This window comes from Micromonospora sp. NPDC049089, assembly GCF_040648775.1.
Classification (GTDB): Bacteria; Actinomycetota; Actinomycetes; order Mycobacteriales; family Micromonosporaceae; genus Micromonospora.
Window position 1 is genome coordinate 1 of record NZ_JBEZEH010000008.1, and the last position, 57,671, is coordinate 57,671.

The window sequence follows — 57,671 nt, forward strand, 5'->3', positions numbered from 1 at the left end:
GCGGTGATGTCGGCGACCAGCTCGGTGAGCCGTTCGGCGCGGCGGGCGGCGGCGAGCACGTGGAAGCCCTCGGCGGCGCACTGGCCGGCTACACCGCGTACACCACCAAGCAGCCCGGCCCCGACCTGGACCTGGTCGCCCGGCTCTCCAGGTCGATCGACGTGCCGGTGGTCGCGGAGGGTCGGATCCACACACCGGCCCACGCGGCGCAGGCGCTGCGGGCCGGGGCGTGGACGGTGGTGGTGGGCACGGCGATCACCCACCCCAGCACCATCACCGGGTGGTTCACATCGGCGATGGCGAACGCCGGCCGGTAAGCGGTCGGAGCGCGAGCCGTCGGGCCGCGGTTCCGCGTCGCGGGCGACGGTCCACCCCACTGACAACTGACAATCCTGCTGTCCTGGAGGCCAAGCTGTGGCTCTGAGCGATCTCACCGTCGCCGACTGCTGGGCGTACCGACCCGACCTGACTGTTCCGGAGGACCTGGACGCCTTCTGGGGTCGGACGCTGGGTGCCGCCAGTGCCGCAGCGGCGACGTACGAGCCCGTCGACACCAACCTCACCCAGATCCACACCTTCTCGGTCACCGTCCCCGGCTACGGCGGCGAGCCGGTGCACGGCTGGCTGCACCTGCCGGCGCACGCCACCGAGCCGTTGGCGTGCGTGGTCGAGTACCTCGGGTACGGCCGAGGCCGTGGGCTGCCGCACGAGAAACTCTTCTGGGCCTCGGCGGGCTTCGCGCATCTCATCATGGACACCCGGGGCCAGGGCTGGAGTGCCGCACCCGGCGGCACCGCCGATGCGCACCCTTACCCAGCAGGCACCGTTCCGGGTTTCCTCACTCGCGGGGTGACCAGCCCGGAGGAGTTCTACTACCGCAGGCTGATCACCGACGCGGTCCGGTTCGCCCAGGCCGCCCAGGAGCATCCCGCCGTCGACCCCGACCGGGTCGTCGTCACCGGCATCAGCCAGGGAGGTGGCTTGTCACTGGCGGTGGCCGCGCTGTTTCCGGGCGTGGCGGCGGCCATGCCCGACGTGCCCTTCCTGTGTGACTTCCCGCGCGCCGTCCGGGTCGCCGCCGAAGGCCCCTACGGCGAGGTCGCCGAGTATCTCGCGCTCCACCGTGACCAGAGCAGTCAGGTGTTCCGTACGTTGTCGTACGTCGACGGCGCCGTGCTCGCATCCGGCGCGACCGCGCCCGCGCTGTTCTCCATCGCGATGATGGACCGGACCTGCCCGCCCTCGACCTGCTTCGCCGCCTACCACCGCTACGGGGGCGACAAGGAGGTGCGCGTGTACGAGTTCAACGACCACGAAGGTGGCGAGGCGCACCAGCAGCTCGAACAACTCGCCTGGCTGCGCAAGCTCTTCGGCCGCTGAGGACAGCACCCGCTGCTGGCGTCAGCGCGGCTCCCACGCGTCGGGCAGCGCGGTGAGCTTGCGGACGTGAGCGGGCAGTCGACCGCTGACGATCTCGGCGAGGCTCACCTCGTCGACGACCCGCCGCACGGCGGCGCGGACCGCCACCCACAAGCCGGGCAGGTTTTCCGCCGAGCCCTCGTACCGGGTCTCCTCGGGGCGCAGCCCGCGTACCCCGGCCAGGGGGCCCTCGACGGCGCGCAGCACCGCGCCGACGGTCACCTCGCGGGGTGGGCGGGCGAGGGTGTAGCCGCCCTCGGCGCCGCGTTGGGCGCGGACGATGCCGGCACGGCGCAGATCCGCCAGGACCGCCTCCAGGAACTTGCGGGGCATGTCCTGCTCCGCGGCGATGGCCTGGGTGGAGAGCAGCGAGGGGTACGCGGTGGCAAGGCTCAACGCCGCCCGTACCGCGTAGTCGCCGCGCGCGGAGATCTGCACCCTGCCATCATGCCCGGCCGGTGCCGCCCAGCCCTCCGGCGGGCGGCCCGGGTCTCGTGGCGTACCCGCCGTTGGCGGGTTCGCCGAGGGTGCCGGGGCGGAACCAGCCGCTGTTGACGCCCGTCGACTCGGCCGGCGGTCGAGGCCGGACCACCCGGCCGGCCACCGGTTGATCCCGGGCGGCCCGGAACGCGCCGGGGCTGACCCCGACCTCGCGGGTGAAGAAGCGGCCGAAGTTCGTGGGCTCGGAGAAGCCGAGCCGCCGGCCGATCTGGGCGATCGGCTGATCCGTCGCGGCCAGTAACCGGCCGGCCTGCAACGCGACCCGCTCGTCGATGACCTGCTTGGCGCTGCGACCAGTGACGGCCAGGCAGGCCCGGGTCAGGGTCCGCACCGAGCAGCCGAGCTCGGCCGCATAATCCTCCACCCGCCGGGTCCGCGGGTAGCCGTGCTCCACCTCGCGGCGGAACCTGCGGAACGTCTCGTCCTCGGGTCGGGAGGGCGACCGGTCGTCGCGGGCCACGGCCAGCCGCAGCAGCAGCACGGCCAGTTGATGCCGGAGCAGCGCGCGGGCGGTGGGGCTGTCGGGGTGCCGCCGACAGTCCACCGCCAACTGGCTCACCTCGCTGATCACCGCGTCCTCGTCCTCACCTGCCAACTGCCGCCACGTCGCGGTCGTGGTCAGGTCGACGTCGAAGCCGCGCAGCGCCTCGGCGTCCCAGGCGACCACTGTGGCGTCGAACTGGGGGCCGGCGCAGCGCAGCACCTGGCCGGGGCGGACCCGCAGCAGTGTGCCGGGCCGGCACGGCAGCAGGTGAAAGTCGAGTTCCGCGTCGCCGTGCCCACGCGTGGTGAGAAGCAGAAGCTCCCGCTCGACGATCACCGGCCGACGCCAGCCCGGGGCACCGGCAAGATCGGCCAGCGCGAACGTGGCTATCTCGTCGGTGACGGGAGACGCCGTTCCGATCGATGGCGCGGGGGAGGGATCGGTGGAGACCATCGCTTGCGACGGTAGCCCGAACCGCAGGTCACCGCATCCCGATCGACGTTCGCAGCGGAATCCGCGGCAAGCCGCGGGCTTGTCCCGGTCCCGGCGGCCGGGCTACGTTACCCGGCGGTAGCGCCGTCGGTCCGCGGTCCACCCGGTATCCGCCGGTCACCTGACCGGCCGCCGGCACCCGCCGACTCGCGATGGGATGGGCATGACGCAGCTGTTCTCGGTCGAAGGTAAGACGGTCCTGGTCACCGGCGGATCGCGGGGGATCGGGCTGATGATCGCCCAGGGCTTCGTCCGGGCCGGCGCACACGTGATCATCTCGTCCCGCAAGGCTGACGTCTGCGAGGCGGTCGCCACCACCCTGTCCGCCGAGGGTCGCTGCGAGGCCATCCCCGCCGACCTCAGCGACGACGCCGGCGCCGAGTCGTTGGCCGCCGCCGTGCGCGAGCGCTTCGGCCGCCTCGACGTGCTGGTCAACAACGCCGGAGCGACCTGGGGCGCGCCACTGGAGGACTACCCCGAGGCCGCGTTCGACAAGCTCTGGGCGGTCAACGTCAAGGCCGTCTTCCGGCTCACCACCGCGCTGCTGCCAGCGCTGCGCGCCGCCGCCAGCGCCGACGACCCGGCCCGAGTGATCAACATCGGGTCGATCGACGGCATCCGGGTGCCGATGATGGAGGTGTACGCGTACTCGGCCACCAAGGCCGCCGTGCACATGCTCACCCGCAGCCTCGCCCACCAACTCGCCGGGGAGCAGATCACCGTCAACGCCATAGCGCCCGGCCCGTTCGAGAGCAAGATGATGGCGTTCGCGCTCGACGACCCGGTAAGCCGGGCCGCCATCGAGCAGCAGGTGCCGCTCGGCCGCATCGGGCGCCCCGAGGACATGGCCGGCACGGCCATCTACCTCTCGTCGCGCGCCGGCGCGTACCTGACCGGAGCGGTCATCCCCGTCGACGGCGGCATCACCACGCACGGCTGAGCACCGGCCGACCCGGGGCGGGCACGCCCTGGGTGTGTGCCGGGGCCGCGCGGACTCGGCAGATCCGCGCGGCCCCGGTGTGGCCGATGTTGCCCGTTCGGGCGGTCAGCGACCGGCGAGCAGCCGGTTCACCGCCGTGTCGACGTCCAGGTGCTCGGCCTCGCGGCCGCGCGGGACGACGACGTAGGTCCGTCGAAGGAAACGCACCAGGACGCTGCGCGGCACCTCGAAGAGGGCGTTGCCGTCCGGTGACGAGAGGGCCAGCGCGACGAAGTCGCCGCGCGGTGTGGCCCAGGGCCAGACCCGAACGTCCCCGATGCCGGCCGGCTCGTCCAGGCCGGTGACCAGAAGTTCGCGAGCGAACGACCAACTCACCGCCTCGCCCCCTGCCGATTCGGCATGGAACAGGACATGGACCGCATACGGGTCAGCAGGGTCGTAACGCAGACTGGCACGCACCGGCAAGGCGGTGGCGTCAGGTGCGACGAGCCTTAGCGACGTCTCGACCTCTACGGTCGTCGGTCGGATGACACTCATGGACGTTCTCCCCCCGGCACCGCTGCGGAACGCGCGTGTCCCGCTTTTCCCATACTCAGGTGCTACCTCTGGCTACGCTCCGCCATACGCTGACTTCACCCAGTGGTGGGAAGGGGGACGGAAACGCCGCGTGAATGTGAGCATTCATGTAGGATTTCCGGTTCTGCCCAGTGCGTGATCCCGCCCGGTATCGGGTGGCTCAGTCGTCGACTTACTCCGGTAACGTCCAGTCGGCCGTTGCAGTGACGGGCCCGAGCGACACTGGGGGGTGAAATGGTGACGAAGCAATCCTCAGTGGATCCCGCGGCGGCACCCGGCCCGCCGAAAGTCGCGGTCCGAGCAGCCGAAAAGCGGGGGTACGGAGTGCCGATGGAGCAGCCCGAACGGGCCGGTCGGCCGGCGTCCGACGCCGGACGGTCCGGTGGCGGCGGCGCCGGTGCTGGTCGTGGTGACGACGCCGCCGCCGGTGACGACGCCGCCATTGGTGGTGGCGGAATCGCCGTGCAGGATCCTCCGCGTCGGCCTCGCTGGCGTGAACGGATCTCGCTGACCCTCGACCTCATCCGCGCCAACCCCACCGGGCGGATCGCACTCAAGATCTTCATCGCCATCGCCGGGGCGCTCGTGGTGACCATCGGCATCGCCCTCATCCCGCTCCCCGGGCCGGGCTGGCTGCTGGTGATCGCCGGCCTGGGCATCTGGGCCGTCGAATACCACTGGGCTCGACGGCTGCTCGGCTTCACCCGTCGCCACGTCCACGGCTGGACACGCTGGGTAACGAGACAGTCGCTGCTGGTGCGAATCGTGCTCGGCTCCGTCGGCCTGGTCTTCGTGGCCACTGTTGTCTGGCTGTCCCTCAAGTACAGCCTCGGCATCGACGTGGTCGCCGAGGCGATGCAGTACCTGGCGACGCACTGACCCCGGATTTCCGGTCCGGTTCCACGATCGGGTAGAGTCAGTATCGCTGAGGGCGATTAGCTCAGTGGGAGAGCGCTTCGTTCACACCGAAGAGGTCGCTGGTTCGATACCAGCATCGCCCACTCTCAGTTTGTGCAGTTCAGAAGCTCGTTGCCGGAGACGTCGGTAACGAGCTTTGCTGCATGTGCCGCTTACATTGGGAGCAGATTGGGAGCAGCGGCTCTGGCTGGGTGGTCCTGCGGGCGGCTACAGGGCAGTCCGATGCCCCGATCGTTCGACCGTGAGATGCGGGCTCTGGCTGATCGCCGGGACACCCGCTGATTCGCATTGTGCATCGTGGTCACCTCCTTGATGTGCTGTGCGTTCGAGGATGAGGGCTCCCACGATGACGTCGTTCATAGGTGCTGCGGCGGCGCTCAGCTGCGTCGAGTGCCGAGGGCGGCGCGCCCACCGGGGAGCATGGGTGTTGGTCGAAGCGCCTCGGCGAAGGTGCCGTCTTGCGTCCAGTAGCTCAATGGGATTACGCCAGTGCCGAGCCAGCCCAGATGTTCAGTGGCCTCGGTGAGGCGAAGGCTGGAGTTCCTTCCAAAGCGCCCGGTTGATAGCTGGGTCTCTCCCAAGGACATAGGGCGCAGTCATCTCATACCCGGCGGCGATGTAGAGCCGCAGTGCATGGTGGTTATGCCGGCCGGTCTCGAGGCGAACGGTGCGGAGGCCGGCTGCTAGGACGTCTTGTTCGAGCTGCCGTAGTAGGCGCTTTCCCAAGCCGAGGCCGCGCAGCTCGCGGTGAACGAACATGCGCTTGACCTCGGCCTGATCGGCGGCGATCCGGCGCCAACCACCGCAGGCGACGGGTTGCCGGCCGACGTAGGCGACGAGGAATAGACCAGCGGGCGGATCGAACTCGTCAGCTGGACTGTCGTCGATGCGGTCGGCGAATCCGTAGAGGGCTAGCTGTTCGGTATGCAGGTGGTACAGCAAGGACTGCGCGTCAGGGTCGCTGTAGGGCCGCGGACGTAGGTGAGGGTGCCCCGGGGCGGAGACCTGAGCGCTCGCCTGTGAGGAGTGGGCCATGCCGTCGAGAGTGCCTTGTCCACCGCCTCGCGGGTAGCTGTCGGTAGGTGACGGTGGGCGGTGCCTCTGAGGTCGGCGAGCATCGACCGGCAGCGGACCGACTGGACGTCGGGCACCCGTTGGGCGAGGGAGTCGATGGTCGCGATGGCCGTGGGCCGGTCGTGGGCGAGTAGGTGCGCTCGGGCGAGGTGAACGCCATGCAGGAGCGCCGAACGCCGGTAGGTGTCGTCAGTGTCCGTCATGGCCAGTGGAGTCAGCAGGTCGGTGGCTTGGGTGAGTAGGCGACGAGCGTGCGGTGGGTAGGTGGCGGCAAGCAGCACCAGGGCATCCCCGTGCGCGGCGGACCGCTGCCGGGGGGTGTAGTAGTACAGGTCTGCCGGGGTGTCCTCGGGTTGGGCGCGATGCAGCATGGTCCGGCAGACGTCGGCGGCGGTCTGGTAGGCGTGGAGGTCACCGGCGGCGGCGTGCGCGGTAGCGAGCCGACCTAACGCCCGGGCGCGTACGGCAGTGGCGCATGATCGGGCGGCGTCGGTCGCTGCGGTGGCCAGCCGCACCGCTTCAGCGGGGTTGGCGGGGACCATCTGGTAGGCGAGCATCCCGAGGTTGTTTGCGACGGCTTCGGCCGAGTCCGGAGTGTGGGTCGGCGGCAGACAGGGATGGCAAGGTGGAGCGGTGTTGGGGCATGTGAAGGCCCTGTTTCGCGGACTAGCGACAGCATTCCGACATCCATAAGGCAGGCCAGGATGGCTGACATCGCTCAGGCTCTTGCCTAGAGTGATCGCATGCCACCGCTGGAAGCCGCAATGTGGGGTGCAATCGGCGGATTTGTGGTCGAGGGACTTGCCTTCGCGGCGGCGATACGGCGTGTGGGCGGATGGCCTTGGCGATGGGCGACAGAGCCACAGCCGCTCCCGTACGCATTCATGGTGCTGGTCCGAGTCGCAGCGGGTGCGGGACTCGCCGCGCCTGCAGGATCTTCGGGGCAGGTGTCGACGGCTTTTGCTGCCTTCGTTCTCGGGGTTGCCGCTCCGCTTGTTGTCGAGAAGATTGTGCAGACTGCCGCTCAGCAACGGTTGCCGAATCTCACGCACGAGCAGGTTGAGACGCCCATAACTGGTGCTGCAAGCGCCCAGCCGACGCTAGTCCAAGCGGGAGAGAGCGATGCGACTTAACGAGACGTGGGGGCAGCTAGTTGCAGCCTTAGGCCGATTAACGCCGGCTTTCACGCCGGCCCCTAACAAAATGCTCCGGCAACGTCGTGCAGAGACTGCAGAGACAGATGCACTCGCAGCGCCGACGTCGTCTTCGAAGCTGTCGACCGATCGAGTAGGCGAAGCATTGGACATGCTTGAAATTCGCTATGTCAAGACCGGAGACGGCGAATTGTTGGCGATGTGGGACCGCCACGCTGTTCTCTTCACGGTTGAGGGATCGGATGAAGAAATCCTCGTATCTCGTGCGAGGCCACATGCAACCATCCCGTCCGATACGGTCGAAAAGGCGTACCGCGTGATGAATGAATGGAACGCTACGCGGCGTTTCATGAAGGCATACGTTGGCGAGCCGACAAGGCGTGGGCAGTTCCCAATTTTCGGCGAAATGCAAACGCCTCTCGGTGCGGGTATTCATAGTGCGCTATTGATCGAACTGTTGGACGCGGCAGCGGCCGTAGCAACGTCCTTCGTGGAGTTCCTCTACGAGGAGGGCATGTTTTCTGAAGGGTTTTCGGCGGCGAGAAGGCAGGGTGAAGGAGTTGACGATTGACTCGGCGGTCAGTCCCAGGCACTGAAGATTGGTTCCACTCCTGCGCATCGCTGTCCGGTGAATCAGGCTAGAGGGGGAAGATTGAGGGAGGTCGCCGGAGCAAGCGTGTGGGTCGTTTTCCTGGGACTCGTCTTGACGTCGTCTGTTCTCGCCGCGTTCGTAGGAAAGCTCCTGGATAGAGGCTCAACGCATGTCGACCGATTGCGGGAAGGGTATGCCGAAGCTGCTAAGGCTCTCGCTGAATGGAGCAACTTCCCCTACAGGATCGAACGGCGGGTAGCTGACGATGCGGAAACCCGCAAGGCGCTCGCCGAACTTGGATCCGATATTACTGATCGGTTGGCCTACTACTCGGGTTGGGTTAGCGCAGACAGTCCAGAGATGGGCGAATTTTATATCCGCCTCGTGACACGTCTTCGGATCGACGTGGCCGAGCATGCTCGATACGCCTGGGACCAGCCACCTCGCCTAACCGGTTCGGAAATGAACATCAGAAAGAGTCTTGTCGAGTCCACGCCCGTCCAGATCATCTCGGGCTGGGCCTATGTGCAGCTCTTTTCGACCGCCGTCAGGTACAGGTTCGGCTGGCGTCGACACCTGGCCTGGGGGCCACTGCTGCGACGCCTGCTTCTAGCGCGGGAGGTCAAAGCAGACGTCGCATTGGCTCGCGCCCGCAGGGGACCGGTCCCCCTCTCTGAGCCCGGACGACCTGCAGCCGCTCAGGCATCGCCACGTTCCCCGGGTCAGCAAGATCCGGAGCATGCGCGGAATGATCAAGCTGCGGAATTGGCTTAGCGCAAGGCCCGCCCCAGGTGAGGCTAGGCGCGTTGCCGGAAGCACTAGTGGATTCCTAACCGTGTGTCGCAGGTTCGAATCTTGCCGTGGGCACTCGGACGGCCATGGATCCGCCCGGTTGAGTGACCTGATGTGCCGGTTCCGAGCGGGCCTGCTGGTCTGGTTGAGGAACCGTCTTACCGCTACCGGTGCCCGCATCACGGGTGCGTGCCCCCGGGTTATGGCTGACGGGCTGACTGGTGGCCGTCGGTCCGGTGGTCCGCCCACTTGCCGGTCCACATCGCGAGGTCGTGTACCCAACGCTCGGTGCTCTGCCGTGACTTGGCGGCCCACTTCATCGCGTTCCTTGTCGCGAAGTCGTCCAGGACCTGATGGTCAGTCACTGTCCATGCGGGAAGCTGCGCTATCCACTCTTGCGCCTGTTGCGCGCTGTGGCCGCTGCCGATCAGCCATGGGATGAGCAACGCGAGTTCGACCGATGCGGCGGTTTTGGTTGCCCACGCCCAGTCGACGATGCGTAGGCCGAGTGGTGTGACGATCAGGTTGGTCGGGTTGAGGTCGGAGTGGATGAGTGTCTCGCCGTCCATCGCGGTGTGCGTGAACCCGAGTCGGGCTGCGGGGGTGGACCACGTCTCGCCGGGTGCTGGCGTCTCTTGAAGTGCTGTCAGTGTGGCGAGGAGCAGGTCGAGGTCGGTGCTGCCGGGTGATAGGTCGGGGTGGGAACCGGCAAGATGCTCGGTCCCCACCACCAGCCAGCCATCGGATTCGAACTGCCACAGGACCGCAGGCGCGTGCCGGTCGATGGCCCGGGTTACCGCCAGTTCGTAGCGCAGCGACCGAACGCTCAACTCGGCGGAGGCCGCCTTGACGAAGATCTGTCCGGCTGGTCCTGTCACCGTCGAGGCGATCTCAGCGTGGTCGCCACTGGAGGCCGGGGTGACGTCAAACGTTACGCCGACCCGTGCGGCGACCGCTGCCGTGACGCTCTCCGGCAGAGCGGTCCAGTCCCTACGCATCGGTTCTCTTTTCTGCTCCTTGCCCAGCTGAAACGGGATCGGCAGACAGCAGGATTCAGCCTCGCCACCCGAAGTCCGGTTTCCACCCGGTAACCGGTTCATGTCTCGTCCTCGCGAGTGGCGGATTGGTCATGGCCGCAGATTTGAATGGCTGGTTTGGTCCTCGGTCGTGGTCGTCCTGGTTGGCTGGATGTCGCCGTGGAGAGGGTTGCGGCGCATGGAACAGATGACCGGGCCGTCGGGCAATTGAATCGCCGATCCGGGGGTGTAGCCATGCCGGGCGTGCAGGCTCTGGGCATCGGGGGTGGTGTTCGTCCAGGACAGTAGGTTCACCTGGTCGAGTCGGCTGCGATGGTGGCTGAGCAGGGACGTGCCGTGTCCTGACCGCCTGACGCTGGGCGACACGGCGAGGAACGCGAGGTGGTAGTGGGGCTCACTGGGTCGATCTGTGGCGAGTAGCCGATCGAGGAGGTCGAAGCGTTCGCTGTGGGCGCCTGCGGCGTCGCAGAGGCGGGTGGGGTAGTTCGCTGGTGGCGGGATGGGACGGTATCGGTGGAAGCCGACGGTGACGGCGGTGGCGTCGTCGGTGAGGTGGACGTCGCCGTAGAACAGGGCGTGCTCGACCCAGATGCCGAGGACGTCGGTGAGGATTCGACGTCGTGGGCCCGGGTCGGCGATCAGCCAAGTTGCGAGAGGGCTGGGATCGAGGGCGTCGGCGATGAGTGCGGCGACGTGGTCTTTGTCCGCCCAGCGGGCGGCGCGGATACGCGGGACAGTGTCCATGGCGGGGGTTCCTTAGAAGGCTCTTGGTTGCGGGGTCAGGAGTTGCTGCTGCTGTTGGCGCGGCTTTGGACGAGGAACAGTTGGTAGTCGTCGACCGACGGGCCAGTCCGGTCGCTGCCGGGTGGTGGTGCGAGTGCTGCTCTTTCGTAGGCGAGTAGTTCGCCGGTGGTGGGGTTGAAGATCAGCAGGAAGCGGATGTCGGCGGAGGTGGCGCTGACGCCGATGCCGGTTCGGCCTGCCCGGTCGGTCACCGATGCGTGGTAGGTGATGCCGGGGGTGTCGCGCAGGACGGTGAGGATCGCGGTGCGGGCGGCTTGGTTGGGGGTGCGCCAGCCGAGCAGGCTGACGAGGCCGCGAATGACGGCGGTGGGTCCGAGGAACCGCGGTTGGTTGGCGTTGATGTGCTCGGTGAGCGCTGCCGGGTCGGCGGCGATCGGTCCGATGGGTCCGTCCAGCTCGCCGGGGTAGTAGGTGCTGTCGTCGGTGGGTTGCTGACCGGTGGGGTAGCGGCTGCGGATGGCGCGACCGGAGGCGTCGTCGGCACGCCAGCGTTGCTCTTCGAACAGCACGATCCGCGTGGTGGCACTGTTACCCGCGATTGCGGTGTCCGTAGCCCATTGCAGCAGGTGGACGTAGGCGAACCGGCCCGGGATGGAATCGCAGCCGGAGGGCCCAACCGCGACCGTTTCCAGAGCCTGCCGCGCCGGGGTCGACGCCGGCAGACGCGTCGGCGATGGGTCGAGTTTCTGCTGGGCACGTGTCTTGAGCTGGGCTGCCGTCAGGGCGGCGGGCGACGGGCACGGCTGTGCCACGGCTGGGAGAGGCGCGGTGGTGCTGGAAGGTGAGGGTGCGGATTGGGCCGGTCCAGCGGTGCCCGTCCAGATCGGAATGGCCGTGGCGGTGGCGAGCAGGCCGAGCGCGCAGATGGCGGCAGTGACCTTTAAGGCTCGCCGGCGTACCGGGTGGGGCTTGTCGGTCGGAGGTCGCATGTGGGGCAGGTTGTTCACGGTGGGCTTTCTTGGGTGAGGTGAATTGGGGCTAGCGGTAGGCGGCGGTGGCGAGGTCACCGACGGCGGCGTCCACGGCGGCGGTGATGTCGCGTACTGGCTGGTAGTGCTGCCCGGCGATGGCTTTCAATCGGGCGGTCAGGGCTGGGGTGTCGTCGTCGAGGTAGAGGTGGTGGGTGAGGCCGAGGTCGGCGACGAGGCCGGCGAGGGCGGCGGTGTGGTTGTTGGGTTGTTCGCGGCCGGCGGCGAGGTAGCGCAGGCGGGAGCGGGCGATGACGGCCCATTTGCTGTCGGTGGGTAGGTAGGCGTCGGCGCGTATGAGGCCGCCGAGGCGCCGTCGGGTGTAATGGCGCAGGATCCCGCCGGCGACGAGGCCGGCGCGGGTGCGGTCGTAGAGGTCGTCGGAGAACCCGCGCAGCCACCCGCGCAGGGGTGGGTGGGTGTGGCGGATGGTGGCGGCCGCGGCATCGCCGATCAGGTCCCCGACTGGCCGGTCGATGTGCGGGTGTATTCGTTGGCGGCTGGCCGGGCGGGTGTCGTCGTTCGGGTCGAGGGTCACCCGCCCGGCCAGGTACAGGTCGATCAGGACCGCGCCCGCGAGCCCGAGGGCGAGGGTCTGCCGGTGCACGTGGGGGTGTCCGGTGTCATCGTCGTGGCCGAGGAGGAACAGGTCATCGCGCAGCGGCAGACGCGGGATCGACGCGGTCATCGTCGGGGCTCCTACCGCAGTCCGGCGGTGAGCCGCCGCAGCCGCTCGTGTGCCCCGCCGTACGCGGTACCGGGGGCGGGGAGCAGGGTTTTGTCGATGGCGGCGAGGACGGTGTAGTTGAGGTCGCACACGTTGCCGATCGGTGCCCGCCCCGCCTGTGACACGAGTTGGTAGGCGTCCAGGGTTTCCAGGCCGGTCAGGGTCATGGCCCAGCCGACGAGGTCATGCTGGGCGATGCGGTAGGCGTCCTCCAAGGGCCTCGCGCAACCGATCGTCAGGATGTCCCGGTCGGTCTCCAACCGCGGCCACCGTGTGCTGACGCCTTTGATGACGTCGATGGCGAGGGTGGTGGTCGTGGCGATCTCCACGCCGACGCCGCAGGCCTCGCCCTCGCCCTGGCGGGCGTGCCCGTCGCCGAGGGCGAGCATCGCCCCGTGGACGTTCACCCCGAGGTAGAGGGTGGTGCCGGCGCGCAGGTTCGGGGTGTCGAGGTTCCCGCCGTGGGTATCGGGCACGAGTGTGGATCGGGCCTCGAACGCGCCGGGGGCGACACCGATCGTGCCGATCATCGGGTCCAGCGGCAGATCCACGCTGTGGTCGCCGCGCGTGGCCTGAAACCGGACGGTCCCGGCCTGACGGTCGATGCCGTACACCCACACCCGCTCCTCCAATGGAGGCTGCAACGTGGCGGTGTGGGAGGTGGACGTCAGTGCCCCGAAGTGCGGAAAGGTCGACGACACACCCCAGTCCCGCGTGGGAACGATAGAGGCGAGTTGAACGGCGAGGGTGTCGCCGGGCTCGGCGTCCTCGACGAAGAACGGCCCGGACACCGGATTGAGGTACGGCATGCGGCACACCTGCGACGGCAGGTCCGCCGGCCCCCTCACGAGACCACCGAAGCAGTCCTCCGTCACGACAGTGAACACGTCCCCACCGCGCACGTGCGCCACCGGCATCCGACCGCCGAAGGTGTAGGCCAGCTCGTCCCGAGCCGGCCGGTAGGTGAAGCTGTCCATGCCGGTCACACCCGCTCCACGTGACGCGCCTGCGGCTGCGCGGGCGCCAACCCCGACAGTGCCGGCCGGCGGCCCGACAGGTACAGGCCAGCCAGGACGATGACGCCGAGGGCGAGCCAGGCCAGGCCGAGGCGCTGGGCGGCGATGTTGGCGTTGACCACCACCCACACCAGGATGGCGAAGCCAATGCCGGGCATGACCAGGTGTGCCCACCAGTTACCGCTGCGCCCCCGGATGAGGTGGTGCACCACGACGGAGACGTGCAGGACCAGGAACGCGACCATCGCCCCGAAGTTGATCAGCGACGACAGCACCGTGATCCCATCCACACGGGTCGCCATATATAGGCCCAGTGCAAGGGACACCGCGCCGGTGAGCAGCGTGGCGTTGATCGGCACGCTGCGGCGGATCGACACCTTCGCCAGAAACGCCGGCAGCTGCCGGTCCCGGGCCATCGCGTACAGCAGCCGAGACGTGGCGACCTGCGCGACCATCGAGTTCGGCAATCCCCACGCAATCGCCGTCGCGACCGCGCACAGGGTGGCCAGCCACCCCCCGCCAGCCAGGGCGGCGGCGTCGTAAAAGGCGGTCCCGTTCGGGTCACCATCGGCCAGCAGCGAGGCCGGGTCAGGGACGAGCATTCCGGCCAGCCACGTCTGCGCAATGAACAGCACCCCGGCAAGAATCAGGACGGCCGCCATCGCACGGCCAATCTGACGGGAGCCGCCCTTGGTCTCCTCAGCCAGCATGCTGATGCCGTCGAAGCCGAGGAACGACAGCACCGCGATCGACACCGCGCCCGCCACCAGAGACCAGGTGAACGTGTCGGCGTTGTAGAACGCCGCCCAACTGAACCGCCCCTTCCCGGCCGCGAGAGCCCAGCCCGCGACGGCCAGGAACACCGCCAAGACGATCAACTCGCCGACCAGCATCACCCGGGTAACCACTGCGGTCATCCGGATTCCGACCGAGTTGACGACCGTGTTGACCGCGACGAACCCGAGCAGCCACAACCACACCGGCACCGCCGGAACCGCGGCGTGCATCGCCACCGACGCCACCAAATACAACAGCCCCGGAACGAGTACGTAGTCGAGGAGGATCACCCAGCCGGCCAGGAACCCGACCGGCGGGCTGATGCCGCGCCCGGCGTAGTTGTAGACGCTGCCCGACATCGGGAACGCCTTCACCATCTGCGCATACGAGAACGCCGTGAACACCAACGCCACCACACCGACCGCGTACGCCAAGGCGACCAGCCCATCGGAGCCGGCGTAGACGCTGCCGAAGATCGCCATCGGTGCGATCGGCACCATGTACACCAAGCCGTAGGCGAGTAGATCCCGGAACCGCAATTGGCGGCTCAACTCCTGCCGATATCCATATCGGGACAGCTCATTCTGGAGACTCATTAGACTCCTCAAACAGTTGTTCGCCTGGCTGATTTCATGACTTTGCAACTGGCCCGTCAGGAAGGGCATCTGCTCGTCGGCTCAAATTGCCGCCAATAATTTCCTGACGCCCGGACGGGTATCTCAACAACGAGAATTGCGCACCGGGTCAGACGAGTCGATAGCGGTGATGCGGACATACGGCTTTGTCCGCATGCAACTGTCCGCGTAGCGTCCGACCACGTATGGTCAGGTCTGTCTGATTGCGGCAGCGACGGGCAACGGCATCCAGGAGTACCGGTGGCTCAGGTTCCACGACGGCTGACCCCGCATCGATCAGCGCTGCACGGCTTCGGTGCCGCTCTGCGACAGTGGCGCGAATGCCGCGGGCTGTCTCAGCGCGCTCTAGGCAGGCTGGTGCACGTCAGTGGGGACCTCGTCGGCAAGGTGGAGAAGGCCGAACGTTGGCCGTCCGCCCGCCTCGTCGAGTCGTGTGAGGCCGCCCTGCAGACGGGTGGTGAGCTGCTCTGCTTCCTACCAAACCTCGAACGCGAGCGTCGACTGACCGTCCTCGACCACCGCTCTGCTGGTCTTGCGGACGGCCTGCTCGGGGGCGTCATGGATCATCCCGAGAAGACTGGCCCGCTCCCACCGTCGCACGAGCAACTCGTCGCCCTCTCCACTGCCGGAAATCGCATCGGATATGCGGGGATGGCGTCCACCGCCCATGCGCAGATCAGCGCTGCAGCCACCCGTCGGGCGGCGGAGCAGCTCGACCGACCGCCGAAAGGTATTCATCGCCCAGGCACTGTGGGCCGAGTTCCTCAGCTGGATCGACGAGCAGAGCGATGCCGCTGAGGCGGACGCGTGGCTGAGGCGCGCCCAGCAACTTGCCGTCGCAGCTAATGTGCCGGTGCTGGCAAGCTACGTCCTGATGAGGCAGAGCCAACGCGCCCTCGAGCGATTCGACCCGCGTAGGGCCGCTGTCCTGGCGTGTCAGGCGCTGGACGTGGTCCGGCTACCAGGCAGCATTCGCGCTCTTCTGCTGGTCCGTCAGGCTCAGGCTTACGCGATGGGAGGTGACCAGAGCGCCTGTGTAGCCAGCATCGACAAGGCGCATAGGGTTGCCTGCAGCGCCGACGGGGACTCAGAGCTGCCGGTCGATGTTGGCGCCCACTGCAACCCGGTGTACGTGGCTGCCCACGAGGCGCAGTGCCGTCTGCTGCTCGGTCAGCCGGCGGCGGCAGCCGATCTCTACGAGCAACTCCTTCAGCACTGGCCGGCTCAGTGGCGGGTCGATGAGGCCCTGTGGCGATCGGCCCTGTCCACCGCCTACCTCAACAGTGGCAACGTCGAACGCGCCGCGACCGAGGCCACCAACGTCCTGACCTTGGCCGCTAGCACCTCCTCCGCCCGGGCTCTGCGCTGGTTGAACCCCACTGCGGTGGCCCTTCGACAGAAGCCAGCCGTTCCCGAGGCGGCGGCCTTCGTACTCGCCTATCGGCAGGCGACGCTCGAATCGTGTAACCATTAGCCCGTGGACCTGATCACCACAGCGACCAGCACCGACGAGTCCGAGCGGGCGGCGTCCATCGCGGTCCTCCCAGTCGGGAGTTTCGAACAGCACGGTGCTCACCTGCCGCTGCTGACGGACACCATCGTGGCATGCGCGATTGCGAAGGCAGTTGCTGAGCGCTACAGCCTCTTCCTGCTTCCGCCCGTGACGATCTCCTGCTCCCACGAGCACGCGTCGTGGCGTGGAACGGTCAGTATCAGCGCCACCACCCTCGCCGCCGTGGTCGTCGACATCGCGGCTTCCCTACATGAATCGGGTATCGATCAGCTCGCCGTGATCAACGGACACGGCGGGAACTACGCGCTTGCCAACGTCGTTCAGGAAGCCAACGTCGCCGGACCTCGGATGACTCTGTTCCCCGCTCGCGCCGACTGGGACGACGCGCGACTGGCCGCCGGCCTGCACAGCACAGTCCACCAGGACATGCACGCTGGCGAACTCGAGGTTTCGCTGCTCCTGCAAGTTGCGCCGGAGGTGGTGCGTGATGGCTTCCAGCATGCCGACCACGTAGCGGAAGACCGACGTCACCTTCTCACACGGGGCATGGGTGGCTACACCACCACCGGCGTCATCGGTTTGCCGTCTCACGCCACCGCAGCCAAGGGCAAGGCGGTACTCGAAGACCTCGTCCGCTCCTTCGCCGACCATTACGGCCTCCTGCCGCGACCTGAAGCATGATCAGGAAATGATGCTGGACAAAAGCTGTTGTTCGCATCGACATCGCCCCCGGGAGAGCGACCGGGTGGCGGCAGTTTACGAGGTGATGCAGCGGTAGGGAGAAGGTGCTCAGTCGTAGAGTCGGCCACGTCTAGGCCATCACGCCGGCCCGGAGGACCGAGTCCTGCCGCTGACCGCGCCGGCGCCCTGGGCGACCGGTTCACGAGACCGCCGTCGTCCGACTCGCGTGGAAGCTGTTCGAGGAGGATCCGTGAGGCTGGGGGACAGGATCGCTGAAGTGTCAGTGGGCGACGCCGTCAGTGCCTCGGTGAGCTATGACCAACTGCGTACCGGTGATGACGGCCTGTACTGGCTGGAGACTCGCCCCGACGTCGACGGAAGTGCGACGGTCACACGTTGGCGGCCCGGCGAGGGCCAGCGTGATTTCAGTCCGGTGGGCTTCGATATCGCAAACGGGCTTCACGCTTACGGGGGCGGATCGTTCGCTGTCGTCGAGGGAACGTTGTGGTGCGTCGGCGGAGATGGTCTCTACCGGAGGCGCCGTCACGGCGATGCTCTCGAATTGGTCAGCCATGGATCCTTCGGTGACCTAACGATCGGCGACGGCGAGTTGTTGGCTGTGCGGGAGTCGGAGCAGGGTGACGAACTCGTTACGGTATCGCTCACCGGGGCTCCGCAGGTGCGGATTCTCGCCTCGTCGCGTGGGTTCCTCGGTGCGCCTCGGCCGGGTCCAGGGTTGTTGGCCTGGACCGCGTGGGGCGAGCGGGACATGCCCTGGGATGCGTGTGAGGTGTGGGTGGCCTCCTACTCGCCGCGTGGTTCGGTCGAGGGCGTAGTGAGACTGGCCGGCGGAACGGACGAGTCTGCGGTGGAGCCGCGGTGGGGACCCGACGGGGCGTTGTACTTCGTGTCGGACCGCAGCGGCTGGTGGAACCTCTATCGGTGGGACGGCCTCGAGGTGGGGGCGGTGGCGCCGATCGCGGGTGAGTGCACCGCAGAGCCGTGGGAGTTGGGTTACGCGTCGTACGGCTTCCTCGACGACGGTCGGATCGTCGTGGCGGTGCAGGAGGGGCCGCGACACCGCCTTGTCGTCATCGAGCCCGACGGCGCCATCCGCCCGGTCGACCTCCCGTATACGTCGATCAAGCCGTACCTGGCCGTGCAAGGGACGACAGTGGCCCTGATCGGAGCGTCACCGACCGCGGCCCCGCAGGTCGCGCTGATCGACCTGGCTGACGTCGTTCCCCAGGTGGAGGTGCTTGCCAGGCCGGAGCACGCTGGACTCGAAGGGGCGCGAGTGTCGACGCCGACGGAGTTGAGCGTTCGAGTGGCGAGTGGTCGGGAGGTACTTGCCTTGGTGTATCCGCCGACAGGCGCGGCGGCGGACTGGCGAGCACCGGTAATCGTTCGGGCGCATCCTGGGCCTACCGCCTCCTGCCTGCTGCGCCTGGACTGGCAGGCGCAGTTCTTCACCAGTCGTGGGTTTGCCGTCGTGGATGTCGACTACCTGGGTAGCACCGGGTACGGCCGGATGTTCCGGGAATCGCTGTACGGCCGGTGGGGCCTGGACGATGTCGATGACTGCGCGGCTGTGGCGGTGCATCTGCTGTCGGCGGGGCGGACGGTGCTGGGGCAGGTGTTTATCCGCGGTGCCAGCGCTGGCGGCTACACCGCGTTGCACGCGGTGGCACAGGACGGCCCGTTCGCTGCTGCCACGGCCGTATCGGCGATCGTGGATCCTGACCGGTGGGCGCAGACGGTGCCCCGTTTCCAGCGGGCGCATGCAATGCGGTTGCGAGGTGGTGCCGGCCGGGTCCGTGCCGCCGCTGTTCAACGGCCACTGCTGCTCATTCACGGCACCGCTGACGAGGTGGCCGTGGTCGAAGATGCGCGCGAACTCGCCGAGGAGTTGACGTCTCTCGGTACGGCGCCTGAAGTGTTGCTTCTTGCTGATGTCGGCCACTATGTGGCGTCGTCCCGTCGAGCGGGTGCGGCGCTGGAGGCGGAGCTGGCTCACTACCGTTCGGTGATGGCGGGTGCGGCCAACGATCAACGGGGGTTACACAGCGGCCAGCGGTAGTCGGTGACGTACGTACTCGCCGAACTCGCGGACCTCGGGCTCACACCGATAGGACTCAAGGTCCGCCTGTACCTCGACGATGCGCTGCAGGCAGCGGTGTGAGGTGGTTCGTGCGGCGTAATCGACAGCCTCGCCTGCGGTGGCGCAGGCTTCGTCGATGCGGCCGGTGGCGGCCAGCGACGAGGCCAGGAGCGCGGTGTCGATGGCGAGTCGCCGGACATGGGTGGGGCTCAGCGCGGTGAGGGCGTCGCCCAGGTGCCGTTGGGTGTGCTGCGGTCGGCCCAGGTCGTGGAAGCAGTGGGCGATCTCGTCGGCGAGGTACGCCGCGTCGAAGTACCGGATCCACGCCGGCTCGTCCTCGGGCTTGCTGCGGGCCAGTTGCTTCTCCGCGATGTCGAGGTGGGTTAGGCATTCGCCTTCGGCTCCAAGGCGGGCGTGCGTGCGCGCCATCACCGCGTGCAGAGCGGCTGCCACAGCGGGCGTCGTCCGGGTCTCGCTTCCTTTCACCGCCGTCAGCACCATCCTGCGTGCCGGCTCGGGGTGCCCGCAGTGCAGCGCGAGGTGGCCGATGTTCACGGCGAGCAGGTAGCTGCCGTACAGGCGGTCGTCGGCAGCTTCCGTCAGACGTAGAGCGCGAAGGTAGCGGCGCTGGGCGAGGCCGTGGGCGCCGGTGTCGACCGCTTGGTATCCGCAGAGCTCGAAGAATCCCGCCGCCAGCGCGTATAGATGGCGACCAACAGCCTCAGAGGCTGGAGTATTCGCCAACAGCCGGTGCAGTTCGCCTTCGACGTACCGCTGCACCTGCGCGTGGACTCGTCCAGCGCCGTGGGTGTGGTCCAACTGCCGGAACATCGCCAGAGCGGTCTCCGCCGAATGAAGATCCTCTTCGTCGACCTGGTCACGCGAGCCGAGTCGTCCGGCCACGGACAGGCGTGGTGCCGCTGAAGCGTTCAGCCAGTCCTGTGCGGCGCGGTCAAGAACACCGGGCTGGAAGGGAACACGGACGACCATGTCCGCCACCCCGGGCGCCTCCTGCGCTAGGGCCAGCAGGGTTCCGGCATTGGTGGGACCGCTCGCGGAAGCTGTCCGCATACCCTCGTTGGCGCGACTTTCCTCGACAAGCGGTAGCAGGCGGATCAAGGCCCCTCCGGTTGCCAACGCCTTGTCGCAGGCTTCAACGAATTCCCGGGAGGGGAAACGGTCTGCTGTCTCGACCCGACGCACGAGATCGGCACTGAACCGAATCATCGCGCCGAGTCGTGCCTGCGAGAAGTTGGCCCTCTCCCGCAGCCGACGCAGCTCGGCTCCGAAGAAGTGGCGTTCAGACAGCGATGGCTGGAGCGTTCGCGGGATCTGGCCCACAGCACCGCCTCCTCTGGCTGATCCACCACTATGGCGATCAGCAGCATGGATGTCGCGCACATAGGGTCACTCAGTGTTCAGCGCGGCGCAAGCACGAACACTGAGATGCGTAGATGCGGGAGAAGCTCACGATGACGCACATGCGGACAACCGTTTCGTCCGCATGCTTGGCATTCACTCCACCGATTCGATGGGCGAGTGTGGAGACGGACCTGGCTAGTCGTCAGATCCGCATCTGACTTGAACGAGCGCGGGAAGTTGCAGTGGAGCAGGAGACCGTCCCGCCGCCGTGATCTTGATAAACGTCGGCTGCGTCCTCGGCCTTGCACTGCGCGAGCGGTCACGCGGATCGGCATCCGTGCATAGGGCTGGGGTATCCACGTCCCAGCGGGTTAAAGGAGCCACCAGCAGCTCGGACCTGACCTCTCCCCACATCCCGGAGGATGAAATGTCCCTCACGACGTTGTTCGACGAGGTCACGGTCAGGGAGATGATGACCGCCTGGCCGACCAAGCCGGAGCTTCACAAGCTGCCCGACGACAGCAGCGTTCTCAATGTCGTCGACGCGGAACTCATCAACGGTTACCTCGACACCGGTACTGCACCCCCAGAGCAGCTCATCGTGATCAAGGACGGGGCAGCGCTCCACCCCCGGGCATACACGACGGGCGGCTACGTTGACCCTGGCAAGATCGCGAAGTGGCGCGGCCGTGGCTATACCGTTCAACTTCGCAACCTGCACCGCTGGTGTCCTGCGGTGCACGCGATCTGCTCGGCCATCCAGAACGAGACCGGATACGGCTGCTACGCGACCGGCTTCGCCACCCCGGCAGGGGCGCAGGGTCTGTATCACCACTGGGACCAGAACATGGGCCTGATCTACCAGATAGCCGGCCGCAAGACCTGGCAGATCTGGGAGCCAGGAGTCGAAGAACCTCACAACGAGCAGTTGGCGTCCAACACCTCACCGGGCAGCGACGTCATCGACCGCATGAAATCGATGCGCCCCGACTTCGAGTTTGACCTCGTTCCCGGCCAGGTCTTGGTGCTGCCGCGCGGCTGGATGCACAACCCCCACGCTCGTGGCCAGACGGAGGACAGCGTCCACGTGACCTTCGTGGCCCGCGAACTCACCGGCTATTGGATCGCAGGAAAGCTGGCCCAGGCCGCGCTCGCCTCGACCGCGCTGCGGCGCGTAATCCCGCCCGCGAGCATTGTCGACCCCGTTGCCTTCACCGGGCAGGTCGCCGGGGCGCGCGACCAGCTCACGCAGTGGCTGGCCAGCGTCGACGTCAGCGCGCTGGCCACCGAGTTGCTCCAGGCGGCACGCACCGAGCCGAACGTCGACTACATCTCCCACGCACCGCGACCCCGCCCCACCGACCCCCAGCAGGCCCGCTGATTCGGGATTTCCCCGGCGCATCAGGCGCCGGTGATCCATAACCCAAGGAGGAGTCGTGCCCCCCACGACCGCAACGCTGGTTCAGGCCGAGAAAGACCCCCAAACCCTCGTCGACCCGGAGACCTTCGACAAGCTGGCCCTGCACTTCGCCGCCGTGCAGGAGGTCACCAAGACCTACGCTCGGCGGGCCGTCGGGCAGGTGCTGCTCATGCTGAGGGCGCACGCCGACTCGCAGCACGACCCCGACTTCGGTCGGCTGCTGCCCGACGGCCGGTCCTACCGGGTCGTTCCGACCGAGCCCGTCGACGCCGCCTGGCACGTTTCGCTGCAACACACCGAGGCATACCACGCCGCCTGCGAGCAGATTGCGGGAGGCTTCGTGCACCACGTGCCGATCCTGACGGAAGGCATGGCGGACGGCTCCTCCCTGGAGTACACCAGCCAGGCCCTGAAGGCGACCGGCTACTACATCGACCCCGAGTTCTGGGATGGCGAGGCGAAGTCCTGCTGCCCGCCGAACCCGGGAGTCTGAAAGGGCTACCTGACCGATGCGCATTGACTGGACCGCGCTCCCCGAGGCCGTCACCAAAGAGGTAGCCGACCGGGCCGGCGGATCTCAGATCATCCCTGCCACGACCGGTGACCACGCGGAGATAGCCGCAACCGTCACCGGGACGAACGGGAAGGTGTTCGTCAAAGCGGCCCATACCGACTTCGGCGTCCGGTCACTGCGCTTCGAGCGGCGGGTGAGTGAGGCCATCTGCGGGCCTTACTCACCCGCCGTCGAGTGGCACTTCGAGGCGGCTGGTTGGCTGGTGGTGGGCTTCGAGCACTGCGACGGCCCGCATGCTGACCTGTCCCCGGGAAACCCTGATCTGGATCTTCTCGGTGAGGCACTGACGGTGCTAGGTAAGACACCAGCACCCGATGTGCCGTTGTTCAGTCCGAAGGCGCGGCTCGGGTTCGAGGATCCGACGATGGACGGCGACGCGCTCGTTCATACCGACCTCGGCTCGGCAAACCTGATCGTTACCCCGCACGGCCTGCGGATCGTCGATTGGGCGATGGCGACCAAGGCCGCGCCGTGGGTCGAGCTGGCCATGCTTACCCAGTGGCTGATCAGCGCCGGACACACCCCCGAAGGGGCCGAACAGTGGCTAGCGCGACACCCCGCCTGGGGGCTGACCGATCCAGAGGTATTGGACTGCTTCGCGACGAAGAACGCGAAAAAGTGGGCGTCGAAGTCGGCCGGGTCCACCGCGGCTTGGATGCATGACCTCGCGGCCTGGACGTCCCAATGGGCAGCCTATCGGTGCCAAACTGGCAAGACCGCGTAGCGGACTATGTCCCACCACTGACCCTGACCGTGCGGAGCGCACGGTCTTTGCGGGCGTGTTGACCAGCACTCGGTCGCGCTTCGAAGTTCCTCGGCCCCCGCTACCTGAGTAGTGGAGCCGAGCCTCGCGTGCTGCCGACCGTCGATCTAAAGGCGATCGCATCACGGATTGGGCGCGACGAGCTCGGCCAGGGCCGGTGGGGGCACCTCGCGATCCAGCACGTCGTCCTCGACCCGCTCATGCGCCTCGACGTCCACCCGATGCTTGGCCGCGGCCGACCGCCGGTCGGGAACCGGGGTCCTGTGCTCCGGGCAGGCTGCTGGGCCGGGAAAACGAGGTGTGGGGAACGTGAGTGAATGAGGCCTACTCCCTGCCACCCCAGGTCGCGGCCCTCCGGGCCCTCATAGCTCGGGCGATAGAGCATCGGTTTCCTAACCCGAGGCTTCGCTTGTGGCCGCAGGGTGATGACCTGCGGCTTTCCGTCTTCTGCCTGCGTTTGCCGGTCGCAGCGGGGCCTTGCTGTGATCGCTTGCTAAAGATCAGTAAGGCGTCGTTCGCCATGGTCTAACCGCGAGCGGAGGACCACGGTGGACAGTGCCTCGTTGCCCCTGACCATGCGATGGAACTCTGACTCGAGCATTCTGATCCGTAGTCCGCACGGATCAGATGCTCTTACTTTCCGTGACTCGTCCGGTCGTGGGTGTTGTTTGGCGGTTGTTCGTGCTGATGAGGGCCGTAGAGTTATGCCTGGTCAGCGGCAGGCGGATGTGACGCGTGTTGAAGCGTGTCCCGAGCACGAGCGCCTGGTTGGGGGCGTGCTGATTCTTCTCGCTCCGTACCAGTCAGGTGCTGAACATCCGAGCACCATCGGAGCACCATCGCGCTGGGTAACTGCCGTTGCGAGTTACTCGGGTCGACCCTTCTGCGACTTCGCCTGGCGTCGTCGCCCGGCCCGTGCCCGCCGTGACGGCCGACCAGATGGTGGCGGCATACGCCGTGAGCCGCCCGAGGGCACCGGAGAGCAGCGTCGACGCGGCCGCCGATTCTCGACGCTGCTCGTGGTCGCCGGTGCGCGTCGCCGTTCCGGTTGGCGATCACCCGTGAGTATGCGATGCCGTACCTGGTATTGGTTGAACCCCGTGATCAAACGTATGTTCGTCATCGTGGTCTCGATCATCGATGTGGTGGAGAACTACGCGGGCCGCGACGGCCGCGTGGACTTCTCCCGGGTACCCGGCACCGAGTTGATGGCGTTCGGCGAGGAGGTCCGCCGCTACTGCGACGCGGCCGTCGCCGCACCGGCGCGTGAGGCCACCTACCTTGGCGGATGGCCGTCGGCTAACCCGTTCTACGTCGAGTCCAGCGATCTGATCCTGACGTCTCTGCTCTACGCCCGGCACGTCGTCGTCCGTGATCCGATCTCGGACTGGTTCTCGGCCGACCAGTACTACCTGGAGCGTCCGATGGCCGGGCGGCCGGGATACCTGAGCGAGGACGGCCGGGCGAACGTCGCGGAGACGCGCGCCTTCCTCGGCAATGCCGTACCGGGATTGCTCGCTCTCAAGCCGCTGGTCGAGCGCGGCATCGTCAGCATCGTCCCGGCCGCTGCGCTGCACCGACGCGAGGACGCGCAGGTGCGCGATCTGATCGCCGCGATCATGGAGCAGATCACCGATCCCTACGCCGTAACGAGCCGCTTCTCCCCAGCTGACGTGGCGACGGCGGACAACCTGCGAGGAACGTTCGTCTTCGCCGGAGGTGACCGGGAGACGCAGCTACGTGCCGCCATCAAGCACGGCGTGCGTTACTTCGCACGGGAGTTTATGTTCGCGTCGCAGACCGGTGCGACGTACTGTGCCCCATTCCCGTTCGAGGAGTTCCTGTGCGATCGGGTGGGTGCCGGCCTCGCCCCCGCTGAAGCACGGGTGGCCCAGTTGCTGATCGCCTCGGACGTCCCGATCTTCCACGGTCTGAACGCGAAGGTGGTTGCCGCCGTCCACGACGACGACAACTTCGGCGAGTTCCGCCGCCAGCTCTACGAGACGTACGGCGAGCTGCCCGCCGCCCCGCCGCAGGAACGCACGACGTACCTGCGCGACCGCGAGGATGCGACGTTGCGGCCACTGGTCGACGCCGCCCGCCGGGACGCCGACCGGGGGGCGCTGTCGCGCATCGGCGTCCGGTACGGCGGAGACGCCTTCGCCCTCGGTGCCGGCATCGTCGCGGAGACGATGTTTCCCACCGGCGGCGCGGCTGCCGTCGCCACCACCACGATCATCGAAATGGTCAAGCGGAAACTCGAAGCCGGCCAGAACCAGACCTCCGCCACCGTTTGGACGACACTGGCGCGGCACGGTCGCCGGGCAGCGCGCGAACTGCCCGCCCGTGACCAGCCGGCCATCCCCGGGCCGGACCAACCGGGTGACCGGAACTGGGGCATCCCGGCGGAGGCCGGCATGAACGTTGTCGTCAGTTCCGGCTCGATGCTGGTCGACTTCGTCCCCGGCGGGCCATCGGTGGACGGGAACGCCTCGACGTACCAGGAGGGACCGTACCGGCCGTGCGCATGTGCCAGCGGTCGCAAGTACAAGTTCTGCTGCGCTGGCGTGGCATAACGGCTGCACCTGGGATAACCGGGTCTCGAGCTGAAGTGGTCTTCGTTACTGGTGCTGGGCCTCGTGCTCGGGCTCATCGCCGGACTCGTCCGTCCCCCGATCTGTAGAGAGAGTCGATCGGTGCAGGTGGCGGCGCGGTGTCGTCGGCGGATAGGCAGCCGACGGCACCCGGAAGCGCCGCCGGCGGCCTGTCACTTCTCGTTGCGGACGCCCTTGTGCTGCTTCGCGCTGCCGTTGAGGATGCGGCCGGTGGTGGTGTCGTGTTTGAACCAGGTCGTGCCGACCTTGAACTCACTACGCTTCTTGACCGCGCCGACGCGGTGTCCACGTCCGGTGTTTTTCGCCATGTCTCTCACCTCCTTCCAATGTCCGTCTTGCTCGACCGGCGGCTTCGCGCTTGCCTGGCCGACGTGAGTCGGCTGATGACGGCCACCTTGATGTCCGTCGATGATGGCGTCGTGCCGGGTCACGATGTGGGTGTGTCATTGAGCTTCGCGACGGCGGTCTTCATGTGGTTGAACCGCCGCAGTCGACGCATCCAGGGTCGCGATCGCCCGTGTGCCGCGGGCCGATCTGCATGCCGGGCCGCTTGGTGGTGCCGAGCAGGTCGATGTCGAGCCAGGCGGCGGGCGGGCGCGCACCGGCGAGCCAGGCGACGAGCTCAGTGAGGGCGGCGTTGACGGCGAGTCCGTTGAGGTGGACGACCAAGGCGGCTGGTCGGTGACGGTTTCCGGGCCTGTTCGGGGCTGTGCTGGAACTGTCGGAGGTGCCGTCTAGCCTCCCTGAGCAGAACGACCTGGAGGGAGCTGCTGTGTCGGGCCAGCTGGAAGAGGTGCTCAGGCATCGCTACATCTACGTGCCGCGTGGCACCGAAACGGACACGATCCAGCCTGGCAAGCGGCTCGGCCTTGCTGTAGCGCGCGAGCGCAGCGCCCATCTGACGGTCGTAGCGCCCGACAAGAACTCGGCGACTCACCACCCCGAACTCGCCAAGCTCGACATCGTGACGGAGCGGAGCGGCCACCCACAAGATGGCGGCGTGGTCCTTGCCTGGTGCCCGACCTACAAGGTTATGGAGAAGATCCAGCGCCTGGATCGGAGCGTGGTGGTGCTCGTCGAGTGGATCCCTAGCGAGTTTGACGCTTGGGCGAGGCTTCGTGGCGCGTACAACGTCGTCACTGGCGAGGTCATGGGCGCGGGTCTGAGCGCCGAGATCTCGGAGGTGTTGGAGGGCATCGTGTCCGAGGGATACAACGGCTGGACCAAGGGCACCGATGAGCTGGTGACCCTCAGCTTCCTCAAGGATCTCGCAGCAGCTGGTGCCTACGACCGCGAGCTGGTGCTCGCGTACGCCCGACAGTCCAAGTCCGAGCACACCATCGAGAGGCTTAAGAAGATCCTCGACAAGTTCGAAACGTCGCAGAGGTCGCTGGTGACCACACCGGACTCGGATTACCTGACCAGCCGCAATTGGTAGGTGTACCTCGATGACCTTCACATCGCTCCATCGCTACCTCGGCGATCCGTCCGGTCCGCTCACAGGCGAGATGATCGACCGCGCCATCGCTCAGGGCCTCCGCGAAACGGACGACCTGGACTGGAAATCCGAGCTGCCGCCGCTCGGCGCGATCCCGAACTCCGACTTCCCCAAGGACGTTGCTGCCATGGCCAACAGCGGTGGCGGCACACTGATCTTCGGCGTCACCGAAGCACAGAAGACAGCCACCGGACGCAAGGACACCGGCGAGCTGACTGAGGTCTATGAGCGCGGCCTGCGCAGCGCCGCCGTGACGGCGATCAGCCCGCCGGTCTTCGGGCTCGAGGTACTTCAGCTCGGCGAACCGGGCAACCAGTGCGTAGTGGTCGTGATCCCACCCAGTGTCGACGGCCCGCATCTGATCTACAAGAAGGAGTACTTCGGCGCACCCATCCGCAACGACGCAGACACCGTCTGGATGAAAGAGCGTCAGATCGAGGCGATGTACCGAGCGCGCTTCGACGAACGCCGGCGATCCACCGAGGTGCTCGACAAGCTCTACGCCGAGTCGGCCGCCATGCGCTCACCCGACAGCCCCGCCTGGATCGTGGCAGTAGCGCACCCGCGACTGCCGTCGGCGCTCACGAACCGGCCAGATCAGACGGCAGCCAGGATGGCGTTCGAGGAGGCGAGCAAGAACGCCCTCGTCTACGTCGGGCGAGGCAGCCTGCACCCGATTGAGAACGTCGACCGGAACAACCCCCGCCCCGGGCTCCGCCGATGGACGGCTAGACCCATGATCGACGGCGACAGCCAACGCTGGAAGGAAGCCTGGATCAGCATCCACGACAACGGCTCAGTGAGCCTCGCGGCAGCGGTCGGCGGTCACCGGCGTTCGAGCACGGAGTACAACGATGACCATGTCGTCGAGTCGCGAGACGTCGAGGTGGCGATCGCAGACTTTATGGGCCTGATCCGTGAGGCAAGCGACCGTCTGGGACTCGGTGAGTACGAGGTCAGGGTCCGGTTCGAGTGGAACAAGACCGAGCGGCTCCAGATCTGGACCACCGACGGGATGAACTTCTCGTACGCGGGCAGCACCATTCCCCTCGCCCAGTACACGCCCGTCGAGGTGACGGTACGAGCAGACGCGGAGTCGGCAGACTTTTACCAGCAGGTGTACGACCTGGCGCTTGACTGCTTGAACCAGGGTGGCATCGCCCACGTGCAGACAGTGACCCGCCCGCGTCTCCGCTCGTCACGGCTTTGATCGTGTGGGGCGGCCCAAAAGGGCTGGAACCCCTAACCATCTGATCCGTAGCGTCCCCGTCGCCGCTACGGGAGCAAGCCGACCACCGATCGGCGGCTACCGCACGCCCACCGACTCGCACCAGACCGGAATGATCAACCATTGGAGCCTTTCCAAGCTGATCTTGCAGCCCACGGGTGTTCAACCTTGACCCTCTGTTCGGGCGGGTTCCGAAACCACGAGTCAGTTTCAGGCGGAGCCGACAGTTCGGTTCGTTCTTCCGAGCGGGCTGCCATATACGGCCGTGTCCAGCTCCATCGAGTACGCCGTCCCCCTTACTGTCGGGTGGTGCAGCGATGGGATTCGCTCAATGAGCGGCAGCTCGACCTGCTTCGCCGGATCCACGGCGGCGATGACCTCAGCGGCCCGGACGGCGTCGAGTACCGCCGGTCGGCGTGTGCGCTGCAGGACCGGAACCTGGTGACGGTGACACGCAAGGCAGGGGTGTGGAGGGCGTGCTCGACCGATGCCGGTCGCTTCTACCTTGAGCATGGCCACCATCCCGATCATCCGGACCACCGTGCTTACCTCCCGCGCTCCGAGGCGCCGGCATCCGGCGGCATCGCCGGCGGCGCTTCGTCGGCGGACCTGCTGCGATCGGCTCGCGAACTGCTCGACCGCCTACAGCACGAGGGCGGCATGGTCCGTATCGAGAGTCCCGACAGTGGAACGCGGGCCCGGTACCGCCGGATCATTTACGCGTTCAAGCAGCAGGGACTTGTGCCAGCGGGTCACCATCTGCGCCACACTGGCCGCGACGCCGGCGACATCGTCATCCGCCTCTACGCCGACGCCGGCCCGGACGAGACCGACTGGAACCGGATCCGGCTCAACACCCGACGTGTCACCACCGACCCGCATCTGGCGTTCAGCGCCCTCGAAGCCGATCCGACCAACCTCGCCGTCAGCCCGGACCTACTGCCCCGCGCGTTTCTGCTGATCCGGCACCTCGCCTGCGAGGCGGCCCGGCGTGGGCACCGGCTCGGGGTCAACACCAAGGCGAAACACCCGCGGGTGATCCTCCAGGCCGGGCAGGTCCGACGCACGGTCACCCTGACCGAGGAACGCGACCAGGTCCCGCACGACCCCACCGCCGAGGAGCTGAAGGTGCTGCGCCTGCGGCCGTGGATGAAACCCGCGGAGTTCGACGTCGTCGACTCCGGCAGGCTCCGCTTGGAGATCGCCCGGGCCGGACACGACAACCGGGACACCTGGACAGACACCCCACTCGTACGTCTGGAACAGCGCGTAACGCAGATCATCCAAGGGTTCGAGGATGGCGTCACCGCCGACGAACAGCAACGGCGGGCAGCCGAAGCCGCGCGGGAGAAGGCCGCGGCCGAACACCGGCGGCGGCAGGAGGAAGCCGCAGCCGAGCGCAGACGGCAGGAGGCGGCCACCCTCGCCCAATGGCACGCCGCAATGGCCGACGCCCGCATCCGGGCCGCGGACAACATCCGCGCGGAAACCTTCCGCAACGCCAACCAGGCGTGGACCACCGCAACTGACATCCGCGCCTTCTGCGCCGCCCTCGAACAAGCGGCCCAGGGGCGGACCGGCACCGGCGGATACCTCGCCAGCTGGGTCGCGTGGGGCAGGATCGCCGCCGACCAGATCGACCCCACCCGCAATCCCCGCATGCTGGCCGACATCAACTACAACCCCGACCCCGGACCCGACGACCTGCGCCCGTTCCTCGGTGACTGGAGCCCCCACAGGCCACGCAAGGAACACCGCCCCGATCACGACCGACAGGCCCACGCCGGCATCCGCCAACAGCCGGAATCGTGGCACTACGGGCTACTCGACCGCGGCGCCTGAAGTGCATCCACACCTCAACCGCCACCACAGCCCGGCCGGATGCGCACGAGCCCGCGCCGGTGCGACCCGGTCGATCGGGATCAGCGTGCCGTTCAGGATCGCGTACGCCAGCAGCAGGATGCGTCGCATCGCGGTGTCTAGGTCGTCAGCTATCAAGCTGAGCAGGGCTATCGCCTCTTGGACGTAGCGCCAGGCGGCGGCAACGCCGATGGCGAAGTTGGCCGCGAGCCGGGTGTGGGTGTCGCCGCTACGCAGATGGGCCAGAGCGAGCAGCGCCTGCCGGTCGGGCCCTAGGCGTCGCCGTCGGGACCCGCGCTGCTGACGGTGGCCGCGGATGCGTTCGGCGAGGTGATTCAGTTCGGCTGGACAACGGAATCGTGGCGGCGTAGGCCAGTATGTCGAGGCTGCGGTCGGGGCTTCGAGTCTCGGTCGACAGCTGTCCTACCTGGAGCGTCGCACTCATCGATCACCGGGCCTGCCATACCCGCCCTGCGCTGCGAGACCAGCTTGGAAAAGGCTCCCTGATGACCTTCGTGTCTTGAGTGCGGCAACTGCACCGATGCTGATCGACATCGACGAACGGTTGACGGACGTCTCCACCGAATGTTCTTCATCTCAGTCTGAACGACACGACCTGCGCGAAGGCTGGATCCCATAGTTGCAAGAGAGTCGCGTAGTATCTATATCCTGCTGGCCGATAGACAGGGATGGGCATCGTGACTCGGCTACAGGTCACTGGAATTATCGCGACAGGCATCCTGAGTGCCAGCATCGGCGTGGTTACCAACGTCCTAACCGAAACCCCGTCACTTGCCTGGGGGGTCACGCTTGTCACGCTAGTACTGTTCTCAATCTCGCTTTCGGTCGGAACGCGGTTGCTTTCAGAACGCGATCGATCGTCGGGCGTGAAGGATGATCGAGCGAGCCCAGTAGCAACGGAGCCGCCGACCGTATCCACGCTGGTGTCTGGCAAGTACAACTCGGTGACGACGTTGATCGGAGATCGTCATGGGATTCACGCGGCGGGTATCGCCCTAATTATTGCCACCACGATCGGGCTGCTCCTAACGGGATTTGGGTTGTTCGTCTATTTCGACAGAGAGAGTCCACGCAGCACGGCATCTTCGTTGACTGGGGCCCCGGATCCTTATCACTACGTTGCTTTCGAGGGTATTCACCTGTCCCGGAAGCAGGACTGCGACGGACTCTTCGGACTCTGCCTGGGGCAGCCCGTCTCCCTGGCTATCGAAGCCTTTGGCAGGGAGGCGAACGGGTTTCCTCAGTCGACCCAGCCGAACAAGTTCAGCAAAGCGACGCAGTGTCATCGTTGGCAACCACTGAGGCTTGACACGGTAACCATCTGTGATGCCAATGGCTCGATAACGTCAATCGAATTGCACTCCGTTGCTGCGCGGGACATCGCAATCGCCGCGCCATCTGACCTGATAATCCGTCTACCAGGTAGCCTCGATCATGCGGCTAAGGAAATCACCGCAGCTGTCGGGGCGGAGCCTTTTGAGGCCTCGGTAGTGATCGGCGATGGTGAGACTTTGGTTTCTCTCGCTTGGTTCTTCCCGCCGCCCGTTTCTGGCAGTCCTGACGTGAAGATCGGCATCGTAGGGCGGATTCCGGGTTTCCCGGAGAAAATGCCGACGCCCTGCAAGGGTGAATTAACCATCTATTCCTTCAGCGATGTTCTGGAACTGAGTGATAACGTGGCTCTGGCAGGGGTGGAGGTTAGCGCTACTGTGCCCGATGACTTCTCGAAACCCAAATGCTCGCCCCAGGTCGTCAAATGCGCCGATCAGGCTTTCCCTCTCCCCCCGAATACACGAGCGACCTCTGCTTTTTGTTCCGATCGTTACGCCCTCGTTCAAGTCCAGGGGGAGGTCGGCGTGAAAGGAACCGAGACACACCTTTATCAGGCCACATCCGACGGCGAGTGGTCCTTCATCGTTTCCGGCTCGACCACCCACGGGCGCATTACATGCGCAGACCTCGACAGCAAGGGACTCGACACTTATATGGTCCGCAGTATCTTTCCCCAGTACGACTTTCTCTGCTAGGCCGACTCAAGCTGCGCTTGATCGCCTTCTCCTAAACCATGCTGTTCGACGAGGGCGGCTCCGGATCTACGACGTCTCGTAACCCTGACATCTTCTAACCCGACGCTCCGTTGTATGTCCGCAGGATGATGACCTGTGGCTTCTCTCTTTCCGGGCCGCTCACTTGGGCCGCATGGTCATGTCGCTGTGATCGCCTGCTGCAGTTCAGCGGCAGTGAGATCGTCGGCCTCGACCGCACGGTCGAGGGCCGGTCAGGAGGCGGTCGAGGCGGCGCAGCCAGTCGCGATGGCGGCGTAGTGGTCGGCGAAGTCATCGGAGTGCTGTGCGCCATAGTCGATGAGCGGATAGTTGCCGGTGGCTGCCGCCGATGGTGGTGTGCTGATTCAAGATTCGATTGCGCGTACATCGTCGGTCGCCGATGACCGACAGCGGCGAGGTGCGCATCTGCGGTTCGGCGACCGTCGCCAGATCCTCGAGCACGACGACGGCGGGCTATGGTGGCCGAGGTTGGCCGGAGAATCCGAAGCGTCGGCGGCCGGCGGGTGCCCCAGGCCTCCGCTTCGCTCGACGGCCCGTCCGAGGCCGGTCAGGAGCGCCGCCGTCGCCCGAACCGACCGGTCCCTCTGGGATCGCCGGTCGGCGCTCGTGGTGTTCCCCGTCCCGCCGTTTCGTCGTGTTGCCGACAGAGCGCAACCTGCGCAGTCGATAGCGTCAGCTGTGCTGTCACGAAGTCACTGTCCTCGATCCAGGCCGGAACGGTGCGTCTCCCTGCTGCGTGCCTGCGTCGTCGGTCTGTCGGTGCTCGCCCTCTCAAGCGCCTGTGGCTGGTGGTCGTCACCGTCCGCGCCGAAGCCGGACTCGCCGTCATCACCGGGCCAGGCGGCACCGTCGGCTATCGCCCGGCAATTGGTCCCGCTGCCGCCGTACGGCGACGGCTTCAGCAGCGGAGGCGAATACGTCCAGGTCGCGGGCCTGGCGGATGGCCGGCGTGTCAACGATGCGCTACGTCAGCTGGTGCTCGAGGACATGGCGCTCGCGCAGCAGTCGGCGCCGCCGAAGGCGCTTCGACCGGATGAGTACCCGGGTGAGTACGTGATCAGAGGGGCGGCCGCCGATCTCGCGGCAACCTCCTCGTTCGTCAGCGTAATGATCCCCGCCTCGTTCGGGCTCCCGAATGGCAACCCGCAAGCCTACTGGCTTGCGTTGACCGTGCGCGTGCCGTCCGGAGAGCCGGTGCGGTTCACGGACCTGCTCGCCGATCCCACCGCGGCGTTCACGACACTCGCACAGGTGGTCAAGCGACGGCTGCGCGCAGATCCGTGCGTCGGTGAGGACTTCGACCGGCTGCCACCGCACGCCGAGTGGGACACGGCAGAGCCATATAGGGACTTTGCACTGATCGACGGCGCCCTGGTGCTCGGTTACGGCAAGTATCAGGTGGGGGCCGGTGCCTGCGGCAGCGTGCGGGTCGTGATCCCATGGTCTGAGGTGAGTCAGCTCATGACCAAGGAGACACTCGGCTGGATGGCGTCGCTGCCGCAGAACACTCAGTCGCCGTCGAGGTAGAAACGTCCTCCGGATTCAGTGTAAGTGACCTGGTACGACGTTGCCGTTCCGGTCAGACTGAACTCGGCGTCCTGAGGGACGTCGTCAGGTTGAGCGTGAAGCTGTCCGTCGGCACCCAGGTAACCCTGGGCGACGTTCCCGGAGCCGTCGATGTACTGCACGACGAAGATCCATCGGTAGCTGTTGGCCTTGGCCGATGCGACGATCCGGAGGTTCTCGCGTTCCTCGACGCTGACTTCGAGATCCTTCTGGTCGAAGTACGGCTGGCCCTGGCTCATCAACTCCCGTGGCGGCGTGTCGAGGTCCACCTCCACAGGCCGCGCCAACGGGTCTCCTTCACAACTCGTGCGCAGTGCGGTGCCGTCAAGAACGGGGGAGACCCTGAGCCGCTCGATCTTGACGTCGAGGATCCTGGTCGGCGTGCGGGACATGCCCGTGAAGATGACTTCCACGGTGATCGTGTCCTGGGGCGAACCTCTATGTGCCCGGAGGAAAGCCTCCATCTCGCCGTCATCGCGAACCGAGAGTGCGTGCAGGTCGGCGGCTTGAGTGCGCGGATCGAGAGCCTTGGCGAGAGCGTAGTGCTGGCCGCACTTCGGTTTGATGTGGATGCCCGCGGTAAAGGCGCTTCCTGGTTTCGGTTCGGGCTCGGGCGGTGCGGAGACGAACCAACCGCCGATGTTGCTGCCGATCGCGGTGACGATGGCCATGACGAGGGCCGTCGCCAGAGTTCCGATCGCCGTCAAGGCCTTGAACGACAGTCGCCGCATCCCGCCTGTCGGTCCCGCGACGTCGCTCGCGCGGCCGGTTGTCCGGGGCGAGCGACGGACAGGCGGCTGACGGGCGGATCTTCGTTTGTTCACAGTCGGCTCCTAACGCCGCGGTGCGGCACATCCGGGGCTCACGGCGTGATCCGCCAGGTTGTCGGCAACGATCCCACCGATTGCAGGCAGGACATTCCTCCGGCCGAGGGTGGTAACGCTGGCGACGCAGCGGCCGACCGCAAAGGAGAGACGGATGCGTGGCACCCGGTCGACCCCGGTATTGGTCTCATCCCACCGCCACGCCGTGTGCCGGCCTTCGCCGACAGCGGCCGTCGTGGCGCCTCCCCGCATGCCCTGCTGGGAGGCGATGTCTGGCGCGTCATCGGCGGTCTCGGACAGCCAGTTCACCTCGACGGTCACCTCGGTCCCCTCGATCGAGGGTGGCAGGTACCGGCATCGGGACGGTTTAGGCAGCGTGGCGCCGGGAGCATCGAGCGGAATGGGTCTCACCACGGGCGCCACACCGAACGCTGACCGGTATCGGGCGGCGGACAGCAGTCGGCAGGCGTCGGGCCAGTCGTCCGCTCGGACAGCGGTACCGAGATAGCCTGTGACCTGGCCGGTAACGCGCACCGCTGTCAAGCGGCGTTGGTCGTACGGCCCGTACGCCGCGTAGACCGTGCCGTGTGGGCCGACGCCGACGAGGTCGGCGTCTACCCATGCGGCTGCGGAGGCTGTCATGTCGCCGGTGCGGGCGTCAACCAGGGTGAGAACTGAGGGCCACAGACCGTCCACGGAGCCGATTAGGTACAGCCTGTCGCCGACGGCGTGCTGTACGGGGTGGGCGTTGCTGGCGTTTTTGACTGAAGTGAGCGGCAACGGTCTCCTCCATGCCCTGGCGCCAGTCTGCGGGTCCATCGCGCTCAGCGTTGCGCCGTCGTCGTCGCTCCGGTAGATCAGGTTGCCCGCCGCCGTACCGACGAAGGTCCCCGCCCCTACGTCGAGCGGTAGCTTTGCACCGGTGAGTGCCGTGAAGCGTTCGACGTCGTCGCCGCGGATCTCGAAGACGGCGTCGTCGTCGAGCGTGGCCATCGAGGGCTTCAGGGCTCCGTGAGTGGGGTCCGCGGGATCAGCGGCGTCCGGATCCCACGGCAGGGCCCGGCTCCATCGCTCGGCGCCCGACGTGCCGTCGAGAACGTACAGCCGCTGTTCGCCGGGCCGACAGGTGGCGACGACCCCGATGAACATCTCCGACGCCGCGGTGTCATACACCCGGCAGCCGTCGGGCGTCGTCCAGGTCCATCTCGTGGAACCATCGCTGGCCGCGACCGTGTGGACGGTGCGCGTACAGTTCACCACGAGGATCGGTCGCGCGCCGTAGTCGATGTGCAGGCGATCGCCGCAAGCACCGCTTGATCGCCACTGCCAACGCGCGGCTCCCGAGTGGGCATCGAGGGCTGAGATCACCGTGTCTGTCTGCAGGACGACCACGTCGCCAACCAGATGAGGGCTCCACCCCGTGTCGGGATCCGCCTGCCACAGGGACCGCCCGTCGGCGAGCCGTACCGCGGACACAGGCGCTTCGCCGGAGTAGAGCCTGCCCGCGAGGAAGCCGGTGCCGTCGACCGTGCTGCTCAGCGTCCCGTCACGGTTCAAGAGCCAGTCCGCGTTGACTTGCCGGCGCCACCGCACGAATCCGCGGTCCGCATCGACGATCTGGACGCGAGCGGTTTCGTCGAGGCCGGTCGCGAAGTCCGTGAGCCCGATACTGCCCGTGGCCTGATCGATCGCGAACGCGTGAAAATCGCCGACCGGCAGATCCCAGGAGACCTGTAGACCACCTACAGGCAGTGGGCCGCGCGAGGCGGCGGATTCGGCCGCGCTGCCGGTGAAGTCGTCGGTGGTCGATGGTCCCCGGTGCGGGACCATGAGGACCGCAAGTCCGGCGCCCACGAGACCGAGTACCGCAACGTAGATCGCCGTTCGAAAGCGTCGCGTTCGAGCGACCGTCCATGAGGGCACGACTGGATTTAGCATCGCTCGCTGTGTCCGCGCAGGGTCGTAGTCGGTCTTCTGACAACTGATCGGTCGCGGCCGCCTAGGATTGACGTCGACCGTCGGACGGGTCAGCGTGCCTCTGCGTCGGCTCTTCCTTCTCTGACTTCGTAGTCTTGAAGGACCGACGCGAATGGCCGTCTCTCACCTACGCAACACGCCTATCACGGGCAAGTTGTACACCGCTCCCGTGAATGCAACCCCCGATATCCCCTGGTGCGCGCGCACGACGCGTCGTGGCGTAGACCCTCGACTCAGCCGAGTGTCGTAGCCCGCTCATATACTGGCGGTGCTATCGAAGATCGGGGTGATCGACGGTCGGGCGATCGCGCGACCCCATCGGTAGTCAGCGGTTGGGCGGTGTCGCGGGCGAGCCCGACAAGCCGGGTATACGAGGGAGTGTCAGGATGAGACGCGAAGAGATCATCCCGAGCGCGGCGAGGTTGACCAACTCTCTGCGGGACCTCGGGTACGAGTTCTCTAGCGCGGTCGCAGACCTCATTGACAATAGTGTCGCCGCTGGAGCCGGCAGGGTCAGCATCACGATCCATTTCGACGGCCCGGACTCCTGGATTCGGATTGCCGACGACGGCGCTGGCATGACCGGTGCGAGCATCTCGGAGGCGATGCGGCTAGGGGCAGCGCGGGACTACGGCGAGGGTGACCTTGGCAAGTTCGGACTCGGCCTCAAGACTGCCAGCTTGTCCCAATGCCGGATTATCAGCGTAGCCAGCCGTACTGCAACGAATCGTCGCAGGATTGAGGCTCGGCGGCTCGATCTGGGCCACGTGACGGAGACTGACCGATGGGAGATCCTGCACCTCACTGGGGCCGAGCGCCCGGAACCGCTGATCGCCCCGCTCAAGGAAGCGACGGGGACCGTGGTGATGTGGGAACGCCTCGACCGCGTCCTGAGTTACCGTGACCCCTGGGGTGGGTGGGCGCAGCGCCATCTGATGGAGCTGGCCGAGCAGCTCGAATTCCACCTTGGGATGGTCTTTGGACGCTTCCTGTCTGGACAGGCTCGGCGGCGCAAGCGACTCCACATCACCATCAACGGGACGCCGGTCGAGGCGTGGGATCCGTTCGTGCGGGCTGAACCGAGGACTGAATCGCTCCCGGTCAAGGAGTTCCGGGTGGCCGGCGGACTGGTGAGGTTCAGCCCATTTGTTGTTCCGGCGCAGCGTGAGTTCAGTAGCGATGCTGCATGGCGGCGGGCCAGCGGCCCGCAGAACTGGAACCGTCAGCAGGGATTTTACGTCTACCGCGCGGACCGCATGATCCAGTCCGGTGGTTGGTCGCGGATGCGTACCCAGGATGAACACGCCAAACTAGCCCGGGCATCGCTGGAGTTCTGGCCCGATCTGGACGAGGCTTTCGAGATCAACATCTCGAAAATGCGGGTACGGCTACCAGAGGACCTCAGGGATCAGCTGAACCGACCGGTCGCCGAGCTGGTTAAGAGAGCGCAGGAGCGCTACCGCGGAGGCGACAAGAGCAGGTCCCCTCGTCCTCGGCCGCCCTCTGGGTCGCCACCCCCGCCACCGCCCTTTAGGAGTGGTGGGGTTCCTACCCCGGTCGACGGAGAGCGGCGGAGCGCCGGACCTGAGGAAGCCTGGTCCGCGACGGCCCCGGCAGGTGGCGGCGGCAACGGCAGCGGAGCCTTGAGTCCGCCGTCAGGCGGACCCGGCGGCCAAGGGTCCCCGGTGACGTTGGCGCGACCAACCGCCGTTGCCGCCCTACAACGGGCGGCCGAGCGTGCCGGACACTCGGACGCACTGGAATCGATTCTCGACCAGCTACGACGAGACGACCCGGAGGTAGCTCGTGAGCTCGGCCTCTGAGCGGGCGGCGCAACACTCGCCCGAAACCTACCTGCGGGCCGTACGCGCCGTGATGAGTTCCGGTCTGACACTGGAACAGGCATTGGCCGGCTTTGTGCCGGAGGAGCTGCGGGACGAGGTCGGCCGGCGGTGGAACGCCGATAGGGTGACGCTTGAACCGGTCTCAGTGCTGTCCAAGGATGGGCCCCGTGCATGGTTCGACAGCTACGACCCGGCTGCCGGCTACTACTGGCCGAGACTGCGTGAATGGCTGCTGGTCGAGAAGGGACGAACTGAAAGTTCCATCGACGCGATCGACACGGCGACCGACAAGATCCTGTCAATGCTCGAAGACCCCGGGCCCGGCGGGTCCGGCAGCTTCCAGATCCGGGGCCTGGTCGTCGGCTATGTACAGAGCGGAAAGACCGCCAACTTCACCGCGCTGATCGCCAAGGCGTACGACGCGGGCTACCGTATCGTCATCGTGCTCTCCGGAATCCATAACTCGCTACGTCGGCAGACGCAGTTGAGGCTGGAGGACGAACTGGGCCTTGCTCCGGACGAGGCCGGCCGTCGCGGAGTCGGCGCCCCCGAACACGGGCGCCAGATCATCCGCATGACCGGTGCGGAGGTCTGGCAGGACTTCCACCCGGGCACGGCAGATGCCAGTCTCCTGCAGGGCAATGTCCCGCTGATCTTCGTAATCAAGAAGAACGCGAGCGTACTGCGTCGCCTGGTCGGCTGGCTCGAGGAGCGGCAACCGGTCAGCACACCAGTGCTCATCATCGACGACGAGGCCGACCAGGCCAGCATCAACACCGGCGGGAACCGGCAACTCCTCGAGGAAGTTGTCGACCTGGTCGCTGAAGACGTCGATGCCGCCGCAGACGGTCTGGACCTGGTGTCGGCCCAAACCCAGGCCGAAGAGATCAATCCCTCGGTCATCAACGGGCTTGTCCGGCAGTTGCTGCACCGTTTCAGGCGGGTCAGCTACGTCGGATACACAGCCACCCCGTTCGCCAACGTTCTGATCAATCACGAGGCGATGGACCGAGAGGTCGCCGAGGATCTGTATCCGCGGGACTTCATCGTCTCCCTCCCCCCGCCCCACGGCTACTACGGCCCGGAACGCCTCTTCGGACGTGAGGCGCTGGCCGGCGAGGGCGGCGAGAACGTCGAGGGGATCGACGTCATCCGTAGGGTACGTGACCATGAGGCCCGCCTGCTCACGCCGGCCCGGGGGGCACCTCCGGTGAACGCCCTACCGCAAAGTTTCGACGACGCACTCGCAGACTTCATCCTCGCCACGGCGGCCCGCGACACCCGCACCGGCGGCTCACCGGCCTCTGCGATGCTCATCCACGGCTCCCAGTACACCTACCAGCAGGACGCCATCGCGGCGCTGGTCCGCGAACGGCTGTCCGTGCTTCGGCAGCGCTGGCGCTACGACAATGAGCACGCCGCACCCGAGTTCCAACGGCGTTGGGAGGAGCATTTCGTTCCCGTCACCGGTGCCATCGCGGCGGACCGGCACCTCAAGTTCTCCGAGATTGAGCCGGCAATTGCCCGTCTTTTTCGTGGGGAGCTTCCCGTCCTCGTTCTGCACAACAGATCGACGGATGAACTGGATTACGAACGCAACCCGGATCTGCGTGCGGTGGTCATCGGCGGCAACAAGCTGTCGCGTGGCCTGACGATCGAAGGCCTCCTCGTTTCGTATTACGTGCGTAACGCCAACTACTTCGACACTCTGCTGCAGATGGGCAGATGGTTCGGCTACCGCGAGGACTACGTCGACCTGACCCGACTGTGGACCACGACCGACCTCAACCAGCGCTTCCGAGACCTGGCCACCGCGGAGGAGGATCTCAGACGCGAGATCCGGCTGTACGAGATTCTCGGAAAGACCCCGCGCGACTTCGCTCCCCGGATTCGGGCGCACGAGACGATGCGCATCACTGCGCCTAACAGGATGGGCAGCGCACGGGAAATCAGTTACGACTTTTCAGGCACGTTGTTCCAGACCATCCTCTTCCAAATTGACGACCAGGACTGGTTGCGGCATAACCTCGATGCGACGCGCCGATTGCTGGGCAGGCTCGGACCGCCGAGCGCAGTGGGCCCTGACGGCCTGCCCGCGTGGAGAGACGTGGACTGGCGGGAGATCGAGGAGTTCCTCGGCGACGCGGGATACCGGACAGCTCCCGGCTCCCAGCGTTCAAGCTTGGCCCTCCGCGAATACATCGCGATACAGGCCAAGCACCGCGAACTTGTCCGGTGGAGGGTTGCGGTCCGCGGCCGGCAGAACATTGACACCGTCCTGGGCAGCGAGGATCTGCACATCCAGGGCTTCGGACCGGTGGCCTGCATCAGCCGCGCCCGCGATGGGCACTCGGAAACCAGCATCGGCACACTCGTTAACCCGGTCAGCCGCGGCAACCCTGGCGCCGGTGACGAGGACATCGGCCTGGGCGACGAGGACCGGAAATGGGCAGCGGCAGCCGCAGATGCCCTCGATGTGAGCTATCCCGTCGCCCTGCGCCACCGGCGGCCACCCACGGAGGGACTGCTCCTGCTCTACCCGATCAGCGCATACAGCAAGCCAAAGGAATCGACGTCGTCCGGCGAGCGCAAGGGGCCACCTAAGCAGCCCTTGTTCGACAACCCCGACGAGCATGGCGAGACAGTCATAGGAATGGCGATCAGCTTTCCGGCTTCGGAGAGCCCGGCCACTATCCGGTACGTCGTCGGGTCACCCGGTCCGGTCACCGGATGACCAGCGATGCCGAGCAACGGCCAGGCTCCCCGGAGGGTCTGGAGATCCTGTGGCGCTCGCTGCCGACTCCGGCCGGGCTGCTCCTAGAGGCGCAGCGTGTCGCTGAGTGGCCGGGCGGGCCGGTGCTGGCTGCGGTCGATGCAACCGGGCGACGGCATCTGTTGATCGCGCTCCCTGCAGCCGACGCCTTCCGCGCACCCCGAGCCAGCCGCGGCCTTCGTGCTGAGATCCGCCGGCTGAAGGTCCACCGAGCTGACGAGAACACCTGGATAGACCTCAGTTGCCCCGAGCCCGCCCTGCAGAGGCTGTTCACGTCCTTTGCGGAGGAGGTCGTCGGCACACTTGCTGCTGGCGCGTCAGCCAACCCGGATCCGATCACAGAAGCGGCGGAGCGATGGCACAAATTCTGGTCCGTTCCCACTGACGGCCTCAGCCTTGACGCCCAGGTCGGACTGATCGGCGAACTCTGGTTGCTCACCCGATGGCTGCCGTCACTCACCCGAGCTGCGGTCCGATCGTGGCAAGGGCCACTCGGAGGGAGGCACGACTTCATCGGCTCCCGACTGTCGGTCGAGGTGAAGACGAGCGGATCTCTGACCGGACCCACCCTCCACCGGATCAGGTCACTCGATCAGCTGGCCCCACCCGTATCCGGCGTCCTGTACCTGATGTCGCTTCGACTGGCCGGTGATCCACTGGGCGAGATCACCCTCGACGACCTGATCCGGCAAGCGCGGGCGATGGCCGAGCACGACGACCTCCTCGCCGATGAGCTCGACCAGCGCCTCGCCTCAACCGGCTGGACACCAGCCGACCTGGGTCGCTACGACAGATCGTGGCGACTGCTCCACCAGGCTCTCTACGAGGTTAGCGAGGGGTTTCCGCGACTGACCTCCGCGTCTTTCCCCGGCGGCCTGCCCGTCGGAGTCACCGATGTTGGGTACACGCTCGACACCACCGCTTGTGAAAGCTGGCTTGTGGCGGATGAGCCAGGGGCGACCTCCCGGCTGTCAGCCCTCGCTCTCGTTCAGTGACGTGCCAGCCGGCCATGTGGGGCGCTCCGATCGGCAGGCACGTTACCGCTCCGTCCCGGGCAGCAACCCGAACACGTCCGACATCGCCATTCGCAACCTAATCTGGCACGCGATGAACCATTCGACATATTCCTGCCAGTTCTCAGTCAATCCGATCTGGCCAGCGCGGTGGTCCGCGATCCGGCATCCCTTCTTCCCGATGAGCGGATCGAACGTAAGAGGCCCGCCGTAGGTGCGCTCGATCGACTCTCGTTTTGCCTGCGCGGCCGCGAGGCGGGCGTCGTTTACGGCGGGATCAGGACTCTCGAAGAAAATTTCGCTGCACAGACCCGATCGGCCGAATGAGCAGTTGAAGGTGATTCCAGTAGTTCCGGACGGCATGGCCAACCAGTTCTGCATCAGCCCTTTGCGGGACCGCGTCCAGTTGAGCTGGCGCCCGGACAGTTCGGCCAACATCTGCATCCAGAACTTCTGGTAAGCCTGCCCTTTCGACGAACCACCCTCCGCTTGGGTCTTCGCCTTCACGGACTTGCCCCAATCATTCGGCTGGGCGACGAGTCGCATGAGGGGGGCGGGCGGCGAGGAACCGATCCGGACAACACCAACCTCGACGCCGAAGAACCTTGTCGACTCGTCGGTCCGGGTGTTCAGCCAGTCGAGGGCGGCACGGTGCTCCTCGCGGAAGCGCGTCGCGATCCAGATGACATTCACTGCATCGGTGCCGCCCGCATATGTCAGCAACTGGCCGAGGTGGACGTGATCGGTCGGCGCCAGCTGGTTCTCAATGATCACCATCTCACCCGTCGCTCGGTCGACTCCTATGAGATCCAGTGCAAACGTTCCCACGGGATGCTCGGCAGCGGAAAGCTCAAGATCCATGCCCAGCGCATCGCCGAGAGCCTCCGGATTCGCCAACAGCCACGGTGTGAAGTCGTGTGCTTCATGCGGCCAGACATCCCGCGCATTGACCGCCTCTAGCCTCGCCAGATGGGGCAAACCCGGCCCTGCACTCTCCTCCGCCATGAGGCGAGATCCTAGTAGGGACTGGCGAGCTCGCTGTGATCTAGTGCCGAGCCAGGCAGCCTTGAATGGGTAGTCTGAGTGGCGGATCTTGGAGCTGACGTGAATTCGGATTCTTCGGGCGCGCTGGTTGCGTCATCGGATGTACGCCCCGATCGCGGCGTCCTGCTCTGTGGCTGCGGTGGTCGTTGCTGCTGGGCGCGGAGTACTATTACCACTACTACGTCGGCGGCAGGCCAGCGGCGGCGGATGCTCTTCAAGGAAGCCAGGAACTCCCGCCTGTGATTGCGGGCGCGGATGCGGTGGCGAAGGCGATCAGGTGGCTAAGTCCAAGGCGGCGATCACTCGCCGTACGCCTTGAGACCCCGGTAGGTGGCCGTAGTCGTACCCGGGTTCCGGCGGGCCGTCAGGCGCGGCAGGGTCGAGGTTGCAGGTTCTGGGCCCGAACTCGTCAAAGTAGAGCGGCCGGCCATCGGTAGGCGGGTGAGTCGTAGAGGCCCAGAGTGCGGCACATCCTGGTGATGAGGCCCGGATCGGTGCCGGGCCCGATGTCTGGTCTGCCTCATGCGGCCGGCCTTGGTAGCGACCCCTGCGTGAGCTCGGCGGCGGCGCTGGCTTTGGCCGCCCCGACGACGGTAGCGTTCATGACCGTGACCGCCGCTGAACCTGCCCGTACTCGTAAACCTAGGAAGCGTGAAGGGTACGGCGTAAAGCTCGTCAGAGGCCCGTTCGTGCGGTTGGCCCCACATCCGGACAGCTGCGAAGAGGCTGCTGATCTACCGGCGCATGCAGCTCGTGTCCGCCGCAGCGGGCGACCCTTGGCCGCCGACCTGTTCAGCGGTGCGGGTGGTCTGAGCCTTGGTTTGCAGAAGGCCGGCTACGAGGTCGTGCTGAGTGTTGATCACGATGCGGAAGCGGTCGAGACGCACCGGCATCACCACGGGGGTCTCAGCGTCAACTGGGACCTCGGCGATCCCGCTGTCATCCGCACAGTTGCTGATCTTGTGCGCGACTGTCAGATCGAACTGCTCGCTGGCGGTCCTCCATGCCAGCCGTTCTCGAAGGCCGGCCGGTCGATGATTCGTCATCGGGTCCGCTATGCGGAGCGCGACCCGTACGACGAGCGTCGGGACCTGTGGCGGTCGTTCATCGAGGTGATCCGGCTCGCCAGGCCGCCGGCAGTGCTGATGGAAAACGTTCCGGACATGGCGCTGGACAAGGAAATGTTCATCTTCCGGACGATGGTCCACGAGTTGGAATTGATGGGCTACTCCGTTCAGGCTCAGGTGGTCGATACGTGGCGGTACGGGGTCCCGCAGTTCAGGCAGCGCCTGATCGTGGTCGCCCTGGCTGATGGCGCGCTGTTCGAATGGCCGCCGCATGCGCTAGAGCGGGTGACCGTATGGAACGCGATCGGTGATCTTCCATCGGTAGAGGGTGGCTGGCGTCCTGAGGGCGGTGCCGAGGGGTGGACCGATTACGCGGAGCCGGTGACGGAGTATCAGCGCAGCATGCGGGCCGACGTGACGGACGCTGACAGGCGTAAGGTGTTCGATCACATCACCCGACCTGTCCGTGAGGATGACGCCCGCGCGTTCGAACTGATGGACGCCACCACCCGTTACTCGGATCTCCCCGAGGAGATGAGGCGGTACCGCGACGATATTTTCGACGACAAGTACAAGCGCCTCGACGAGGACGGCCTCTCCCGGACGATCACAGCGCACATCGCGAAGGACGGCTACTGGTACATCCATCCGCGGCAGGGCCGGACGCTGACCGTGCGGGAGGCGGCCCGTTTGCAGACCTTCCCCGACTGGTTCAGGTTCGCCGGACCACCGTCGGCGGCGTTCCGACAGATCGGCAACGCGGTGCCGCCGCTGTTCGCCGAGCACCTGGCGGGCGCGGTGCGCCGGAGCATCGCCGCCGCGCGGCCGGCGGAGACCTCCACGCGGGAGGTTGCGGCGTTGCTTGCCGAATGGTTCGACAGCGCGGAGGTTCGTGGCCTTCCCTGGCTACGGGCGACCACGAGATGGCAGGTGATCCAGGCGGAGATGCTGCTGGACCGCGCCTCGGTGGACGTCGTACGTCCGCTCTGGCCGCTGATCGCGAGATGGACATCCCCCCAGGCGACGGTGCTCGCAGAGGCGGAGCTGAGCGAGATTGGGCGGTGGACGGGCAAGGAGGCCCGTGCTGGCCGGATCGTCGAGCTGGCAGGACGGCTGGCCGATAACCCGGCGGTTCTCGATGACGACGCCGGGTTGCGCAGCATTCCCGGGGTGCATGAGGCGTTGGCGGATCTGGCGATCCTGGTCGTGCCCAGTGCGGGCGAGGACGATTCGGAGGAGCCGGTGCTGTCCACCAAGGGTGTGCTGCGGGTGGCTGCCCGTTACCTCGGTGAGCCGGTCGACCGGAGGAACCGGCTCACGGACGGCCGACTGGCGGTGGCCCGCATGATCGGTGACGACAGCGACGCCCGGAGGGCGCATCTGGGTCTCATCGAGCTGGCCAACACACTGTGTCGGCCGGTCGAGCCGATGTGTGACGCGTGTCCGCTGCAGAAGGTGTGCAGAAGCAGCCAGGCCGGAAGCCTCCGGCTTTTCTGATCGGTAGTCCTCCGGTCTTCCCGCGGGCGGCTTCAGGTGTCCAGACCGAGGGTGTTCAGCACGTCGGGCGACTGTTCTCGCAGCACGGTGGTGATGCGCTGCCAGGCTGCCCATTCCCCGGCCTGCATCGCTGCCGCCCGCAGGGCGAGTCCGGCGGTGGCGGCGGCATGCGTGGCGGCGCGGACCTCGGGCGGGGTACCGAGACCAGCCGGGACCGGCCGCCGCGTCGCGGTGGTGCGGGGGGTCTTGCGGTAGGCGTCGTTGGCGTAGATGCACAGCTCATTGATCGGTGCTTCGAGCATCTGGCGGAGCTGGGCGGGGATCGCGACCCGCATCTTGGCAACGTTAATGTTGAATGCGGAGTCGAGGCCGGTGCCGAAGTCGACGGATGCCCTGGCGAGCTTCGTGTGTTCATCGATGCCGCGGATGCCGCCCCAACCACCCCACTGGACGAGCCGATCGGACCGGTAGACGTAGAGGCCCTGTTGACGGTTCCAGTTGAGCGGCCCGGAGTGCCGTTCGAACTCGGCCGGGGAGCTGAAGCCGTCACGTGAGGGAAGGATGTAGCGGCGCAGGGTCACGTGGCCCCCGGCGTTGCCGAGTGTGACCTCGAAGCGTTGGGGCGGCAGTTCCTGCCGGGCAGCTTCGTCCGGTGCGAACGGGTTCCAGGCGCGGACTTTCTGTCCATTGACGGAGATCACGACCTGTCGGCCGCCGCCGGTGGCGCCTTCGATGAAACGGTGGAACACCATTCCGAGGTGTTCGGCGGTGCGGTTGGCGAGCGTCTCGATACGCCGTTTCGCCCAGCCGCCTTCGGGCCGGCGCTCGGGGAGAACCCTGTCGAGACTGCGCCAGAGCACTACTGTGCCGGTGCCCTCGGCGAGCCAATTCCGGGCACGGCTGACGTCGGGATCGGCACCTGGATCGACGATGACCCACTCGTCCCATTCCTCGACGATGTCGAGGTCGAGGCTACGGGCGGAGGTACGGAAGATATTCGGCGTGCTCCGGGTGATCACAGTGAGGGACCGGCACTGCGACAGTGACGCGGTCTTCAGTCCGAGCCCGTACCGACCGAGGTCTCCGTCGGCATAGCCACGTCGTGATCCGAGACGGAGGGCTTCGAGGAGCGCGTTGGGTGTCATGCCCGAACCGTCGTCGGTGATGAAGACCCGTGAGTCGGCACCGTCGAATTCGATGCTGATGTCGACGTGGGTCGCTCCTGCGGCGATGCTGTTGTCAACGATATCGGCTACAGCGGTCGGGAACTCGTAGCCGATGTCGCGCAGGGAACCGGTCAGTCTCGCGGCCGAGGGTGGCACGTGGAACCATGATCCGGCCGACATCGGTTTCCTCCCTGGTGCATGACGACAGATGCAGGACCAGGATGTCACACATGACGTGGTGATCTTGTACCGCGCTCCGGTGCTCCCCGATTTTGCTGCCAGAGCGCTTCGATGCGGTCGGCGACGTCCATGGGGTCCTCGTGTTCCCAGAAGTGCGTGACCGTCCAGCCGAGTGCGGTGAGCTGGTTGTCCTTCTCGCGGTCACGCTGAACGTTGCGCTGCAGTTTCGCGGCCCACCAAGCGGAGTTGTTCTTGGGGACAGCGCCATGCAGCGGGCACAAGTGCCAGAAGCATCCGTCGATGAATACGGCAAGCTTCGCTCTGGTGAAGGCGATATCGGGGCGTCCGGGCAGCAGTTTGTGGTTGACCCGGTAGCGCATCCCCCGACGGTGCAGTTCACGACGGATGAGGAGTTCCGGGAGCGTGGAGGAGCGTGGCATCCGGCTCATCTGCCTTGACACGAGCGCGTTGAGAGGCGCTGGGCGTCGACCGGTGGACGTCAAAGCGTCCCCCGTCCTGGGTGCGGCGCCTGCCGGCCGTCCGGACGGATCCGGTAGCACTGCGCCGGTCGTGACCAGCCGACCGCCCGGCGGGCGGTGGGATCTGCGGACACATCGATTTCAACCGAACGGGCTGAAGGCCCGGGTCGGGACACGGCAGCACAAAGGGCGGTTTCACCGGTGGTGCGGCTTAGGTCCGGCCCGGACAGGTGCCGGTACCGGTGCGACGACCACCGGCCCATGCAGGAAAGGGCGATCCGGTACGTTGAAAGTCGCCGTGACATCGCGGTCCCGAGCTTCCCGGATTCGGCCGTCAGACGAATATGCTGAAGAGCCCTGTCACCCATGCTGACCACCTCCGTACCTCGCCCGGCACCCCCTCGTCTCGGAAGACTGCACGATGTCTGAATGTTTACCCCTGGCGGTCCTATCCGTAACGGCGGTCGCGTGCGCCCTACCCGGGTCGAATCATGCCTGACGTGGACGTGGACGTGAGCGCGTTCGCGCACACCCTCATCGAGGACGTCCGGGCGCAGGCGGACGCCGACGGTTGCGACCTGGCGGAGGCGTTCGCGCGGATGATGCTGGACCAGTTCAGCCTGGACGGCTACACCGAGGACGCGACTGTGGTCATGTACCGCGACCATGGCGTGGAGATCAGCGGTTACGGGCTTTCCTCCGATGACCGGTGTCTGGACCTGTTCGCGACGGTGTACAGCCCCCGGGCGGACGAAGCACACAAGATCAACCGTCCCGAGCTGGACGCGGTGACCCGGCGGCTGCAGAACTTCCTGCTGAGGGCCGTGCCGGGTACCCCACGACGCAGGAACCCCTCGTCCGAGGTGCTCGGTATGGAACGGGCGGTCGCGGAGAAGTTCCACCAGGTCGACCGGATCCGTTTCATCATTGTCACCAACGCCCGCAGTGTGGTGCGGGAACCCGCCATGACGACGGAGATCGAGGGCCGTAAGGTCGTCCGGGAGCTGTGGGACCTGCGTCGCCTGGCCGCGTGGTCGGTTTCCGGGACTCAGGCGGAGCCGATCATCGCTGAGTTTCCTGACGGCCTGCCGTGCCTGACCGCACCGATGACGGCGGGGGATTACTCGGTGTTCCTGGCCATCGTGCCCGGAGCGGACCTGGCCGCGTTGTACGCCGAGCACGGCGGCCGGCTACTCGAGCTCAACGTGCGGTCCTTCCTGCAGACGAAGGGTGCGGTCAACCGGGGTATCCAGGAGACGCTGCGGACCACCCCGGACAGGTTTCTCGCCTACAACAACGGCATCGCGGCCACGGCGTCCCGGGTGGACCTGGACCGGGGGGCCAACGGGCAAACCGTCATCCGGCGGATCCACGGCCTGCAGATCGTCAACGGCGGTCAGACCACCGCCTCGATCCACCATGCGCGCCGTAACGGGATCGAGGTCGACAACGTGCATGTGCAGATGAAGCTCACGGTCGTGTCGCCGGACCGGCTCGAGGAAATCGTTCCCCGTATTTCCCAGTACTCGAACACCCAGAACAAGGTCACCGCATCCGATCTCCGCGCCAACAGCGGCTTCCACATCGACGTGGAGCGAATCATGCGGACGCTTCTCGCCCCACCCGGGCCGGTGCACCGCGTGGACACCCACTGGTACTACGAACGGGCGCGCGGCCAGTACGCCGACGCCGTCGCCAGGGAGTCGACGCCGGCACGACGGGCCACCTTCCGCGCGTCGAACCCGCCCGACCAGAAGTTCGACAAGGCCGACCTGGCGAGGTTCGAGCAGGCGTGGGCACGCTATCCCCACCTGGTCAGCCGCGGCGGTGAGAAGAACTTCGTGCTCTTCCAGGGGCGCCTGAAGGACGAGCCGGTCACCGTAGACAAGGCCTACTGTCGCAGGCTCGTCGCCAAGGCGATCCTGTTCCGCCGTACCGACCGGATCGTACGAGACCAGGACTTCGGCGGATACAAGATCAATATCGTGGCGTACACCATCGCGTTCCTCGTGCACGCCACCCGCGGCCGCATCGACCTCGACAGGATCTGGCGCGACCAGGACCTCTCGCCGGCGCTGAGGGAAGCCATCGCTGAGGTCTCGATGCTCACCCAGAAAGTGATCACCTCCCCACCGGACGGGCGGGTCCACGTCGGGGAGTGGGCGAAGCGGCCGGAGTGCTGGGACGCGGTCCGTGAACTGGACTGGCAGCCCTCACCGGCGCTCGAGGCGGAGCTGGTCGAAGTCGACACCTACGCCGAGGACCTGCAGCTCGTCCAGGGGACCACCGCGCAGGACTGGTCGGACCTGGTCGACTGGGGGCGCTCCACCGGCACACTCGAGGGAGCCGACCAACGCACCGCCGCCAACGTCGCCGAGGCGCTCCGCGAGGGGTGGACACCCGCCGGTAGGGACGTCCTCGCCGCGGTGCCGCTCATGCGCCGTGCGCGCCGGCGTGGCTTCCGGCCCGTCGCCGGGTTCTGACCCATAAACCACAACCGAGAGGTGGCGCCACATGTCCGTGTGGACCCGGGACGTACCCGTCGAGGGAACGACCGAACTCCCACCGGACCCGCGTGCCCTTGACGCCCTCGGCCGCAACCACTCCCTCGAGACCGCTCTCGCCGACCTTGTCGACAACTCCATCGACGCTGACGCCGACCGCATCCGGATCCGCTTCATCCGGCACCACACCAGGCTCGTCGGTCTCTACGTCGTCGACAACGGCAGCGGCATCAGACCCGACACCATCGACGCCGCGATGACGGTCGGCGGACGCCGGAACTACTCCGGCACCGACCTCGGACGGTTCGGCGTCGGCCTCAAGGCCGCGTCCTTCAGCCAGGCCGCCAGCCTCACCGTCATGTCCCGCGCCGCGGGCCACCCACCCGTCGGACGCCGGTGGTTGCTGAACGGCGGCCGCCGCGACTACCGGTGCGACATCGTCACCAGCGACTTCGCCGCCGCGGAACTCAACCGCAACTGGCCGCTGCCCACCAACCCCAGCGGAACCGTCGTGCGCTGGGACGACGTGGCCGGCTTCCCCTCGACCGACGACCCGGCCCAGGTCGAGGAGTTCCTCACCCGGACCATCTCCCACCTGCAGGGACACCTCGGCCTCACCTTCCACCGCATCATCACGCGTAGGAACATCCACATCAGCATCGACGTCGAGGACACCGGCCTCGGCGCCGGCATCGCCAGCACCGTCAATGCCCTGGACCCGTTCGCCTGCCCCGGGACACCCCGCGGCTGGCCCAAGGAGCTGCGGGCCGACCTCGACGGCAACCCCGTCGTCCTGCGCTGCCACATCTGGCCCGGCCGGTCGAACCTGCCGCAGTACCGGCTCCCCGGCGGTGCGGAGCAGCGCCAGGGCCTCTACGTGTACCGCCACGACCGGCTCCTGCACGCCGGCGGATGGGAAGGCGTCCACGCCGCGGACCGCAGACTCCAGCTCGCCCGCGTGGAAATCGACATCGACGGTGACACCCCCGGCCTGTTCACCATGAACCCGGAGAAGACCCGGGTGACAGCCGGCCCACGGTTCGCCGGAGCCGTCGCCCGCGCCCGCGCCCAAGACGGCACCGACATCACCGCCTACCTGCAGGCCGCCGAAGCCGTCTGGACGACCACGAACCAGCGAACCACCGCCCGACGCCGGGCGGTCGTCCCGCCCGGCCGCGGCCTGCACCCGAAGGTCATCCGCGAGATCCGCGACGAGCTGCCCCAGCTGACCGATGAGCCCGTCAACATCCTCTGGAAGGCGCTCCCGGACAACGAGTTCATCGAGGTCGACCGAGAGGCGAACACCCTCTGGCTGAACAGGAACTACCGTGCCGCGCTGCTAGGCGGCCGACGCGGAGGCCTCAACGACCTGCCGGTACTCAAGACGCTGCTGTACCTGCTCGCCGAGACCACGTTCCAGGGAGCCCACCTCGGCCCCAGGGACAAGGACAACATCGAACTCTGGCAGAGCCTGCTCACCACCGCCGCACGCGCCGAACGCGCCGCCTACGAGGAGCGCCGGTGAGCACGCCCAGCGAACGCCATCTCAGCATCGAGACCTTCGCCGGACACCTACGTCACACGGCACCGATGGACCACCCGGTACCCGGCGAGCCCCGCCTGGTGCTGTTCACCGTTCCCGGTGACCGGGTCGGGCTACGCGGACCGGCCCACCCGGAGGAGCGACCGGCACCCACCGGCCTCGAACACGTCACCGTCCGCACCGTCCACCACGGTGGGCAACGGATGATCGAGCTCGTCATCACGGACCCCCGCGTGTTCCTCGACGCCTACCCCCTGCTGCGGACCGTCGCCGACCGGATCCAGCTAAATCACCAGCCGATGACCTCCGCGGTCCGCGACACCCTCCGCCAGCTGGGCCACCTCCTCCAGCCCGAAGCCACCCTGCAGCGTTCCACCGAGACCGGCATGCTCGGCGAGCTGTGCCTGTTCACCGGCGTGGCCCTGACCGCAGGACCGGCAGTGGCACTGCAGGCGTGGCGGGGAGCTCTGTCGGAGGAACACGACTTCGGCTTCCCCGGCTACGACGTGGAGGTCAAGACCACCACCTACGAACAACGCAGGCACACCATCGAATCACTCACCCAACTCGTACCGACCGGCACACGGCCACTGTGGCTGGTTTCCGTCCAGGTCACCGTCGCGGGCCACGACGGTGCCACCCTGCCTGAACTCATCGAACGGAGCCGCGCCCTGCTGAGCGCCGGAGCCGACCGGATCCGGTTCGACGACCTGCTCCACGCCGCAGGGTGGGCGGACCGCCACACCACCTCCTGCGGCACCCGCTGGCGGCTCAGGACACCACCGGCGACCTTCATCGTCGACGCCGGTTTCCCCCGCATCACACCCGCCATGCTGCAACCCCAGACAGACCTCGCCCGGGTCACCGACGTCCGCTACCGCACCGACCTCACCGGCCGGCCCGAAGACAACCCGCCGGACCCGCTGCGCACCGCCCTCACCGCCGGACAACAGGAGCTGCGATGAGCGACACCGTCACCACCGGCTACAGCTCCGCCCTCGACGGCATGAAGACCGCCGGCCCCGGACCGTTGCACCAGTTCGCGGCCCTGTTCGCCAGGGACACCTCACTGACCGACGGGACCGCACTCCTCGCGCATCTGCAGAGCGCCGGCCCAGACGACGCCCTGCGCCAACGCCTCGCCTACCAGCTGTCGACCTGGGACCACACGGACAACGGACCGTGGGCCGCCGGTACCGCGCCCCACACCGCCGAACGGCGGGCCGCCATCTGCCGCGCACTCGAACTCGACCGGGCCACCGAGGAGCTCCTCTCCGAGATCATCCCCTGGGCCGCGACCGACGCCCCTATCGTCATCGCCGAACACTTCGAGGAATGGCGTACCCCCCAGCGGCGCACCGAACGCGACTTCTACTGGGCCCACTACAGCGCCAACCTGCTGGCGAACAGCTGGGACCCGTCCGCCGTCGCCGGCATCGACGAGGCCACGGAGGAGGTCGTCCGGCGCATCTCCGACCCCACCCGCAAAGTCGCCTACCAGGCCAAGGGCCTCGTCGTCGGATACGTGCAGAGCGGGAAGACCGCCAACTTCACCGGTGTGATCGCCAAGGCCATCGACTCCGGCTACCGGATGGTCATCGTTCTGACCGGCACCACCAACATGCTCAGGGCCCAGACCCAGCGGCGACTCGACATGGAACTGTGCGGGCGCGAGAACATCGAGCCCGACCACGACCCAACCGCACACGAGTACCGCTACGACGACGACTGGAAACGCCACAAGTTCATCAACCACGGTGGCAGACCGTCCGACTCCGGCCATCCCGACATTGAACGCCTCAGCAACTATGCGGGCGACTACCAGCGCCTCAAACAAGGCATCTCGGCGCTACGGTTCAAACGCCACGATGCCACCAAGGAGTTTTTCCACCCCGCCAACCTCTACACCAGCGACGCCCGCCTGGTCGTGGCGAAGAAGAACGCGTCCGTCCTCACCAACCTCGTCACCGACCTGAAGAAGGTCAGCGCGCGGCTCGGCGAGATCCCCGTGCTCATCATCGACGACGAGTCCGACCAGGCGTCGGTCAACACCACCAGCCCCGCGAAGTGGAAGGAGGACAGCAAGAAACGCACCGCGATCAACCGGCTCATCGCCCAGCTTCTGACGATGCTGCCCCGCGCCCAGTACGTCGGTTACACCGCCACGCCGTACGCCAACGTCTTCATCGACCCGTCCGACGTCGAGGACATCTTCCCCAAGGACTTCATCGTCTCGCTGCCCCGGCCGCTCGGCTACATGGGCGCCGACGACTTCCACGACTTCGACGACGACCGCCCGGTCGGACAGCGACCGTTGAAGACATCGAAGGAACGCGCCCACGTGCGCCACCTCAGCGACGAGCCCACGGATCACGAGCTGCGGACCGCCCTGGACATGTACGTACTCACAGGCGCACTCAAGGTCTACCGTGAACGGAACGGTGCCGGTAGCTCCCGGCACCACACCATGCTCGTGCACGAAGCGATGGGTCGCGAGTCCCACCGCGAGACCGCACGGGTCATCGACAAGCTCTGGGCGACGGCTGGCTACCACAGCTCGGCAGGTCTTCAGCGGCTCAGGGAGCTGTATGAGACCGACATCCTCCCCGTCACCACCGCGCAGGCACCCGGAGCAGCCATGCCGGGCAGCTTCGAAGAGTTGCACGAGCACATCGCTGGCGCGATCGGGTTGATCCAGCCGGCCGATCGTCACGGCACTCCGGTCATTATCGTCAACAGTGACCCTGACCTCGAAAGGCACCAGGAGGATCTCGACTTCGACCAGCGCGGTGTGTGGCGGATCCTCGTCGGTGGCAACAAGCTCGCGCGTGGCTTCACCGTCGAGGGCCTCACTGTGACCTACTACCGCCGCGCAACCAAACAAGTCGACACCCTGATGCAGATGGGCCGGTGGTTCGGTTTCCGGTCCGGCTTCCGCGACCTGGTCCGCCTGTACACGACCGAGGACCTGCATGCGCTGTTCGGTGCCGCCTGCCAGGACGAACAGTCTCTGCGCGATGACCTCCGCAAGTATTCAACCGAGACAGCTCCGGAATCGCGACTGACGCCGCGCCGTGTTCCTCCGCTGGTAGAACAGCACCGTCCTGACCTCCGGCCGACCGGCCGAAACAAGATGTGGAACGCCCGACTGGTTTCACGTAGCTCGCCAGGCGAACCCATGGAGCCGGTCGCGCACCCGGAAAAGGGTAAGCGGGCTCTGCTGAACCTCAGGCTCTGGGAGCCGGTCCTGGCCTCCGCTGCGGAGACCGGCACGGTCGCATTCAGGGCAACTAGATCGAAAGCATTATATGTGGCTTACCATGCGGTGTTGATGCATAACGAGATGATGGCGGTGCTAAACCGTCTGCAGTGGCTCCGGGATGACATATTCGTCCCGGAACGCGCCTGGCTGAACTCGCTTGCCCCGACCCAGCTCCGACAGTGGGTCGTGCTACTTCCCCAGCAGGTGGACCCTGCTACCGGCCGCATGATCCTCGGACACGGGCCGTTCAGCATCTTCGACAGGAAGCGGAGCGAAACGGGAACTCTCAGCGCCATCAGCGAAAGCCGCCACCGCAACGCGGCAGCACGGATCGCCGGTCTCGACGCGGACCCTGATCCGGCCGCTGACGCGCTGGCAGCGCCTTATACAGCGGTACTGACCCTGTATCCATCGGTCAAGCCGGAAACGTTGACGGGAGCGCGCGGCGACCGAGTCGATCCGGAACTGGTCACGATCGGATTCCGCGCCGTCACCCCTCTGAGCACCGGTGGAGGCAGCAAGCGATTGATCTGGACCACCATGGACAGCGGCAGACCGAACGACATTGTCATCGACACCCCTCCGGCGCCATAACCTGTGAGGGGCGTCGCCACCATCTGCAGTTTCTCCTGAGCCTGAGCTAATCTCGATCGACCGAGTCGCAGACCAGCGGCCCTACTACTCCGGCAAGCGCAAGCGCCACACAAACGTCCAAGTCCTGGCCGAGGCCGCCGGGCGGCTGGTCTGGGCGCGGGCGAGAATCGCAGCCGGCCGATCGAGGAACAGCCCTGGGTGGTGTATGCCGAGCTCGACCCGCTCGGCGAGATCGCTGCCCGGGCCTTCGGACGGGGCAAAACCGCATCGGGAACCCAGAACATGGGGAGTGTCTCGTGGATGGAACACCATAGTGACCCTTATGCAGGCTCTGTTTACCGTTCGGAATCCTGTGCTGTCCCACAGCAGCGGCCGCTTGCAGGACGGCTTTCAGTTCGTGCGAGTTAGCCGGCCTGTCTCGTCGCCTCGGGCGTCGAGAAGCACCAGAACTTTACCGTCAAGACCGGCTCGTCTGGCCGTCGTGACCCATTGCCCGACCGGCACGCTACCGGTGCAGAACGCTAGCGTGATCGGCCTCGCGGTGGCGAGCAGGGTGCCGCCAGCAGCGGCGATCCACCGGCCGCTCTCGTCGTTGCAGCCATCGGACCCGCGCCACTCACCGTCTGCCGCGAACTCCAGGTACGCCGCCTTGTGCCCGCGTGCGGGTACCCAACGGCCAACCGCCTGGCGCTGGTCTGCGGAAACTAGCGTCGCCGGTAGTGCGACAGCCGGTGCCAGGGCTCGTCGAGCCTCGTCCGTAATCACCGGCGGTTCCAGCACGGAGTCGGCCATGTCGGGCTCGGGGGTCGGTGTCGCCCCGGGGATCAGCCGGGCGACAACATGGTTCTGCCCGTTGAGGAGTACGGGTAGTCCGGCTCCGTCAAACTGGTAGGCCGTCACGCGTCGTAGCCACTCCGGTGTCTCCTGGCTAGCCTTCTCGCAGCCAGGGATGCCTTCGACGGCGGCCGTGGAAGCCGTCGAGATGTCGGCGAGGAAGGCGCCTTCGCTGTTGGCCTGCCAGGCCCCGCCCAGGGTGCCGCAGTGGCTGCCCACCAGGTGCAGAATTCCGTGTGCGAGGTGCAGGATCTTGCCCGCGCCGGGGTCGGCAACGTCGACGAGCGTCCAGGAGCCGATCAGCGATTCAGGCGCCAACGGCGTCACCCGTCCTGTCGTGCCCGCGATCGGCCTCGGGTCCGCGGGCTCCGGGTAGCCCTGTCGATCGCATCCGGCGAGCAGTACTCCTGTCACGACCAGGGTTGCGAGGCGGCCTTGATATGCCATTCGGCTCCCTATCCAGCGGTCTTCCGGCTCCTCCGGGCACCATCGGGGGCTGGAGACCGGGCGGCATAAGGCAAGCAGATGCGCCTGCTCATTCAACGGTTAGTAGGGGTGTTGGATGTGCCCGCGAGTCTGCCGGATTGCCACTCCCGAAGGTGACGCGAGGACGCTCTTGCCCCGGGTGTAGGGCCTCCGCGCGTCCGGGGCGTTTTGTTGAGGTGGAGCCGCTCGCTACGGGTGGCTGGTGGCTCCTGGCGACGGAAACCTGGGACGAGTACGGTCCGGAGCAAGTGAGCCGCCTCTTCGAGCTTTTCGCGCCGGTGCTGCCGGTGGGCCGGCCGGAGATGACGCAGGGGCGGTTTCCGACGGTCGCAAATCCACCGGGTTGGTCACCCTGCCGAATGTGGTGGCCGAACGGCTACCCAGGGAACATCACCGGCTGATTCCACGTA

The 57,671-nt window shown here is 66.7% G+C and carries 42 protein-coding genes, 1 tRNA gene and 5 pseudogenes; 27 read left to right on the forward strand and 21 right to left on the reverse strand.

Features of this window, described 5'->3' with window-relative positions:
• Both AB0B48_RS02955 and AB0B48_RS02960 read left to right on the forward strand, forming a co-directional pair.
• Nucleotides 1–317 (forward strand): annotated as a pseudogene (locus tag AB0B48_RS02955) (N-acetylmannosamine-6-phosphate 2-epimerase); the annotation flags it as partial.
• A gap of 97 nt (nt 318–414) precedes the next feature.
• Nucleotides 415–1,380: an acetylxylan esterase gene (locus AB0B48_RS02960; protein WP_357195024.1), complete on the forward strand. Its 966-nt coding sequence runs from the start codon at nt 415–417 to the stop codon at nt 1,378–1,380.
• A 21-nt stretch (nt 1,381–1,401) separates the two neighbouring features.
• On the opposite strand, the gene AB0B48_RS02965 is transcribed toward AB0B48_RS02960, so the two are convergent.
• Nucleotides 1,402–1,857, reverse strand: a complete 456-nt coding sequence (locus AB0B48_RS02965) for an Rrf2 family transcriptional regulator (RefSeq protein ID WP_030333674.1) — start codon at nt 1,855–1,857, stop codon at nt 1,402–1,404.
• A gap of 7 nt (nt 1,858–1,864) precedes the next feature.
• Nucleotides 1,865–2,857, reverse strand: a complete 993-nt coding sequence (locus AB0B48_RS02970) for an AraC family transcriptional regulator (RefSeq protein ID WP_357195027.1) — start codon at nt 2,855–2,857, stop codon at nt 1,865–1,867.
• 202 nt (nt 2,858–3,059) lie between these two features.
• Here AB0B48_RS02970 and AB0B48_RS02975 point away from each other — a divergent pair, with 202 nt between their 5' ends.
• The gene (locus AB0B48_RS02975; RefSeq protein ID WP_357195030.1) at nt 3,060–3,836 is read left to right on the forward strand and encodes a glucose 1-dehydrogenase; all 777 of its coding nucleotides are present in this window, start codon (nt 3,060–3,062) and stop codon (nt 3,834–3,836) included.
• A gap of 105 nt (nt 3,837–3,941) precedes the next feature.
• On the opposite strand, the gene AB0B48_RS02980 is transcribed toward AB0B48_RS02975, so the two are convergent.
• Nucleotides 3,942–4,373 carry an SsgA family sporulation/cell division regulator gene (locus AB0B48_RS02980; protein WP_007457244.1) on the reverse strand — a complete coding sequence of 144 codons (432 nt, stop codon included), beginning with the start codon at nt 4,371–4,373 and terminating at the stop codon, nt 3,942–3,944.
• A gap of 273 nt (nt 4,374–4,646) precedes the next feature.
• Here AB0B48_RS02980 and AB0B48_RS02985 point away from each other — a divergent pair, with 273 nt between their 5' ends.
• Both AB0B48_RS02985 and AB0B48_RS02990 read left to right on the forward strand, forming a co-directional pair.
• On the forward strand, nt 4,647–5,291 hold the full coding sequence (locus AB0B48_RS02985) for a PGPGW domain-containing protein (protein WP_357195033.1): 645 nt from the start codon (nt 4,647–4,649) through the stop codon (nt 5,289–5,291).
• A 50-nt stretch (nt 5,292–5,341) separates the two neighbouring features.
• Nucleotides 5,342–5,413: transfer RNA gene (locus AB0B48_RS02990), tRNA-Val, on the forward strand.
• 427 nt (nt 5,414–5,840) lie between these two features.
• Here the strand turns inward: AB0B48_RS02990 and AB0B48_RS02995 are convergent.
• On the reverse strand, nt 5,841–6,272 hold the full coding sequence (locus AB0B48_RS02995) for a GNAT family N-acetyltransferase (protein ID WP_357195036.1): 432 nt from the start codon (nt 6,270–6,272) through the stop codon (nt 5,841–5,843).
• Nucleotides 6,242–6,961, reverse strand: coding sequence for a hypothetical protein (locus AB0B48_RS03000; RefSeq protein ID WP_357195039.1), 720 nt, complete (start codon nt 6,959–6,961; stop codon nt 6,242–6,244). Before AB0B48_RS03000 ends, AB0B48_RS02995 begins: the two co-directional genes overlap by 31 nt.
• Before the next feature lie 715 nt (nt 6,962–7,676).
• Here AB0B48_RS03000 and AB0B48_RS03005 point away from each other — a divergent pair.
• Nucleotides 7,677–8,129: pseudogene (locus AB0B48_RS03005) on the forward strand (YbjN domain-containing protein); the annotation flags it as partial.
• 1,013 nt (nt 8,130–9,142) lie between these two features.
• On the opposite strand, the gene AB0B48_RS03010 reads toward AB0B48_RS03005, so the two are convergent.
• Genes AB0B48_RS03010 through AB0B48_RS03035 form a run of 6 tightly spaced genes read right to left on the reverse strand, consistent with a single transcriptional unit; the run spans nt 9,143 to nt 14,867 of the window.
• Nucleotides 9,143–10,042 carry an aminoglycoside phosphotransferase gene (locus AB0B48_RS03010; protein ID WP_357195042.1) on the reverse strand — a complete coding sequence of 300 codons (900 nt, stop codon included), beginning with the start codon at nt 10,040–10,042 and terminating at the stop codon, nt 9,143–9,145.
• Between the two features lie 27 nt (nt 10,043–10,069).
• Nucleotides 10,070–10,723 carry a GNAT family N-acetyltransferase gene (locus AB0B48_RS03015; protein WP_357195045.1) on the reverse strand — a complete coding sequence of 218 codons (654 nt, stop codon included), beginning with the start codon at nt 10,721–10,723 and terminating at the stop codon, nt 10,070–10,072.
• A gap of 35 nt (nt 10,724–10,758) precedes the next feature.
• Complete coding sequence (locus tag AB0B48_RS03020) at nt 10,759–11,730, reverse strand: hypothetical protein (RefSeq protein WP_357195048.1); 972 nt, start codon at nt 11,728–11,730, stop codon at nt 10,759–10,761.
• A 31-nt stretch (nt 11,731–11,761) separates the two neighbouring features.
• On the reverse strand, nt 11,762–12,439 hold the full coding sequence (locus tag AB0B48_RS03025) for a GPP34 family phosphoprotein (RefSeq protein ID WP_357195051.1): 678 nt from the start codon (nt 12,437–12,439) through the stop codon (nt 11,762–11,764).
• A gap of 11 nt (nt 12,440–12,450) precedes the next feature.
• A complete protein-coding gene (locus AB0B48_RS03030) occupies nt 12,451–13,464 on the reverse strand; it encodes an acetamidase/formamidase family protein (protein WP_357195054.1) in 1,014 nt (337 codons plus the stop codon).
• The gene (locus tag AB0B48_RS03035) at nt 13,461–14,867 is read right to left on the reverse strand and encodes an APC family permease (protein WP_357195057.1); all 1,407 of its coding nucleotides are present in this window, start codon (nt 14,865–14,867) and stop codon (nt 13,461–13,463) included. Before AB0B48_RS03035 ends, AB0B48_RS03030 begins: the two co-directional genes overlap by 4 nt.
• A 279-nt stretch (nt 14,868–15,146) precedes the next feature.
• On the opposite strand from AB0B48_RS03035, the pseudogene AB0B48_RS03040 reads away from it, so the two are divergent.
• The 3 genes and pseudogenes from AB0B48_RS03040 (at nt 15,147) to AB0B48_RS03050 (ending at nt 19,180) form a co-directional block, all read left to right on the forward strand.
• Nucleotides 15,147–16,380 (forward strand): annotated as a pseudogene (locus AB0B48_RS03040) (helix-turn-helix domain-containing protein).
• A gap of 3 nt (nt 16,381–16,383) precedes the next feature.
• Nucleotides 16,384–17,100 (forward strand): creatininase family protein, encoded by a 717-nt coding sequence (locus AB0B48_RS03045; RefSeq protein ID WP_357195060.1) that lies wholly within the window; start codon nt 16,384–16,386, stop codon nt 17,098–17,100.
• A gap of 250 nt (nt 17,101–17,350) precedes the next feature.
• On the forward strand, nt 17,351–19,180 hold the full coding sequence (locus tag AB0B48_RS03050; RefSeq protein WP_357195063.1) for a prolyl oligopeptidase family serine peptidase: 1,830 nt from the start codon (nt 17,351–17,353) through the stop codon (nt 19,178–19,180).
• Here AB0B48_RS03050 and AB0B48_RS03055 read toward each other — a convergent pair.
• Nucleotides 19,160–20,542, reverse strand: coding sequence for a helix-turn-helix transcriptional regulator (locus AB0B48_RS03055; protein WP_357195066.1), 1,383 nt, complete (start codon nt 20,540–20,542; stop codon nt 19,160–19,162). The genes AB0B48_RS03050 and AB0B48_RS03055 overlap by 21 nt on opposite strands.
• A gap of 448 nt (nt 20,543–20,990) precedes the next feature.
• Here AB0B48_RS03055 and AB0B48_RS03060 point away from each other — a divergent pair, with 448 nt between their 5' ends.
• The 4 genes from AB0B48_RS03060 to AB0B48_RS03075 all read left to right on the forward strand — a co-directional run bounded on the left by AB0B48_RS03060 (nt 20,991) and on the right by AB0B48_RS03075 (nt 25,896).
• Nucleotides 20,991–21,944 carry a cupin domain-containing protein gene (locus AB0B48_RS03060; RefSeq protein ID WP_357195070.1) on the forward strand — a complete coding sequence of 318 codons (954 nt, stop codon included), beginning with the start codon at nt 20,991–20,993 and terminating at the stop codon, nt 21,942–21,944.
• A 55-nt stretch (nt 21,945–21,999) separates the two neighbouring features.
• A complete protein-coding gene (locus AB0B48_RS03065) occupies nt 22,000–22,476 on the forward strand; it encodes a hypothetical protein (protein WP_357195073.1) in 477 nt (158 codons plus the stop codon).
• Between the two features lie 16 nt (nt 22,477–22,492).
• Nucleotides 22,493–23,281: a phosphotransferase gene (locus tag AB0B48_RS03070; RefSeq protein WP_357195076.1), complete on the forward strand. Its 789-nt coding sequence runs from the start codon at nt 22,493–22,495 to the stop codon at nt 23,279–23,281.
• 1,139 nt (nt 23,282–24,420) lie between these two features.
• Nucleotides 24,421–25,896: a hypothetical protein gene (locus AB0B48_RS03075; RefSeq protein WP_357195079.1), complete on the forward strand. Its 1,476-nt coding sequence runs from the start codon at nt 24,421–24,423 to the stop codon at nt 25,894–25,896.
• A 191-nt stretch (nt 25,897–26,087) separates the two neighbouring features.
• Here the strand turns inward: AB0B48_RS03075 and AB0B48_RS03080 are convergent, their stop codons facing one another.
• Together AB0B48_RS03080 and AB0B48_RS03085 are read right to left on the reverse strand one after the other, a co-directional pair.
• Entirely contained in the window at nt 26,088–26,366 is a 279-nt protein-coding gene (locus AB0B48_RS03080; RefSeq protein WP_357195081.1) for a hypothetical protein, read from the reverse strand.
• A 37-nt stretch (nt 26,367–26,403) separates the two neighbouring features.
• The gene (locus tag AB0B48_RS03085; RefSeq protein ID WP_357195084.1) at nt 26,404–26,604 is read right to left on the reverse strand and encodes a hypothetical protein; all 201 of its coding nucleotides are present in this window, start codon (nt 26,602–26,604) and stop codon (nt 26,404–26,406) included.
• 103 nt (nt 26,605–26,707) lie between these two features.
• On the opposite strand from AB0B48_RS03085, the gene AB0B48_RS03090 reads away from it, so the two are divergent.
• From AB0B48_RS03090 to AB0B48_RS03100, 3 genes are all read left to right on the forward strand, one after another.
• A complete protein-coding gene (locus AB0B48_RS03090; RefSeq protein WP_357195086.1) occupies nt 26,708–27,373 on the forward strand; it encodes a hypothetical protein in 666 nt (221 codons plus the stop codon).
• 10 nt (nt 27,374–27,383) lie between these two features.
• Nucleotides 27,384–28,643, forward strand: a complete 1,260-nt coding sequence (locus AB0B48_RS03095) for an ATP-binding protein (protein WP_357195088.1) — start codon at nt 27,384–27,386, stop codon at nt 28,641–28,643.
• A 327-nt stretch (nt 28,644–28,970) separates the two neighbouring features.
• A complete protein-coding gene (locus AB0B48_RS03100) occupies nt 28,971–30,503 on the forward strand; it encodes a hypothetical protein (RefSeq protein WP_357195090.1) in 1,533 nt (510 codons plus the stop codon).
• Nucleotides 30,504–30,563: 60 nt separating this feature from the next.
• On the opposite strand, the pseudogene AB0B48_RS03105 reads toward AB0B48_RS03100, so the two are convergent.
• A pseudogene (locus AB0B48_RS03105) lies at nt 30,564–30,900 on the reverse strand (transposase family protein); the annotation flags it as partial.
• 319 nt (nt 30,901–31,219) lie between these two features.
• On the opposite strand from AB0B48_RS03105, the gene AB0B48_RS03110 reads away from it, so the two are divergent.
• Both AB0B48_RS03110 and AB0B48_RS03115 read left to right on the forward strand, forming a co-directional pair.
• Complete coding sequence (locus AB0B48_RS03110; RefSeq protein ID WP_357195092.1) at nt 31,220–32,569, forward strand: hypothetical protein; 1,350 nt, start codon at nt 31,220–31,222, stop codon at nt 32,567–32,569.
• 906 nt (nt 32,570–33,475) lie between these two features.
• Entirely contained in the window at nt 33,476–34,135 is a 660-nt protein-coding gene (locus AB0B48_RS03115) for an RsiV family protein (RefSeq protein WP_357195094.1), read from the forward strand.
• Here the strand turns inward: AB0B48_RS03115 and AB0B48_RS03120 are convergent.
• Together AB0B48_RS03120 and AB0B48_RS03125 are read right to left on the reverse strand one after the other, a co-directional pair.
• Nucleotides 34,117–34,998 (reverse strand): hypothetical protein, encoded by an 882-nt coding sequence (locus AB0B48_RS03120; RefSeq protein ID WP_357195096.1) that lies wholly within the window; start codon nt 34,996–34,998, stop codon nt 34,117–34,119. The genes AB0B48_RS03115 and AB0B48_RS03120 overlap by 19 nt on opposite strands.
• 9 nt (nt 34,999–35,007) lie before the next feature.
• Nucleotides 35,008–36,921: a PQQ-binding-like beta-propeller repeat protein gene (locus AB0B48_RS03125; RefSeq protein WP_357195098.1), complete on the reverse strand. Its 1,914-nt coding sequence runs from the start codon at nt 36,919–36,921 to the stop codon at nt 35,008–35,010.
• Nucleotides 36,922–37,361: 440 nt separating this feature from the next.
• Here AB0B48_RS03125 and AB0B48_RS03130 point away from each other — a divergent pair, with 440 nt between their 5' ends.
• The 3 genes from AB0B48_RS03130 to AB0B48_RS03140 are packed head-to-tail and all read left to right on the forward strand — an operon-like array spanning nt 37,362 to nt 42,587.
• Nucleotides 37,362–38,798: an ATP-binding protein gene (locus AB0B48_RS03130; protein WP_357195100.1), complete on the forward strand. Its 1,437-nt coding sequence runs from the start codon at nt 37,362–37,364 to the stop codon at nt 38,796–38,798.
• Complete coding sequence (locus AB0B48_RS03135) at nt 38,782–41,553, forward strand: Z1 domain-containing protein (protein WP_357195102.1); 2,772 nt, start codon at nt 38,782–38,784, stop codon at nt 41,551–41,553. The genes AB0B48_RS03130 and AB0B48_RS03135 overlap by 17 nt, the downstream gene beginning before the upstream one ends.
• Nucleotides 41,550–42,587 carry a PD-(D/E)XK motif protein gene (locus AB0B48_RS03140; protein ID WP_357195105.1) on the forward strand — a complete coding sequence of 346 codons (1,038 nt, stop codon included), beginning with the start codon at nt 41,550–41,552 and terminating at the stop codon, nt 42,585–42,587. The genes AB0B48_RS03135 and AB0B48_RS03140 overlap by 4 nt, the downstream gene beginning before the upstream one ends.
• Nucleotides 42,588–42,629: 42 nt before the next feature.
• Here the strand turns inward: AB0B48_RS03140 and AB0B48_RS03145 are convergent, their stop codons facing one another.
• On the reverse strand, nt 42,630–43,610 hold the full coding sequence (locus AB0B48_RS03145; RefSeq protein WP_357195108.1) for a DUF4268 domain-containing protein: 981 nt from the start codon (nt 43,608–43,610) through the stop codon (nt 42,630–42,632).
• Between the two features lie 815 nt (nt 43,611–44,425).
• On the opposite strand from AB0B48_RS03145, the gene dcm reads away from it, so the two are divergent.
• A complete protein-coding gene (dcm, locus tag AB0B48_RS03150) occupies nt 44,426–46,213 on the forward strand; it encodes a DNA (cytosine-5-)-methyltransferase (protein ID WP_357195111.1) in 1,788 nt (595 codons plus the stop codon).
• Nucleotides 46,214–46,245: 32 nt separating this feature from the next.
• Here the strand turns inward: dcm and AB0B48_RS03155 are convergent, their stop codons facing one another.
• Both AB0B48_RS03155 and AB0B48_RS03160 read right to left on the reverse strand, forming a co-directional pair.
• Nucleotides 46,246–47,559: an ATP-binding protein gene (locus AB0B48_RS03155; RefSeq protein ID WP_357195114.1), complete on the reverse strand. Its 1,314-nt coding sequence runs from the start codon at nt 47,557–47,559 to the stop codon at nt 46,246–46,248.
• A gap of 44 nt (nt 47,560–47,603) precedes the next feature.
• Nucleotides 47,604–48,008 carry a very short patch repair endonuclease gene (locus AB0B48_RS03160; protein ID WP_357195117.1) on the reverse strand — a complete coding sequence of 135 codons (405 nt, stop codon included), beginning with the start codon at nt 48,006–48,008 and terminating at the stop codon, nt 47,604–47,606.
• A 521-nt stretch (nt 48,009–48,529) separates the two neighbouring features.
• Between AB0B48_RS03160 and AB0B48_RS03165 the strand changes: the two genes are divergently transcribed.
• From AB0B48_RS03165 to AB0B48_RS03185, 5 genes and pseudogenes are all read left to right on the forward strand, one after another.
• Nucleotides 48,530–50,521 (forward strand): AIPR family protein, encoded by a 1,992-nt coding sequence (locus AB0B48_RS03165; protein ID WP_357195120.1) that lies wholly within the window; start codon nt 48,530–48,532, stop codon nt 50,519–50,521.
• Nucleotides 50,522–50,552: 31 nt separating this feature from the next.
• A complete protein-coding gene (locus AB0B48_RS03170; RefSeq protein ID WP_357195123.1) occupies nt 50,553–52,067 on the forward strand; it encodes an ATP-binding protein in 1,515 nt (504 codons plus the stop codon).
• The gene (locus AB0B48_RS03175; RefSeq protein WP_357195126.1) at nt 52,064–53,050 is read left to right on the forward strand and encodes a PD-(D/E)XK motif protein; all 987 of its coding nucleotides are present in this window, start codon (nt 52,064–52,066) and stop codon (nt 53,048–53,050) included. Before AB0B48_RS03170 ends, AB0B48_RS03175 begins: the two co-directional genes overlap by 4 nt.
• Nucleotides 53,047–55,941 carry a Z1 domain-containing protein gene (locus tag AB0B48_RS03180; RefSeq protein ID WP_357195129.1) on the forward strand — a complete coding sequence of 965 codons (2,895 nt, stop codon included), beginning with the start codon at nt 53,047–53,049 and terminating at the stop codon, nt 55,939–55,941. The genes AB0B48_RS03175 and AB0B48_RS03180 overlap by 4 nt, the downstream gene beginning before the upstream one ends.
• Before the next feature lie 46 nt (nt 55,942–55,987).
• Nucleotides 55,988–56,098: pseudogene (locus tag AB0B48_RS03185) on the forward strand (IS5/IS1182 family transposase); the annotation flags it as partial.
• Between the two features lie 233 nt (nt 56,099–56,331).
• Here the strand turns inward: AB0B48_RS03185 and AB0B48_RS03190 are convergent.
• Complete coding sequence (locus AB0B48_RS03190; RefSeq protein ID WP_357195131.1) at nt 56,332–57,102, reverse strand: META domain-containing protein; 771 nt, start codon at nt 57,100–57,102, stop codon at nt 56,332–56,334.
• Nucleotides 57,103–57,671 lie beyond the last annotated feature (569 nt).

Coding starts and splice junctions, on each gene's coding strand:
- AB0B48_RS03165 (WP_357195120.1), top strand. CDS start 48,530: ATGCCTGACGTGGACGTGGACGTGAGCGCGTTCGCGCACACCCTCATC.
- AB0B48_RS03145 (WP_357195108.1), bottom strand. CDS start 43,610: ATGGCGGAGGAGAGTGCAGGGCCGGGTTTGCCCCATCTGGCGAGGCTA.
- AB0B48_RS03160 (WP_357195117.1), bottom strand. CDS start 48,008: ATGAGCCGGATGCCACGCTCCTCCACGCTCCCGGAACTCCTCATCCGT.
- AB0B48_RS03000 (WP_357195039.1), bottom strand. CDS start 6,961: ATGCTCGCCTACCAGATGGTCCCCGCCAACCCCGCTGAAGCGGTGCGG.
- AB0B48_RS03015 (WP_357195045.1), bottom strand. CDS start 10,723: ATGGACACTGTCCCGCGTATCCGCGCCGCCCGCTGGGCGGACAAAGAC.
- AB0B48_RS03180 (WP_357195129.1), top strand. CDS start 53,047: ATGAGCGACACCGTCACCACCGGCTACAGCTCCGCCCTCGACGGCATG.
- AB0B48_RS02980 (WP_007457244.1), bottom strand. CDS start 4,373: ATGAGTGTCATCCGACCGACGACCGTAGAGGTCGAGACGTCGCTAAGG.
- AB0B48_RS03060 (WP_357195070.1), top strand. CDS start 20,991: ATGTCCCTCACGACGTTGTTCGACGAGGTCACGGTCAGGGAGATGATG.
- AB0B48_RS03130 (WP_357195100.1), top strand. CDS start 37,362: ATGAGACGCGAAGAGATCATCCCGAGCGCGGCGAGGTTGACCAACTCT.
- AB0B48_RS02970 (WP_357195027.1), bottom strand. CDS start 2,857: ATGGTCTCCACCGATCCCTCCCCCGCGCCATCGATCGGAACGGCGTCT.
- AB0B48_RS03155 (WP_357195114.1), bottom strand. CDS start 47,559: ATGTCGGCCGGATCATGGTTCCACGTGCCACCCTCGGCCGCGAGACTG.
- AB0B48_RS03095 (WP_357195088.1), top strand. CDS start 27,384: ATGACCTTCACATCGCTCCATCGCTACCTCGGCGATCCGTCCGGTCCG.
- AB0B48_RS03170 (WP_357195123.1), top strand. CDS start 50,553: ATGTCCGTGTGGACCCGGGACGTACCCGTCGAGGGAACGACCGAACTC.
- AB0B48_RS02985 (WP_357195033.1), top strand. CDS start 4,647: ATGGTGACGAAGCAATCCTCAGTGGATCCCGCGGCGGCACCCGGCCCG.
- AB0B48_RS03025 (WP_357195051.1), bottom strand. CDS start 12,439: ATGACCGCGTCGATCCCGCGTCTGCCGCTGCGCGATGACCTGTTCCTC.
- AB0B48_RS03070 (WP_357195076.1), top strand. CDS start 22,493: ATGCGCATTGACTGGACCGCGCTCCCCGAGGCCGTCACCAAAGAGGTA.
- AB0B48_RS03010 (WP_357195042.1), bottom strand. CDS start 10,042: ATGAACCGGTTACCGGGTGGAAACCGGACTTCGGGTGGCGAGGCTGAA.
- AB0B48_RS03035 (WP_357195057.1), bottom strand. CDS start 14,867: ATGAGTCTCCAGAATGAGCTGTCCCGATATGGATATCGGCAGGAGTTG.
- AB0B48_RS02975 (WP_357195030.1), top strand. CDS start 3,060: ATGACGCAGCTGTTCTCGGTCGAAGGTAAGACGGTCCTGGTCACCGGC.
- AB0B48_RS03140 (WP_357195105.1), top strand. CDS start 41,550: ATGACCAGCGATGCCGAGCAACGGCCAGGCTCCCCGGAGGGTCTGGAG.